A 45,808-nucleotide genomic window follows, 5' to 3' on the forward strand; every position below is an offset into this window, starting at 1 on the left:
TGAAAGTAAGCGCGTCAACATCTAAGTATGACAAAGTTGTAAACTTTTTTGCATTTGCTCAAATAAAAACTCGGTTGATTCTTCAAGATTTGTTACGAAAATACCAACTTCACTTTCTCGATCGGATGTTAGCCATAATCCTTTGAGAACAACTTCCACTAAATCCTCATCGCAACGATATAACTCGACTCTATCTTCTTGTTCGAGGTTAAATGCTTGAGGTATATACTTTCCAGCTAAAAGAAAAGATGCGCTACTTGATTCTAAATATATTGGTGTATCACTTCGCATAGCTAGGGCAACTCTGATATTTACCCATTTCTCTAAAGATTCATCTAAACGCTCTAAGTTAAAATTATTCTCAGTGTAAGTTAGCTTTAACATATCAATTTCTTGAAATCAGCCATAAGTTTATTTCTACTGTTCCGATTTCCTTATTCGCTGAGAACAGCTTATTGCAATTTAATTTCCCCAATCTTATCCTATGCATTGGTCACATCTTTCTTAACAATCTTAAAAAGATTATTCAACAGGGCTCTCAAACCACGAGGGGTGAGAGACACTTTACAAATTTTACTTTATTCTTCTTGCTCAAAACATAGTTTTATTGATAATTAATTACGAAGGAATAAGGGTTGGGAAAAATGTGAGCAAGTACTCTCGCAAATGTTGATAAAGATCTGCCTAATGGATAGCAACCTTATCGACCACTAATTGTTAAATAGGCTATAAAATATGAACCTATGCAATTGGGATAAACCATCGAAATGGAAAAAATCCTCGAACTCTTGCTTGGAAGTAACAATAGCAAGTGTCAGAAGCTTAAAATACAATTGCTCACCTTGTGTTGAGTCAGGAGAGTTTGGGTCTTAGAAAAATTTCACAAAGTACAAATGAACTATTAAACTAGTATACACAAGATGATGACGTTTGAGATGAAATAATATTGTAATGACTTTCGCGCAGCGGTACTAGCAATAATATATATCCTGCATATTTCTTTACTACTAAAAAATTACAGTTTTTTAATTTATAAATGTCTATAGATGTGATAAGGCGAATAGTTATGACAAAAGTCATAAATTTTGTATGACATTTGTCTCTATAAGGAAAACAAAATATAGGCTAAATTACAAATAGTTCGCAAAAAAAAGGTTAATTTTCAGGAACTATCATTAAATATTGCTTACCTTCAGATACATGACATTAGCAAAAGTTATTGTGAATTTGACTAATGCAGGTAGTTCGCTACTTGTGAATAGATTATTCGATTAAATTTGCGAACACAATACTACCCAATAGGGTGAAGTCTCACGCAGTCAATTCATCATAAACTGGATTGCAACTAGTTATTTTTAGCTAGTGAAAATCATATTCGGTAGTTAAATCCACTCCCTGACTCGGCAATGAATACAAAAGACAAATCAGAACTGAAGTTAGCTTACCAAACAACTGCGGAAATAGCCTCTGCTATTGCAATTGTATTGAGTGCAGTCAAAGAACATCAGAGCATGGAAGAATTCATTAACAATTTTTTCATCGATAGCAATAATTGAATTAGGAACTTCTGAAGCTCGCAGTTAACACAACCAAATAATATATATTGCCATTTCATCATTGAGAGACGTAGCGTGCTGCGTCTCTATGTTTTTGTACTGTGTCTCTAAGAGTATTTTTGTGGATGATGAATCTTAGGAATTTACGTGGCGTGCAAATCAGTTCGATTGCATATATTTGAACTTTTGTAGATTACAAGACTACAACCCTGAGGGAAGCTCAAATATATTCTTGTCAAACATTATTTAAGCTTATTTGCAATATAGTTAATGATTATTAAATCAGTTGATTTTTGCTCCAAAATAGTTACAATAGATACAGAAATAAAACGAATGACTTTAATGTAAATTTGGAGACTAATTTTAATTTGGATGAATTGTAAAGATGGAAGTGGGGAATTAACTTGAAATTAAAAAAATGCCCTGTTGATAAAAGCCTTTCTAGGTTTTCATGAATAGGTGAACTAGCAAGACTCAAAGTAGGCAAATATCAAGCGTGTTTTGTCTTCATGAGAAATTGCATTTGCTCTAATAATTACTTGATATCTGATTTTAAGCGTCTGATTGCAGGGTATTAACTTAATTACAAAGTGAGTGCTATAAGGTTTTGCCAAATAACTTCCTATACGTAATTCCAAAAATAAGCTTCTTTTGTATCCAACACAGAAACTGAAGTTAATTTCCAAATAACTTAATTTCTCGGTAGTTTAATTTCCCGCTAGAGTAGTTTCCCAATTAAATCCCGGTTTTAAATTACCATCGGGTATTGAGGAAAATGAAAAATATAGGAGAAAATAACTAGGTCAAAACATAAAAGTTCAAGAAAATCAACTTTATAAGCAAGTATGGGTTTGATATTGAAAAATTCTTTCAAATTTGGCAGTAAGTCAAATAATCACCTATTCTCTTTTTTTCTAGATATTCTTACGCTTAGGCAAAAAATAAAGTAAAAAATCAAAAGTAAAAACTCAGGAGGCTTTATGAAACTTACTTACCGTGGTGTAGCATATGAATACACTCCAATCCCAGTTAAGATGACTCCTGGTGAAGTTGGTGGTAAATATCGGGGTGTACCTTGGAGACATTACCAAGCTGAGTCTATTCCAACAATGCACCAAAACTTTGCTCGATTAAAGTATCGGGGTGTTGCTTACTGTATTGGGGAACCTCAAAATATTCAAGAACGGGAAGATGCTGTAACTTTACAAGAACGTTATGCTGCGAGTGCTCATAAAGTTAATAACGTCTTTAAGTCTAGGGATGAATTAACCAAGACTCATCTATCAAATATCCGCAAAAATTTAGAGCGTCGTTTGCAGCTTGCAAAGCAAAGAGGAGATACAAATTTAATTGATTTATTAGAAGAAGAAGCGAAGCAGATCGCATTTGGTTGATATCCCAAAATTTTGTTATCGAGGTGTAGCATACTACTACCCTGTCAAGTTTTAGTATCAAACTTCAAAATGTTCAACATTATAGATTGATCAGAGAGACGTAGTATGGTGCATCTCTAGAGAGTTTTGGGTATTTGTATACCTCTCTGAATATAGTTCGTAGCTGGAAAAAGCTGGTTTTTGCTGTTCAATAATCTCTCTAACTAAATTTAGATCGATGTGGTGAGATTCGGGAACGCGTAGATTGACAATAAAATTATAGGGACGTCCACCCCCCAATATCGAATCTTCGCCTATATGGGTTGTTCCTAAAACAAAGCCATCATTAAAAATTTCTCGAACTACGATTTGTTCTAAAGGTAAATCTGTGTAATAGTGCAGGTACAAGCGTAGACCGTATTTTGTTCCATGCCAACGGTAAAGAGCGATCGCATTCCTAATCAATCGTCTTTGGGTTTTTAGATCACAGCGACTGTCAATATCCCAAGCAACCGCAACCCATTTTGCAAGAAAAGGAAGCAATGCTGATGGTGCAGTTAAAGGGTCGAGATAAGCCCACATCGTATCTATTGTTTGAACGACAGGGTCAAAAGCTTGTTCAAAAATGCTGAGTAATCGCCCGATAAAATCTACTTCCCGGTAAATAGCGGGTAGAAAATTTGTATAGTAATTCCCGGATCGCTGGGGTTATGATTAGTCCATTCCGGACAGTAGCGAGGAATACGGAGAATACATTCTTCGACTAAGTCTTTAAATGTGCGATCGTCTAGATCGGATTTTGGTAATTTGGGTAAAAATTCAAAGTCCATGCTTTATCGGTTATCAGTTAACAGTTATCAGGAATGAGGAGATGGAATGAATTTATCAACTCATCACTTATTACTCATCACTCATTACTCATTACTTGTTTATCTCTATAGAAAATATATTATTCCCGTGGTGTGAGATAAAAGGGATATACTAAACTGCGAATATCATGACTGTTTTTGGGTTGATAGGTAATTACAATATCTACTTTTCCCCTAATTGGATCTGGATCTGTGCGTACTTCTTTGAGAATTATTCGTGGTTCCCACATCTCTAATGCTTCTTCCACATACAGACGAATCAATAATAAAGTTTGGGTATTGAGGGGTTCAAACACTAATTCAGATAAACGCGAACCAAAATTGGGACGATATACTCGTTCTCCCAAATCTGTCTGGAGAATGACTGCGATCGATTCTTCTATATTTGGTTGGTCAGCACTGAGTTGAATCCCTCCCTGTACATTCATTCGTAATGGGAAACCCAATCCCGTACCGATATAGTCTGGTTCTTGTAGATAATCTATTTCTTGTGACATTACGTTTACGTCCCTGAACTTGAATATCTTGAGCTTGAATATCTTGAAGTTGAATAATTAGTTCATATAACTGATTACTTTCAGCTAGTTAAATTGAGGTGGTAGCTCAAGTGGTGATAGTTCTGGAGGTGCAGGTTTATTTGAGGATTTTGCATTTTTGCGATCGCTACCTGTAGATGTATTCGATGTCCCAGGATTATTAATAGTTGTAGAAGATTTTCTTTGTTTTGGTAGAGTTGATTCGACAGTTTGAATGATTACTGATTGAGTTTTTTCCTCCCCAGCTTTATTGGTGACTTTTAAGGTAATTGTTTCACTGCTTGGTGGTTTACTTAATTTATATTGAGTAATTGAATCTTTATGACCCACTACTCCAGGTGCAGGAAGTATTTCAACTTTGATATCTTCACCGTTTTTTACTTCCCAAGATAAATTAATAGGGAGCATCTACTTTTGGCAGAAACACTCAAATAACAAGTAAGCCATTAAGATAGGCGCAGCGAACAGACAGAATTTGATTAACACTTTCAATATTCCACTGTGCCCCAGAAATTTTAATCCTTGCTCCAATCTGTTTAATAGCAGACTCAACTGCTCCAGAACCGATAGAACAAAGTTTTTCTTCTTGGTAACAGTTATGGTTAACAATTCGAGAGTTATGTTTATCAAGATAAGCAATGAAGTTCTTAACTTGTTTACCTCGGCAATTACTAAATAAAGCCTTCGTTTCCTCAACTTTACCTTGCCACAATAGAGTTTCAGCAGTTTTAAGGCGCTTTAAAGAACCACCAACTTTATAAAGATTTTCCACCAAGTGATACCAATCTAAAATTTCCCAACGTTCAAATTGCTCAGTTCCAAACTCTTTGACTAAATTCCAAACTCCACTCCACTATGACCATCTCCCAAGCAAACAAGTGGGTTCACCAGACGCTGACTGTTGACATAATCAATTAATGATTGATTGTCATCGAAAAATGCACCATAGTAAATTCCTTGCAAACGGATAGCTTTATAGTCTCGCCAGTAACAACCTTGTTTTGGCTTGCCTCGTAGTCGAACTTTACCTCCATCTACACTCACTTCTGAAACGGATTGTTTTGCTTGTGGTAGTTGAAAATCTTGTTCGAGGACTAATTTTTGTTGTGTTGAGTGACTTACCTTTACCCCTGTCAATGCTTCAATTTCTGATTCTGTATTTTGATATGATTCGTTCGCTGATAATCTTAAACAACACTTAGAAAGTAATGGACTCAATCGACTTCTTGGTTTAACACCCAACTTTTGTAACTGTTTAGACTTTAATTTCAGTATCCCGACCAGACTTGTTATTTTCCTGGTTTTACCTATTTTTGTTCCAGTTGTTTGTTCAATAAAAAAAGGGCTATCTCAGGGCTGACATACTCCAATACTTGCCTTCGAACTGTTTTTTCTATTTCTTCAAGATTTGTTAACTGGTTTTTATCAACTTCTTCGTACAACAATCCTGCAAGCTCTTGTAAGCAAGCTTTTATACGTTGTTGTTTCTCTTGGTTCATATAGCGATGCCTTCGGCTATGCCCTTCGGGCTTATCGCACCCCAGCTTAACTTCTTTGTCTCATATTACATCCCTTCTTGCATTTTCCCAGAAATGGTAAATCTTCCAAAAGTGGATGCTCCCGTTTGTGAGAAATGCGGGATACCTGTTTAGGACTACCAAAATTTTAACCAATCTGCTATTTCATTTATCAACCAATAACGTTCTATGGTTGATAAAGGAGTAGTGGTGATTTTTTTATTTTTAATTAATTCAATAGTTACACCCATAGGTGCTGAAGCCAATTTTTTATTCTGTTGGTAAATTTCTTGAATATGTTTATTTTTACCAGTTTTTCGCCAATAACAAAACCCAAATAATTCCCATCTGATTTCAAATTTTTTATTATTGAAACAAATGTTATTTTCTACAAAGCCAGGTAATATCAACCAAGTGATGATTAAAGTACTAATTATAAAAGATACCCAACCCACCAAAACACTTACTACACCACCAGTATTGAGCATTAAAAGTAACCATAGAAATAAAGATAATGTACCTCCTTCAAATACCAATTGAATCGCATTTTTTTTAGTGGGAATATAGATTTCTAATTCATCTAATGATTTGATTATCAACGCTGTAGCATGGGAAACATCAGTGTTTGTATTATTTGTTGCTAGCTCGTTTTTTTCAAGTGTTTTGAGTGCCTCCGCTGCCCTCCCAAAGCGGTAGTCCAAATTAGGTTCAGTCATTTGCTGCAACCACCTGACAAAGCCAGGGTTTAATTTGACAAGATGGGAAAATTGTATCTTCGAATCAAACTGTGGCAAATCTGCTGGTGAAATACCAGTCGCTAAATTTATCAAAGTCGCTCCCAATGCATAGAGATCCGATGCAGCTGTCGCCCGTCCACCAAACTGCTCTAAAGGCGCATATCCATAAGTACCAACGACTGTAAATGTTGCACCTTCTGCTGCAACATGGTATTGAACAGCACCAAAGTCAACTAAGTAAATTTGATTTTTATTTGTTGATTCGTCTAATAATAAATTGCTGGGTTTGATATCACGATGCAAAACAGGTGGGTTGAGTGTATGAAGGTAAATCAGGATTTTTAAAACTGCGATCGCTATTTCCCTGACCTGGGCTTCACTAAAAGTTTTCCCAGAAGCAAGCAATTCCTTAATAGATTTGGCTGGTATGTATTCCTGAACTAAAGCAAAATATATAACATCGCCCTCAAGAACAAAATCATCGTAATATTGAGGAATGCGGGGATGGTCCAATTGTCGCAGTATCTTCGCTTCGCGTTCGAAAAGCGGTATATTATACCACTGTAATTGGTCGTTAGCTGTCAGCAGTTTAACAACAACTTGCTCTTGATTTTTCAAATCCCGTGCTAACCAAGTTTGACGAATCGCACTTTTACCCAGCACTTTTTGAAGTTGATACCGTTCTACTAATATTTCCTGCGCTTGTAACATCGTACTCCGTTTGTTAAGAGGGGTACATTATTAGGAAGATCCAAATAATAAAATCTCCAACCGTTACACCGCTTTGCGGTGCGTGCTGTACGCCACGGTTATTGGCGCGTGCCATACAAAGATATATTAGACCCGTCCATAAATTTATAACCCATACTGTACAAGCATTTCAAAGATTATTCATATGTATTCAATCAACGTAGGAATTGGGGTTTGAGATAGTTGATGATAGTTTAGAGAAAAAAGATAGAATTTTCAAATTTTAAGCATAAATATTATTTTTTATGCTGTAAAAGATTTAAAAGCTATATTTCATGGGCTTTTTAATCTAAAATATGAAATTTTATATTCTATCTTTCCGCAAATTTAATTTTTGGACAGGTCTATTGGGTACAACCTTTGCACACATCCTGCGGATGTTTGCACGCATCCGCAGGATGTTAGCGGTAGCGTGACGTTAGTCATACACGTAGTGCGTCCAAACGCCCTGGCGCGGGCTAAGGACTACTGGCGCTTTCTCCTGCAAGGGGAAAGCACTGGCAGATTTTATTTATTGGAAGTCCCTTACATCATATTATTTTTTATGTCTCTGACGGGAGGAAATTTAATTTGAATCATAATTTGGCAAAAAGGTCGCGATATACTTCATGACCTAATACGGTTGGCGTCAAGAAATTGATAGTCGCCCGACTGGTGGGGCGCTTGCTGATTTGAGCAGGTTTTTCCAAGGGGGAATTAATTTGTTTTTAAACCAATATTTTTCTGAATAAGTATTTATAAGAAGTGATGAATAAAATCCAAATCGCACCAATATGATTGTCCAACAGTTTGGAAAATGACAATGTTTCACGGACTAACCGTCCAGTTCTCTGGCGTAAGTTATTATTAAACCTCTCAATATAATTACTCACGGTTCGCCCATTTAAAATTGAGTTAGAAAAAGCTTTTTGGGCGCGCGTAGCGAACACACCTCCGGTGCTCCTCACGCTAGCTGCCGCGTGTCTTCCAAGCTGTTTGCCGCATCCTGCGGCAAAAAGCGGAAGCTGCGTACTAATGCGGCGTGTGCCGTACGCCACGAAGATGCCCTCCGGGGCTGGAGGGACATGCGCGGAGCGATCGTTGGTTCATCACAGATGCGTCTTTAGCAATACGGTATTAAATAATATATGTGTATATTTAGTTTAACCTGCATGCCGCTAGTTTTAAAAGTTAAGTCTGTGTTTTGTTTTGAGAGTAATTATGACCTATGAGTTTCTATTTTTCGGGAGTTAGAAGAAATGCTACTCAGGGGTAAAAGTTTGCATTAATCAAACAAATGGTTTACGCCAATGTGATGATGATGGATGAATATTTACCAGGAATTATGACAGTAATTGAAGGGGAAGTGGAAGTAAAAGAAGCAATTTCTCTAATTGAAGCTTAAGATTTTTCATAACTTACTACTTGTTTAGTGCAAGACATCACTCTTCATTAAAAGCCGTATACTTACCCCCTAATCCTTCAACAATCGTGCGGGTATTAGTAATTAGCATTTTTTGATAAGTTTCAGCTCCCGAACCTTCTTCACCCAAACCATCTGTATATAGTTTGCGGTCAGATACTGTTACGTTAGCCTCTTTTGCTAATCTCTCAATTAGCCTAGAATTGCTTGCATTTTCAGCAAAAACAGTTGGTACTCCCTTTTTTCTGATTTTTTTAACTAGCTCGCCAATTTTCGCTGCAGTAGGCTGCTCTTCGCTACTCAAACCCTCCAAAGCCCCTTCAAACTTTAAACCGTAAGCATTGACGTAATAACCTAATGCACTGTGGATTGTAACTAATTCCCGTTGGTTCTCTGGAATAGTCGCAACTTGAGACTTAATCCAACTATCTATTTGTTTGAGTTCATTAGTTATTTTTTCAGCATTGCTAGCATATAACTGGATATTTCCTGGAGAGACTTTTCCTAATTTATTTTTAACTACTTCTACCATGCGAATACCATTTTGAGCATCATGCCATACGTGAGGATCTGGAGTTGCTTCTTCTGTGTGTTTTTCTCCTTCATGCTCATGTCCATGGTTATGGTCGCCAGCTTCCCCCATAATAGGTTTACTTACAGCTACCTCATGTACTGCAAATTTTGGTGCTTGATTTTTGCTGGCTTCTAGTAACTTGATAATGCTAGGTTCAAAACCATATCCACCGTACAAAATCAAATCTGCAGTTGCGATCGCTTTACGGTCTTCTGGTTTTGGTTGGTAAACATGGGGATCTTGACCTGCACCTATCAAGCATTTGAGGTCAATTGTTTTGGCTGCGACTTGCTTTGTTAAATCGCACAACACATTTGTAGTTGCGATCGCAAAGGGACGATTTTTGATTGATGAATTGTTATTGGTAGTAACAGCGCTTCCGTCGTTGTTCTCTACATTGGGTTCTGGGATTGTATTGCAGCTAAATAAACTTGTTGTTACGGCTAACAATGTAATTACTTGAAGTTGTAGTTTTTTAAACATTATAGTAACGGTATAATGATTAGGATGATAATTATTATCATAATCGTATAGGAGATATCGTGTTAGAGGTAGAGCATTTAGACGTGAATTACCGAGGTGCTATTGCCCTTGAGAATATATGCTTTCGGGCTTTACCGGGACAAATGATGGGGGTAATTGGACCCAACGGCGCAGGGAAAAGTACCTTAGTAAAAGCAATTTTAGGTTTGATCCCATCCGCGCGCGGACTCGTAACATTTCGTGAGCGTAGTCTAAAGAAACAATTAAATTCAGTTGCTTACATACCACAAAGAACGCAAATTGACTGGGACTACCCAATTACAGTTTGGAATGTAGTGATGATGGCGCGCACCAGACATACGGGATGGTTTCGCAAACCCAGTCGCCAATCAAAAGAAATTGTGAAATCTGCATTGGCACGAGTTGGAATGTTGGATTTTTGCTCCCGTCAAATCGGTGAATTATCCGGGGGACAACAACAGCGAGTATTTCTTGCTCGAGCCTTAGCACAGCAAGCAGACTTATTTTTTTTTGATGAACCCTTTGTTGGTATAGATCGAAAAACAGAAGCAATCATGTTTGATGTTTTTCGTGAACTCAAACAAGATGGCAAAATTTTGATTTTGGTTACCCACGATCTAGGTGCGACCTTAAAAAAATGTGATTCTTTGCTCTTATTGAAGCGACAGATCATTGCTAATGGTTCTTTTAAGGAAGTAATTACAGCAGATAACCTGCAACGTGCTTACGGCGATAATATTTTATTGTTTGAGCGAGAAGAGATGGCATGTTAAATTTATTACTGGAACCTCTGAGTTTTGGGTTTATGCGAGATGCCCTTGCAGTAGCGGTTTTACTGGGAATTCTTTGTTCGGTTGTTGGTTCCTATTTAATCGTGCAACGCCAGGGATTATTGGGAGATGTAATTGCTCATGCGGTCTTACCGGGACTTGCGATCGCTTTATTTTTGGGTATAGATATCTACCTAGGTGCTTTTATCTCCGGGACTTTTAGTACATTTGTAATTGCTTGGATTGAATCCAAATCTCGGGTCAAAGTCGATGCAGCAATGGCGTTAGTATTTTCCGGTTTTTTAGCATTGGGTATCATGCTTATCAGCGTACTCAAAAGCAAAGTTGACTTACATGATTTTTTATTTGGCGATATTTTAGGTGTTACAGCTAGTGATGTTTGGCACACTTTAATAATTACAGTTGTGACCTTATTTTTAGTAAAAATTTGTTATAAAGAATTACTATTTTATACTTTTGATCGATTGGGCGCTCAAGCCAGTGGATTACCAGTAAATTTAATTCATTTTGGTTTAACAGCAGCAGTAACTTTAACTATTATTGCTAGCATGAAAGCAGTGGGAGTAGTTTTAGTGATTTCCTTGCTTATTGGACCAGGGATTACTGCTTATCTATTAGTTAAAGAGTTGCATCATATGATGATTCTAGGTTCGGTAGTAGGTACCATTGGCAGTGTCAGTGGATTGTACATTAGTTACTACCAAAATGTACCATCAGGTGCATCAATTGTACTGGTAATTTGCGGATTGTTTTTATTGGCATTATTATTTAGTCCTTCCCAAGGAATATTGACTCGATCTAGAGGAATCGCCAATCGTTCGGCAAAGGTATTACGACAATTGAAATAAGTGGGTAAGGTAATTACAGTATCAATCGCCAATCCCCAATACGTAAGTTAAGCTGGAGTATTAAACAAAACTTTTTTTACTTCAATTTACTTATAATCATGTACAAGTTAATATCTGTAACTTTAATTGCAACCACTTTATTTGTTGGGATAGTAAAAAACGCCCAGCCAGTTTCTGCTGGTACTTGTGCTTCCAAATGTGGTCCCCGTCCAATTCAATTTACCCCAGGACAAAGAGTTAGATTAGTAGTAGTAAATAAAACTCCCAGGTCAATCCACCTAGAAAAAACCCACGGAAATAAACCAATTTCTTTGCAACCCGGACAGAAATTACAAATAGAACAGGGAGATGGAACCGAACCAAATATCTCCCTAGTATTCTGGGATGAAACGGGATTAGCCTTGAAAGCAAATATAGTCAAACCAAATTTCGCAACACTGCAAGTAGAACTACATCCGGAATGGCGTCACAAAGGTGATAGCGCAGTTTACCTCGATGATGATGGGCAGGTAAAAATATTGTAGTTCTCCTTCTGGACAAGGTTAGGACTCACAAGTGTGGAAGTCTGATAAATGAATAAAGGTACACCGAAGTGTACCTCTACAGATTACCAATTATGATGTGAATATTGATGTGAATATTATTGAGAAATCCCCGATCGCTTCACAAAGTAATTTTTAGACTATTTCTTTTTTAAGACGATCTGCTAATCTAATCGCTAATGCAGCCAAGGTTAAGCTTGGATTCGCAGCAGGAGATGTGGGGAAAACAGATAGATCGCAAGCATACAAGTTTTCATATGCATGGAATTTCAAGTTGGGATCGACCACGCTAGTTGTGGGGTCTTCACCCAAACGTAATGTTCCCACTTCGTGAGAAACACCACCCAAATCAGCTTGCTTAAGGTCTAAAGTTTCGTTTGCTAATGGAATACCACCCAACCAGTTAATGATATTGTTCTTCAGATCGTTGATCTCATTCCATAGCTCTGGTGAGACTTCATTGGGTTCCATCTGAACCACTGGTTTCACTACGGATGCTCCATCCTGAGTGATGTTATTAGTTTCTACTAAAGGTGCATTCAGTAAAAATACAATTTCGCACAGCATGGAATTACCCAGCATTTTCACATGCTCTGCTAGCAAGTCATCATCTACATATCGCCCTTGGTTCAAATCCGAACCTAGTTCCAACACCATGTTGTAGGAATGTTCTTCAGAGCTATCATTAGCATTTTTATGCTGAGAAAGGAGCTTACTGCTATCTAGTGCAGTGTAGTAGGGGGACTCCAAAGGTATAGCAAAGTGTGTAAAGAAAATTGGGTGGTCTGTAATTCCTACACCAATTTTCTCCGATGAATTATCTAATTCGCTAAGTAGAGCTAATTTCGCACTTTCAACTGTTCCTGCGCAAAGAACAACAACTTTTCCTTTATAAGTACGATGCTTATTGGCAATCAAATCATAAGCAGTGACTCCAGAAATTCGACCTTCTGTTTTTTCCAACTTCACAACCGCATGGTTGAGATTCACCGTCAGATTTTGATTTCCTTTGGGGGAATTAGTGAGGCGAGATTCCATCAACAAATCTGCTGTAGAGAACATACCCACGGGTATAGTTCCTAAATTACCGTTGTTATATTGAACCGCAACAGGTGCATCGAAGTGATTATAATCCGGTAAAAAGTTTCGGATCTCGCGTTTTACCAATTGATGATAAGGAGATGGTGGTTGTGGGGATCGGTTCATTAAATCCTCTGCCCGCTGATAGCCACTATCTTCAAGGTACCACTTGATTTCTTGGGGCCATGACTCCATTTCATAATTTTGCATTCTGGGGATCAATCCTCCCCAAAATATGGAACGACCACCTAGGTTAAAGCCTTGGGCTCCGTTGTAATTTGATTCTGGAGCATTGATGTAATTAGGAATTTGAAACTCATCCCATAGACCCCAAACATGCTTATCAAACTGTCCGATTTGATGTTGACGAGGCAAATTAGCAATATGGGTCGGGAAAAGATAACTACCTGCTTCTAACAGCAAAACATCCAAATCTAGGTCTGAAAGTTGATCGGCTAAAATACCTCCTCCCATTCCCGATCCAACTACTATGACGTCGTATAACTTCTCTTCATCTAAATTGGGTTGAAAGAACATCTGTTGGACAGAAGAATTTTCAACGCGCACCTCTTGCATTGGTGGAAATTGAATGGCGGGTGCTGCATGGGAATAAACTTCTCCTTGACCTGGTTGCAAAAACAAGTTATCGCCAAACATCCAGTAGAAGTTCTCTAAAATGAATTTGAAATTAAACCCATGGGCAAAATCTGCATGGGATAATTCAAATTGCCAACCATCATCAATGTATTTGCCTGCAATGTTGTTGTCCCAACCTGTGACATCAGTTCGTAGGGAAATCTTCAAATCGGGACGAAAATCAATTGTATTAAACCGGATCGTAAACATTATATAAGGGCGGTGTAACTTGTTCTGTATTGTCGTTATCCTTCACAACTGTAGTTGTTATCATTTACAACACTTGAAATACAACCGCCTTCAAGACTAATTTAAGTTAAGTTTGCAGAAAATTTAAGAATGACGCTTTTATTAGTCACTTCATTAAGATTTGAAGTTTTTTTTTATCATGAATTTTTGTTATATGAATTTAGTGCTAAAAATCTTTTTAATCTTCTATTGTATCTCATAAATATAGCGGTTTCCACTTGAATAAAATACATTTCGTATTTCCAAACGTAGAGACGCGTTCATCGGAGATGCTTCTCAATTACCCTGCGGGGTGCTGCGCGAACGCGTCTCTACAAAGCGTACTGCACTCAACCGAGAACCGCTATAAATTTACATCTGGTCTTCAGTTAAAATTTCAGTTACATAAGCTGAATTCGTAGTTATTCATAAGCTATGCTTTTGATTGATGGTTAGAGCAGATAAGACTTAGATTGAGTTTTAACGTTGAATTTTTAACATTTGATTGCCGCCTTTTTGAAATTCGTAGCTAACATTTTGTACTTCCACTTGAAAACCTCGCTCAGAAAATTCTTGGATAATTGGATCAATGTACGGGGATCGTTCGCAATCAAGCTTAACTAAAGGAAAAATACGAATTTCTGGAGATATCCTCATCAGTTCATAGATAGATGATATGTGAAACTCAAGGGATAAATGTTCGGAGTAAAGGAAGAGTAAATGAGAACATAAACATAACTCAAAGTGATTGTCAGGAAAGCCTAAAGTTGGTAAAGATAGGGGTAAATAGCGTTGCGCTGAATCATCTGCTTGATAATCCGACAAAAATTTTTCCATTGCAGCAAGACGAGCGTAACCTAGTTCATCTGCATTGCAGAATTTTTCCCACACGTAGCGATCGTGGTTTTGCTTGACTTGAGAAATTATCGGTTCGTAATTTGCTTGAATCCTTTCCTTTATCTGTACCGCAGAAAACTTATAAATTGGATCGATGGAAATCACAGAATGTCCTAATGCTGTCATTTCAAAATTAAAACTGGCTGGACCATCACCACAACCCAAAATTTTTTTGTTCAAGTCCATTTCATTCATATTGAACATTGACTTGTATTCTTCAAGGGATCTTCCCCAGGGGATGACTTCATCAAGTTTCATAACCTTAAAATCTAGAATCTTAAAACTTTAGAATCTTAAAACTTGACATATGTACGGTGAATTATTCATACTAAATTACTCTCCTCAGTAATCTTACGTTAAAAAGCAAACAACTCACCAATAATGGGTTAGTGATGTAGTTGAACTTTGGTAATCCAATGAGAATACTTTGGATCTCGATCCTCCATTACGGCTTTTAGGCGTTCGCGTAACATTTTAGTCATCGGACGTCGATTGGGAAAAGAGTAATTTTCAATACTCAAGATAGAACTAATCTGTGCCGCTGTTCCACAAAGAAAAGCTTCATCAGCAATGAATAACTCTGATTTATCTATTGGTCTTTCTCGGACTGAAATACCTAAATTTGAGGCGATAGTAATGATACTATCTCGGGTTATACCTTCTAGAATATCTTGGTCAAAGCTAGGGGTAATCAACTCACCATTTCTCACCAGAAACAAATTCATCCCTGAAGCCTCACTGACTTTTCCTTGGGAGTTCATCATGATAGCCTCATCAAACCCTGAGTTAACAGCTTCTGTTTTAGCTAGTGCGGAAGCAATATAGGATGCACTTAATTTTCCTCGGAGTGGTTGACTTCTGTCTTCCTGACGACACCAAGAACTAATCCGACAGCGTACTTCAGGTGCAAATAAGTTATCACCCACGGATAAACCATAAATCAGAAAATCTTTCTCTATTTTATGAAGTCGAGGAGCTATTCCCAAACCAGAAGTGTAGATCAGGGGTCGCAAATAAAAAGGACAATTTGGTTGATTAAGATAGACAAACTCGAGCAGAGTGGATTTGATAAAATCTGAGGTGATGGAGTATCCAAGGAATTTAGCGCTGTTACTTAACCTTTGACAGTGAGCATCTAAGCGAAACAATAAAATCTGATTAGAAATACTTGACGAAGGTAAACCTCTTATTCCCCCTAAGACTGCTGTACCGTAATGTAGAGCGTGAGTTGCGATAGAGATTTGAGCTTGTTCGAAAGGCAAAAAGCTCCCTTGCAAATAAGCTTGTGAGAGAAAAGAGGGAGTAGATTTTTCTCCAGCTTGAGCTGTTTGCTCTGTTGCAGTAGTATTCATTTTTTTATTGTTCAATTTTTAATTTTCAATATTTTTGTTTAATTCGATCTGCTTGCAAATAGTTCACCATGAACATTAAAATAACACCACTGATTAGTGGTGTCAATAAATGTCAGATCCGCAAAAGCTCGAAAATCTTACCAGTATAGGACTAACTCGGTATGAAGCTGCAGTATATTTGAGTCTACTAGAAAGACAGGATTTTACCCCATCTCAGGTAGCAAGTCACGCCCAAGTACCTCGACAACGAATTTACGATGTGTTAGCATCCCTGTGCGATCGCGGTTTATGTATAGAGCGTCGTTCGGGTAGACAGCGATTCTTTCAGGCTGTAGATCCCAGTAATGCTTTACCAAATCTAGTACAAGAAAAACAACGTCAGTACGAAGCGGAAATAGCGCGTCAAAACCAACAGACTAAAGAACTTGTGACTGCTTTAGCACCACTATATTTAGCTGGACATAAGACCCAAGATCCTTTAGCTTATATTGAAGTACTCTCAGAGCCTAATCAAATTGTTGAACGGGGAAGTAATTTAGCCCAATCGGCTGAAGAAAGTATTATTGTATTCTTTACTTACCCTTCATTACTGGACTATGAAGAAGGATTAAAGTTAGTAAAAAATCCCCTTGAACGCGGAATTACTTACCGCAGTATCTATGAATATAGTATTTGGGAAGATCCAAGTAGTCGTGATTTTATTCGTCAATGTCAGGAATGGGGACAGGAAGTTCATTTCGTTCCAGAGGTTCCTTTCAAAATGCAACTTTTTGACGAGAGGACGATACTTCTATCATTGCAAGATCCTTTAGTCAGTACTCCCAGTTTTACTGCTCTGAGTATTAATCATCCAGGTTTAGTGAAGATGTTACAGATTTCTTTTGAAACACTTTGGGGACAGGGGACAGTGGATCCACAGAGAGTAGATCCGCATCAGTTAATTTAATGTTTTGGGAATTGGTAATGGAAAGAGATATCTGAATCAGAATAAATGCTGAGGTGCTTGATAAAGTTACGATTTTATGATTTTAGGTATCAAACTGTACCTACATAAATTTATTCATACTTTTGTTCAGCAATCCTCCAAATATTTACAGGCTATAGGTAAGACAATGGATTTTAATCGTCTAGATTATATCAAAAATGTCAGTGCAGACCATGGTTGGGCATATTCTGACTGTCCGATCGCACTTTGGGCTTACTTTCAACTGAATTTTAAACGAGGTGAAGATAAAGATAAAAAAAGTATAGACGATCATGCTTTGCACCTACCAAAAGGATCTTTGATTATTCTTTCTCAAAGACTACCTGAAAGTGAGCGGTACTTGACTCATGTTGTTGAACTGGTTAATGAGGGGAATGAAGATAAAGAGCAATGGACTCCAGGAATGTGGGGTGTTTTTAGATGGGTCAAAGTTCATTGGATTGCGAACTTCCAAAAACCCAGTAGTATCCCTCGTGATGAGGACGAGATGAAAGTCAACTGGGGTTGGTACGACACTAAAGCCAAACGCTTAGATAGTCCAAATTTGATGTCTGAGTGGGAAAATATAGAAAAATTGAGATTGCACTTGAAAAAAGTATTCAGCCAACATCGTAGTTCGTAGTCATGACTTTGTTGTCTGTAGTGTTAATAGCCCTCTGTAAAATATGAATGATACTACGTTACAAAAAATACACTTTGATCGCCTCAGAGCAAAATACAAAATAATTAGTAGTAGAAATTTTGCATCTGATAGTTTTCTCTATTTAATATTACGAAAAGCTGATTTAGGTATGGAGGTAACAGATGTAGAGCTTCAATGGTTAGCAGATAATCATTTTTTTGATTGTATTGAGTTAATTTCTTTACAGCAATATCAAGCAAAAGAAGAGAAAAGACTAGAAACTGAGTTAATGCAACTGCGAGCTAAATATCTCATTCCAGATAATATAGAGCTTCCGATTGCTAGTTCCATTGATTCAGTGCTTTGGAAATTAGACAATAAACATAAAATTACAAATTTAGATATTAAACTGCTGAATACTCATAATCTTGTAGAAACAATTGCTCTAATCAAAGACATTGAAAATTTTTCAAAGCTAAAAAATAGGTTCAAAGTTACTCAGGAGTCAAATATTTTTCCTGAAGAACCTCTTTATATCATTCTGAAGAAGCTTTCTGTAAAAGAAGAACTATCTGACTCTGAAGCTGAATGGCTTTTAAATTCAGGGTTACAAGAAGCATTAAAAACTTATCAGCAGCAGAAAAATATAAGAAAAGCTGAACTTGAATTCTTAGAATTAAAATCTAAATATCAGGTTGATTATTATAAAGAAACTGTTATTTCTAGCAAACTTTATTCCATATTAAAAAAACTGGACTCTGGAGATACTTTAGACCATAAGGATGCGCAATGGTTAAAAAAGAAAAAACTAAACTCTCTAATTAAACTAGATGAAGAGCAAAGAATAAGCAGATTATTTATCAAACTAAAAGAAACTTATCACGCTACTCAAAATACTGATACAAAAGCTTGCGACCGGCTATTTAAAGTGCTGATAAGAATGGCTTATTGTGACACAGGTGTTTCAAAATTACTGAGAATAATTCAAACACTCCCCGAACATTTCAAATCTGAACTACATGAAAAAGATATTAATTGGTTAGCAGAACAAGGACTTTGTGAAACTGCGGAAATTGCTCGTAAAATTCATTTTCAATCTCTAAAAAGTAAATATCGGATTATAGGTCATAATTTGCCATTAGACCCATTCTACCTAATTATGCTCAAACTTGAACGTGAAGAGAGATTAGATCCAAAACAGGTAGTTCAATTAATTGAAGAAGACAGTCTGTCCAAAGGTGGAAAATAGCGATCGCCTACCACAGATTAGAAGCAATATTTTACGAACAAGAGTATCAACGAACTGGGAACAGATGGAATTTACCCAGTGCAAGCAGTTATTGGCGTAAAGCTCATGAACCAGAAAAAGCCTTAAAAGTTACAGGAAATGTAAATTGGAATAAGGTAAGAGAAGCTGATCTTAAATCTGCTTTGTTGGTAACAAGAGGTGCTGCTTTTCGCGATTTAGCGCAATTGGAAGAAGCAGAAAGTTGCGCTATGCAAGCAATGGAATCCCAACCTGATAACCACCAGCCTTACACTTTAATGGGAGCAATTTGTTATGACCAAGGTAGAATACTGAAGGCGATAAATGGTTTGATATGGCTGCAGAGCGGGGTGCTAACGATACAGACGATGAAATTGAAAGAATTGTCAGAATGACAAAAGATAAAAATAAACGCACAGCAGTTATAGAATATCTTCTAAACAAAGATCCAAAGCGCTATAAATGGGCAAAGTCCTATCTAAATTAGATGAAAACGAAAGCTTTACGTGGGTGAGTTTCGATATAAAGCTTTCACAAATTTCATCTCTCCTTCCATTTCACCATCTTTAATAACACCTACCGGTTTCCATCCGAGGTGAAGATAAAAACCATAAGCTCTTAAATTTGGGTCGTTTCCTGTTAACAACCAAATTTCGTCAATATCTTGGGAAAATAACCACTCTTCAGCTTTTTGCAACACAGCTTTACCTGCTCCACGACCTTCAAAAGAGGGAAGGACAAACAACCCAAGAATTGTTTTCTCTGTTGCATTCGCAATCGAAAAACCAATTGGCTTATCATCAATATCTGCGACCCATGCACAACAATCAGTTTGCAACATTTGAGTAACTGTTTCTGGAGTAATACCCAATTCAGCAATTTCCTCCCGAGACTGATGATTTTCAGTCACGCTAGTTCTAATTTCAAACATGGTTTCAACATCTTCTATTTGGGCTTTTCGAATATTCATTTATTTAGATTTTTGATTTATTTATATTTCTGTATTACATCTCGGCTTCATGTAATATAATGTATTACCATTGAAATATGCAAGCTTTAGGTTCAAAAAATAGCTCCAGAAGAAGTCAATAAAATAGATCGAGGTTTTATTCGCATTGATTATGAGAATCTGAGGAATTAACAAAATAAATGCAAATCTCAATTACTCCTATGATTTTTCTGAATCCATAGAAAGCAAAATACCTTGAACTTGCGCTGCAATTTCATTCATTCTCATCTCATTGACTCGTTCTTCTTCAGAAGCACCAAGATACTTGAAGATTTTAGTACTTCTGTAATCTTCTGGTTGATTTACCATGCGAGGAACAATATGGAAATGAACGTGGGGATGTTCTGGTGATTCGGCGAATTGCATGACGTAAGTTTTTACACAGCCAGTTACTTGTTTCAAAGCAATGGAAACACGACGAACAGCTACACCCAACTCAATAGATTCATTTTCAGTCAGTTCATCAATTGCTTCTATATGTCTGCGAGCAACTAAAACCAGCCACCCAGGTAAAGTGCTATTAAAACTATGAACCACATCCCAATTTCGATAACGATAAATGTTATCCCATAGTGGAGCTTTACCTTGATCGCGTAAACTGATAAGTTCACAAGTTTTACATTTATTCATATTTTTATTTGTTCAAAAATATAATTCTTCTTCTATTACTTTGATATCTTCAATCGGCATTTTAGCAAAATTTTCAATCAATATACCTATGGGATTAAGGTTTTACCTTACGCTTTACTCTGACTCTATAAAAGTATTGATAGCTATACTATGTAAATAAGTGCAGACTAATTTCAGTTTTACAGTTTTAATATACTTCTCACAATAATAGAAAAAACGTTAGACTTATTATATGACTGGTAATTATAGGAATATATTCGATCGCAGTAATATATACTTGCTTGGATTTTAGGGGGTATAGTGGAAAAAATTATAAATAGAATATACTTAGTAAAATTGAAGTAATAAAATTTAAGGTACTTGCTTGAAGGTATCTACCAGTAATATATTAATTATTTTTGTTGTTTGAGTTGTTGTGTCAGCAAGATATCGAACTTATATCAGTGATTTATGAAGATAATTTTAATCTTCAACTCTACAAGAGTTATTACTAATAATAAATCAAAGTTTTGATTTTTTTACAGAATCGTATCAATGATGTTAGCTTAGCTCGGCGTTAATCATTGAATTACTACATTTTTGCAAGTCTCTTATTTTGAGTTAGAAGATGAAGTGCTCTGTAAGATGGACAATTTAGATTAACATCAAATTTAATTGATGAACTTATATCTTATACTCCCGTATTTGACCGATTTTAGTGTGGGTAATGTACCCATTCACTATCTCTTTGCAACTAGTAGCAATTATGAAAATTGGCAAGAAAGTAAACATAATTTTAATCTTAGTTTTCGTATCCGGTATTTTAATTAGTGGCTTTGCACTATCACAAGTATTAGAACAAAAAGCAAAAAATGAGATTAGTAGCAATGCACGGGATATCATGCATATGGTTAACTCAATTCGGAAATATACAAACACTCAGGTAGAACCTATTTTGGAGCCGAAATTTGATACAAAAGAAGTTTTTATACCCCAAGCAATACCAAGTTATTCCGTCAGGGAAGTATTTGAAATTTTTCGTTCCGACAAAAAATACAGTAATTTTCTTTACAAGGATGCTACATTAAATCCCGTAAATCTAAGAGATAAAGCTGATGTATTTGAAGCAAAAATTGTAAATAACTTTAAAAACAGTTCGAATTTAAAATCGATAAATGGTTTTCGCAATATATATGGAGAAAATCTATTTTATATTGCCCGTCCTTTTAAGATAGAAGATGAGTCATGTTTGCGCTGTCATAGTACTCCAGAAAAAGCTCCTAGAAGTCAAATTTTGACTTATGGGAGGAAAAATGGTTTTGGTTGGAAGCTAAACGAAATTGTCGCGACTCAAATCATTTATGTTCCTGCACAAGAAATTTTTAATAATGTCGGTCGTTCCTTTTATCTAGTTATTGGAGTTCTATCTAGCGTTTTTGCTTTCATTGCTATAGCTATGAATATTTTTCTGAAAAAAATCATCTTACGACGAATCAAAAATATAGCTAAGGTTGCAGAGAAAGTAAGTATCGGCGACATAGAAGCAAAGTTTGATAAGCAGGATAAAGATGAAATTGGAGCATTAGCTGAATCTTTTAACAGAATGAGATATAGTTTAGAAATAGCAGTAAATATGTTAAATAAAAAAATACGACAATAAAAAATAAATATAGAAAGTTAAAAATCATAAATAGTGATAATATTTGTTTCCAAAATTATTTTTAACTTTTAAAATAATTTGATTTTTTCTAACATTTTAATTTTAAACTCTACAGCTTGCATTGGATCGGGAATTAATTCTGCAACTTTGTTAACTAATTCCAGTGCAGAAATATTTTGATTTTCTGTCAGTATATTTTTAATTATAAAATTGGCAAAAGGACCAATTAAATAAGCTAGTTCGCGCGTACATTCGTGGATAAATTTAGTATTTATTCCCCCAAAATTATGATTTGTGTTTTGAGGCTGATAGTTAGATTTGTGTGATGTTGAATTTCTTGATGTTGAAGTCCTCGATATAGGATTTGTCGGACTTAAATGAGGTGAAAATAGATTTGGCTGGTTTGCACTTCCTGAAGTTGGATTTTGTGAATCTATATTATTTGAATCTATATTACTTGAATCTACATTATTTGAATTCAGACTTTGTGAATTCGCATGTTTTAAGATCGCTATTGCTTGCTTTGTGAATTTATTCCTATGTTCGGGTAATGTAAATGAAGCCAAAATCCCGACAAATTCTTTAAAATTTCTAGATTGTGGTAATACATTTTCTAGGATCGTTACTGCAACAGGTCCAACAAATTGCTTCAGTAGATTTTCTATTTGGGTATAGTATTTACCATTTAGGGCAAACGAGCGAGTAGGATTGGTAAGAGATTTTTCAAACTCGGGAAGTGATGCTTCGGTTTTGGGTGCGATTTGTGATTTACCGCAAGTATCATTGGATAAGTGGGCTTGAACCCCATAATTCTTAACATTATTTTGCTGTATAGGCGTACCACTATATATAGTTGTTGGGGGTTCGGTATTAGTTGGATAACTATGTGAATTTGAATAGGAGCTTAAATATTTTGATCGTTGGGCGTTAGACTGTTGTGATTTTTGAAAAACGGTCGAGATGTTACCCGGTAAAATATCAATCACTCCTCGAGTACCTGATAACCAGGTATAAACATTAATACCAATTGTTTGAAAAGCACCTTGCAACTGAGTAATCCACTCAGCAACCGATAAACCCGTAACAGAGTCGGATTTCGCAAGAGTGTCTAGAATAATCTGACAAAATAATTCTGGTCTTTCTATTGGAGAAGCTGCTGCTATTAAGCATTGTGTTTGCTCGGAGTTAACTTGTAAATCTTCAACCCAGTTTTCTAAGCTATTAGCTCCAGGACAATCCAAGATAATTATTTGTTTGCACATTCCTGAATGACGCAACTGTTGTCTTAACCAAGAACGACTCAATCTGGCTCCAGAATTTAAAACTAACCAAGCTTCTCCTTCTTCTATTTCCTCAATTTTCCCGCGTAAATATAGCAGCTTAGTTGGAGTATTTTCAATTATGTTATGCCCAGATACACCATATCCAGAATTAATATACCCAGAATTAATTTGTGCTTGCACTCCGCCCTTTTGTCGGACAAATTTTTGAATACTGGCTCGTAAGTTTGAAGAACTTTTACGTTCGAGATAATGTTCCACCTCAAATCCACCAGAATTACCTAGAATACGAACAAGATTAGTGGTAGCTTTTGTATCTCTCAGTCCATCAACAATAAAAGCTTGTCGTTGTTTTGAAGATTGAACTCGAGATTGAACGGAATGAGACTTGAAACCCAGAACTAATTCTCCGACTCCTTCCACAATGCGTTTTGGAGTTTGTAGTGGATATTCTGGATAAAGTTCGCTATCCCCACGACGTAGTTTATGTTGATTAATTAGGCGTAACTGTTGATTTAACTTGTTGATATATTGCAACGTATGACGATAAACGTACTTATACAAGCCATCTGCTTCAATAATACCTTGGTAATCTGCAGCTCCACCCAACAATCCTTGCATTAAATAATAAGTAAAAACTCCATGCCCTAACTCAGGAAATTCCCAGGATTGCTGTCCGCGATCGCAAGACAATAAAGCACAAAATCCTTTGCTCTTAGCAGCGCGTTGTCGTAGTAACTCCATAAACTTTGGTGTGGAGTTAATTAAAGCTTCTGACGCACCTGCATCCCTAGATTGACCTCTGTTTCCCCCAAGTAACATCATATTACCGCTGTGACAGGTATCCAAACACAAAAGTTGCTGATGGGCTGAGCTATTTCCAAGTACTTGCAATAATTCTTGCATCACTAAACCAGTATTTAGCAAGTCACTTTTACGAGTGTCAGCCATACACAGTACTGGTTGCTGAGTATCTTCATCTAACATTCCATGTCCGGAAAAATACAACATTACTGAGTCATGGGATTGTGCTTGAGTGACTATTTTTCCTAAACTATTACGAACTTGATTTAAGGTAGGATGTTGTTCTGTAAAGTCGTTATGAACGATAACTTCCTTGTTGGGAAAATTATGAATTGCTTGGGTCATAGCATCTCCCAAACCTTTACAGTCCAAAGCAGGATAACGTAAAGAAGGTAAACTTTCATCCTGGTACTGGTTAACCCCTACCAATAAAATCCACAGTTTAGCTTCTCCTGTTCTTAATGTATATGTGGAGTGACTAGCACCAATACCTATAGGAGACATAGCAATTTCCTTAATCTTAATAGCTTTAGCTTTGAAAAGAAAAAATAGGGATAATCATCGAGCTTTGACCACAAATAATATTGTTGAGACCTATCTCAATAACTAACTAATTAAAAGATAATCGAGAAGAAATCGGGAAGAAAAATTAATCTCAAATAACGATTAATGTTTTTATAAACATATATTAGAAAATTGAAAATCAAAAGAATGCACTTTATATACACTTCTAAATAGTCGAAGCCTAGATTCTCCAAGGCTTGACACCAATAGTTTTTATAAAAAAAGATACATCAACATTATACTAGTAACTCTTATTACAACCAACGAGAAACTGTAAATCCGAACCATTACTTGGTAATATTAGATTCACTATCTATATGGTGTTTTCTAAGTAAACTCAAAACTACTACATATCATTATAAAAACTTTACCTTGTAATAAACTGGTAAATATAAAAATAAACATTCAAAATAAAAATTCGAAATAAAAATTCCCTCATTACGTACTCTGCTTTATTAGTTGTGTAGATAAATCTATGCCGTACCTATGCAAATAATGAGGAATCAATGATGCAAGCACGCAAAACCATTATCAGTTTATTTACAACCTTTTTGCAGTTTGATAGTGATAAAGCAATTGGTTGGGTAACTGATGGGAGGTTAAAGCGAAATATAGTAAATTCCCAAGTATATTCATCAGAAATCGAAAATTCAGAAAATTTTTGGGTAACTTATTGGTATAAGCAATGGCAAGAAAATTCAAAAAGTCTAGCAAAAGAACACTTATTAGCCTATCTGCAAGAAACGTGTTATTGGGTTGCAAGTAAAACTGTTAAAAATATTTATTCTCCACAATATACGGTATCTGACTGCTTTCAAATGACGATCGCTCGTACCGATAAAGTCTTAAAGGGATTTAAGCCTGAAATGGGTTTCAGTCTAAAAAATTATGGGAGTGCGATTTTTAGTAGCGAACTCAAAGAATTATTGCGTCAAGAGCAGGAAATTGATATCTGTACTAATTGGCGATTGTTACGAAAATTGACTCAAAAGCGGTTGACAGAATCCTTAGAAAATATTGGAATGAATTCAAAAATTATAGAGCGTTACGTCTTAGCTTGGAAATGTTACCAAATGCTCTATACTCCTACACAACGTACTGGAATCCGCAAACTGCAAAAACCAAGCCCACAAACCTGGGAAGCAATAGCTGAACTTTATAATAATCAACGCTTGAAGCAATTACCTTCAAGCACACCAGAATGCAGTGCTGAAATTATTGAAAAGTGGATGATAGCTAGCGCAAAAGCTGTGCGTGCTTATTTTTATCCAAGTCATACTTCATTGAATGTACCCTATGGAAATGGTGAAGTTTCCAGGGAACTAATTGATGATTTACCGGGAGATGAGGAAAAATCACCAATATCCCAAATTATTATTCAAGAGGAGAAGCTCGCCAGACAAGTTCAGCAAAATAGAATTAGAGATGTTTTGCTTGCAGCAGTGGAAGACCTTGATGAAGAATCAAGACAAATTATCCAGTTATATTATGGTGCCGAACTTAGCCAGCAGCAAATTGCCAAAAACCTGGAAATGAAGCAATATAGTATTTCCCGTCGTATTAGTAAAGCAAGGGAAGTTTTACTTTACAAGCTTGCTGCTTATTGCAAAGAGTCGCTGCATATCTCTTTAAATCCACCGGTACTTGATTATATAAGTACCCTTATGAAGGAATGGTTAAAACTAAAATTTAACCCTCCGACCTCTGAAATGGAGAATTAGCCCATGATTGTCACACCAATGACGGAATTAAACCATTTGTGGTTAGAAATACCCCAAACCGAACAACAACAAGCTTGGGAAGAAAGTCAATCTTTTTCTACAGCAAGCAATTGTTGGAATGCTTATTTGAATCGCTTAAGTGTTAATGCTTTCCTTACCTGGTTGCGGGAATACGCACCTGATGCAAGTATTTTTCCTAATTCTGCTGCATTACCAAGTTTTTGGGAAGTTATTAATGGTACCGCAATTAAATTTCAGGGAATGCGTTTAGTATTGATCCCTAGTGATGCGAGCGACTTAAGTGAATTACGCGTTCCCCAAGAATGGGTAGATATTCCCGGTTGGGTGGCTGATTATTATATTGCAGTACAAGTTAATCCAGAAGAAGAGTGGGTAAGGTTTTGGGGCTACACTACTCATGCACAATTAAAAAAACAAGCTCACCAAGATGTGAGCGATCGCAGTTATTGTTTAAATAGAGAAAACTTAATTGCAGACCTGAGTGTTTTATGGGTAGCACATCAACTTTGTCCTGAAGAAGTTACCCGTGCTGAAGTTAACCCTCTACCCGAATTAGGATCTAAGCAAATAAAAAATCTACTAGTGCGTTTAGGAAATTCAGAATTACTTTTCCCCCGTTTAGAAGTGCCATTTGTAACTTGGGGCGCATTGTTAGAACATGGAGGTTGGAGACAACGTTTATACGAACTTCGTCAAGGGATCAGAAAACAGTGGTCAGTTCCCCAGTGGATGCAGTTAGGTGTATCAAATATAGCTACATCCGCAGGGTGGAGGAGTATACAGATAAGACCTGCTTACCTTGGATCTCGGAGTGCTCAAACAGCATCAGGGCTAGAAATGATAGTAAGGGAATTAATAATTGATAACCAAACATATCAACTACGGATAAAACCCAAAGATAAAATTGAAGATAGGATATGGCGTTTTGAATTGCGAAACACCAATCCCAACGCAATGATTCCGAGTGGATTTAAATTAAAACTATTTACCGAAGACTTACAACCATTTCCTGGGAACCAAGCAAAAGCAAAAACTCATGTGGAGCGACTTTACATAGATGTTGCTCTCTCTGAACCAGAAGAAGGATTGGTTTGGGAAGTAGAACCACTACCAGAAAATTTTGAAAGGGAAATTTTGATGTTTTAAAATTTTGATGTTTTAAATAAATAATTTTGAATAAATCAAATGATATGCTGTTGAATTTTGCGATCGCTAAGCTCTAGTTATGCCCACAACTAAGCCCATAATAAGTTAAGACCATTCTACATCTATCTAATTACACCTATCTAATTACATCTATCTAAATGTCGGGAACAATCATAAATGAGAAGATAATCTTTCCCTTTAGATGTTAGACAATTTAATATTACTTACTTAAGATTCATCAAAAGTCATAAATTAAAGACAGATTTTCTTCATAGTGCAATGAAGATTGTTGCGCGCACAAGTTTTTCTACCAAATTTTATCAACTCTTTACGCTTTTAGTTATCCCTTGATTAGGGTTATCATGTACTAATTAAGTATAACTGGAAATCTTATTACCCATTTCATCCGTTTGCGTGTTGTGTTGTTGAAACCCTAAAGCTAATAAAAATAACTAATCTGCAAATAATTACCTATAAATCAAAACTGAATAAATTACCATGCTTACAGAAATTTATCCCGGAACCCTGGTCGATGACCGCTATCTCATTCAAAAATTTCTGGGACAGGGAGGTTTCGGTAGAACTTATTTAGCATCAGATACTAGACGTTTTGACGAACCCTGCGTTCTCAAAGAATTTATCTCTACAAATTCCAACCCAGAAATCCTTCGCAGATGCCAAAATTTTTTTCAAAGAGAAGCAAGAGTATTATACCAAATTGAACACCCACAAATCCCAAAATTTAAAGCCTGTTTTACTGAAAAAGAACGTTTATTTATTGTTCAAGAATTTATTGACGGCAAAACTTTTTCTAAAATTTTAAGCGAACGCTTGGCAAGAAAAAAACAGTTATTTAGCGAGCCTGAAGTTCGTAGTTTGCTATTAGAATTATTACCAGTTATAGATTATATTCACGGACAGCATATTATCCATCGTGATATATCACTTGATAATATCATGTTTAGTAAGCAAAAAAACAAACCTGTTTTGATTGATTTTGGAGTAGTTAAAGAAAAATTTACTCAGTTTTTTGCTGTTGAATCTAGTCAGCAACAAATGTGTGGTTCAGTTGTAGGAAAAATTGGTTATTCTCCACCAGAACAATTACGTATGGGCTATTACTACCCCTGCAGTGACCTCTACGCGCTGGGTGTTTGTGCTATTGTTTTATTAACAGGTCAAGCGCCATTTATGCTCATAGATGCTTCCTTAGAATGGAGTTGGGAATCATATGTTAGGCTCAGCGATGATTTGAGTCAAATTTTAAGGAAAATGCTTGCAGAAAAACCAACTCAACGCTATCAATCAGCGAAAGAAATATTATTAGAACTACAGCATTACAATACTGGCATAAATATTTTACCTACTACAGTACAAACTAATAATTTAGAATTCAATCGCCAATCTCATGTAGTATCGGAAGAATATTTAGAAAAAAATATTAGTTCGCCAGAAAATCCACAAGAAATTAGAACAGAAAATCAATTAAATTCTCAATTAGAAATTAAAGAAACCATAGCTGACAGTCAAATTTTTATTAATTATTGTCAACAAGAACTGACTTCTTTTGTTGGTCCATTCGCTAAAGTTTTAATGCAACGTATTTTAGAAAGTAATCCTGCAATTGCACCAGAAAAACTGATAGAAATACTTACTAAAGCAATTTCTCAGCCAGAAAAAGCAAAAGTATTGAGAAATCGGCTACAAAACTATTTACACCATTATTCAGATCCTTCTCAATTAGAGGATGATAACAATGATAATGATAAATTTTTGAATCCAACAACTAATTTTAGTCCGAAATTCATCGAGAACTGTCGAAGAGAGCTTACAACTTTTGTCGGTCCATTTGCTAGTATTATTATTGACGATACATTAAATAATAACCCCGACCTAACACCAGAAGAATTGGTCGAAAATCTAATATCACAAATACCTGATTCAGAGAGAGCAGAAAATTTCAAGCGCCGGATTAGAACGTTTTATTAGTTTTGATAGTCGCTTTTAATCCTTTTGCAACCAAAAATTTAACTTACTGCTGATGAAAACCCATAAAATCATAACAATGTTTGCTTTATATTTGCTGCTCTTTTGCGCTAACCTGTGGGTGTTTGGAATCATCTGTTGGATTTAGTAGCTGAAATGCTCACTCTATCTAGCTTTGAGCAATTTTTACCATGATTGAGGTTGGCGCAATCTTTGAAAACTTATCTATGTAAGGGGTTGAGCGATTTTATCGAGTTGTACTCTTGACATTCCTGTGGCTGAAACAGTATTTTGGATGAGTTTGGCGCAAGCGTACCTTGAAAAGTAAATATGGTAAGGTTGAAACTCACTAAAATCCCTATTAGGGATTGAAACCCCAATATTCCTTGACTAAAAGGTGGTAGTTTATTGTTAATACTTACCAAATAATAATTACTAAATATTAAAATTAATCCTTACCTCTATTGGTATTAAAACGGTATTTTTCTAAAGCTCTAATAGCCATTACTAAACTTATCTTCATCCTGGTAAAAGCTTCTACTAGATTACCTATTTCATCTTTATTAATTTTACCACCGAATTTTTTGTCAAATTCAGCTTCCATATTACCAGTACTAACAGCTTCAGCAACATTAACAACATGCTTTATTGGTCGAACAACATATCGTTTTACCCAATAATTAGTCATGCAAATAGCAAAGGCGAAAATTACAGTTACAATACTCATAACAATGGCAAACGATGTATTTGCTTTTTGCAAAACTTCACTAGTTGGAATAGAAAGAATTTGAGTACCTAATGGTTTATTTAATTGCCAGCCAAATCCATTTTTATCGCCATACATTTCAATCATGGCTTTGGGTGCAACATCTGGCGTACTATGACATTCCAAACAACTAGATTCAGTGATTGCTAAGGGGCGAGCTATGTAAAAATATTTCTCATTACCAAAATTTCTAAACCCTGATATCTCAGCATTTAAATCGGCAGTTTTACGAAATTTTTCAATAATTTTAGTTTCAAACTCATCAGCTTTATCTTTTAGATTAGTCGGATTTAGCATCGCTTCTTTATACAGAAAATCCTTATATTCATCTTGACGTAATTTTTCAAAGACTTTCCGAGATGCATAAGAAGGAACTATCTGAGGTAAAAATTCCTCTTTTTCTAACCTTTCTTGTAGTTCAGGTGTTGTTTCAACACTCGTGTAAGAGCGAACAGAATTTAAAGTATTAAAAAGTAATTTAGTATTAGAAGTAATTTCTTCTTGAGCCTTGTAATTGAGGATTTTAGTGAAAGCTATACCACTAAATATGATTCCTCCTAAAAATATAACTATGAGTAAAATAGTTAATTTTCTAGCTAAACTTAAACTTCGAAATATTTTCTCAATTTTTCTAAACATTTTACTTATTTGCAATTCGTAATAAATAATTGGTAATATCTTTACACGTTATGAGCAATTTGATTAATTCTTAACTTCTTGAATTTTTACTTCTTGATATTCAAATTATTGAATTCAAGTTTACAAGTTTATGAACTTCAGATTTATTAAGCTCAGACTCTTGAAATACTTTGGGGTTTAGAATTCACTAAAAAGCTAAATAATATCAAGGAAAATATAATCATTGCACTACCAATATAACAAACTCCTTGTATTCCCGAAACTCCAAATATTATCCCAGCTAAAATCGGACCTGTAGCCCTTCCAATCGATTGAAATGTAACATTAAGTGACATAAAACCAGCCCTATATTCTTTTGGAGCTAACTTAGCTAAAGATGCTTGAAGTGATGGGAAAGCAAGTGCTTCAACTATCCCAATTAAAATACAAGGAATCACTAGCATTTTGATTGAGGTAACTGTAGGAATGATGCACAAAGCTACAGAAAAAATTACCAAGGAGATTTGGATTAATCTAGTTTCAGAAACTCTACGAACAAATAATCCCAGAAAGAAAGCAAAAACTGTCAGAGATATGGAATTAGTAGTAAATATTATTCCAATTTCTATACTTGAAGCACCTAATATATCTCCAGCCATTATTGGAGTAAAAGTGTAAAATGCTCCAAATTCAATCATGAATAGCGCAATAATTACTAAAAATAGTCCCAAAACTTGACGATTTTTAATACTCTTACCGATATTGATGATATACCTTTTGAGTTCAAATTCCTGATCGCTATTTTGCTTTTTTGGTAATTTAAGTGCTAGCAACACCAATAGTGCAACGGGAACTGCTAATAATGATAGTCCAAAAGTGTATCGCCAATTAACTGCAGCTAACGCACCTCCTAAAAAAGGATAGAATGTAGAACCGACACCAATTGCAGTAGCATTGACAGCCATAGCTGCAGTTAGTTTTTTCCCGGTATATAAACCACCTATAATTGAGAGAACTAGAGACTCCAAGCTTGCAGCACCAAGACCCTGTAAAATTCGACATTCTATAAGACTACGAAAGTTTGGTGCAAAAGCACATAAAACGCCTCCAAGGGCAAATACTAGTAATGAAGGAATTAGAATTCGTTTAAAACCAAAACGATCTGCCAAAATTCCAAAAATTGGAGTTCCAAGTGCTACTGGGATTAAAAAAGCTGCCATTATTAACCCCATGCGATCTCGCGACACGTTGAATGCTTCAGCAATACTCGGTAGCATTGGACTAACACTAAACAAAGGTAAAATCGCTATCATGGTGATACTGACAACAATAAAAATATTTTTATCTTGGTAGATATTACCTTTTGCTTTAGAATGAAAATGTGTTGATGATGTACTCATTATTTTTGTTTAGTAAATATTAATTTTATGTGACTCAAATTTATAAAAATTATATGGTCTAAAACTCTAAAACTGAAATTTAATGCCACAATTTATATCGATTAATATTGGATTAGATAGCTAATTTTTTGTAGGGGACAGATAAACTAATTTATGCATTTTTTTACATAGTACAAAAACCATAATATCTATCATTTTTATAGAAAAATAGCATCATAGATTGATTACATAATTAACTCAGTAAATAAAGTTTGACATTGCATACCACAATGAAAAATATTCTCTGTGCTATTGTTTCACGAAGAGTTAGATAGGATAAAGTTAAACTTAAATTTAATTATTAGTAAATAAATAAAAAACTATAATTTATTATTTTTAGGATATTTGGAAGACAAAAGATACTATATCCCTTTTCCCAAAACCAATACGAACCTGTGGAGCTATCTTGTACCAAATTCCAGGAAGCATTGGATATTTATTAATATAAGTACCGTTAGCACTACCCATATCTTGAATAAAGTAGTTTTTCCCATCAAAATGAATTTGGGCATGTTTGCGTGAAACAAATTCAGCATGGGGAAATTCAGATAAATTGATATCTGGAACTTCACTTTTACTTAACTTACCAATTGTTATGATTGGGAAATTTTCTGGTAATTCAATTATCTTATTAGTCTCTAGGTGAAATAGTTGTGGAACTGGTGTTTGTAAAACTGTCGGAGATGCAAAAGATGGAGGATTTACAAGTTGCTCTGTAACTTCAACACCAACTTCTCGTTTTGATATTGAAGTACCTTGACTAACTGGAGTCAATAAAATGCTAAATACTAGGAAGGAAATGATTGCAAAAGTAGCAGCACTAAAAAAAACTCCATGTATTCCCCATAGACCAAGAGCAAAACTTCCCAGCATAGGACCTAATGCTTGTCCCATAGATTGAATGCTGGCGTTAACAGCCATAAATCCACCTCGGGAATCTTGTCGGGAAAGTCCTGTTAACAGCGCCAGACTTGATGGTAATGCAAAAGCTAAGGATATACCAAACAGAACATTGGGAATTAAAAGCAGCCACAAGCTAGGAAGTAATGGAGTAATAAATAATGCTAAAGCACTAATAAGAAAAGAAATTTTAATTAAATTAATTTCTGAAGTTAATTGCGATAATTTTCCCAACTGCGAAGCAGTCAAAGCTAAAACAAATGAAGATGTGCAAAGAATAATACCATTAGTAAACTCAGAGGAACCAAAAGAATTTCCCGCTAAAGTAGGAATAAAAGTAATAATGGCTCCAAATTGAATCATAAATGTAGAACCAATTGCAAACAAAAGTCCGATAACAGAACGATTATTAACGCTTTTCCAAGTATTTTTTAAATAGGATCTGAGGTTTTGTTTGGGAATGTCACTTGGTCTTTTAGGTAATTTCAGAACCATAAGCACCAACATGACAAGAGGAAAAGCAAAAACTGCAAGTAAAAATGGATATCGCCAATCTATTTCTCCCAAAGCTCCACCGATTAAAGGATAAATAGCTGAAGAAATACCAATTACGCTAGCGTTGATTGCCATTACTGTAGCAATAGCTCTGCCAGTATATATATTCCCAATCATGGTGAGCGCTAAAGAGTCCAGGGGTGCAGCACCTAAACCTTGTAAAAATCTCCACCCTAAAAGTGTATTGAAATTTGAGGAAAAAGAGGCACAACCTCCAGCAATTGCAAACAGTATCAGTGAAGGTACCAAAACCTTTTTAATACCAATACGATCGGCTAATATTCCTAATATAGGGGTTGCAATTCCAACTGGAATCATAAAAACTGTCATTACCAACGCAGCACTTGAAAGATTGAATTCTTCGGCTAAAGCTGGTTGTATAGGTGCAATCGTTAATCCACCCATAATTGCTGTCAAAGTCACGCCAACAATTATGTAAAGATTCTTATCTTTGGCGATATTCTGTGATTTGTTATGCTGTGATTGTATAGATAAGTTATTCATGCATTTCAAATATTATCAATAGGGATGACTTGGATGTACTCATATATCAATAGAAGTAATTCTATGGAATTTATGCAGTTCAAAAGTCAATGACCTATAGCTAAAAGCCCCTGAGCTTCCAGATAAGCCCACAAGTTGACAGACTGTGACGGCTTTAAAACTGTGTTTGGGGAAAGAGCAAAAGTTTTACTAGAGAATCGTAGCTAGAAAATCATAGCTAGTTCCTTGCTCCAATACAAACACAGGATTTTGAAATTAAGTTTTAGGGTTGTTTCTGATTTTTTGTGAAAAACTCCAATGTAACCAATTGTTTTGACTTGGAGTATGAGAAACTTCAAATTTTGTTTTGATTTGATGGGAAAGAGCAGCTAGAGCAATAGCAAAAATAAAACACAGTATTGCTATCCGACTATCTAATGCTTCTACAGTTACTGCATCAACCAAAATAGCGATCGCCAGCACCAGACAGATCTGTTGAAAGCATTTTATTTTTTGATAAGTGCTCTTACAGGAGCTACACATCAGTGTATGTCTTGATAATCTATCTAAATAATTAACTTTTAGGTCAGACTTACTTATATCTGCACTACTGCTTTGCGTATTGGTATTCTGAGAAACTAAAGCATTTCCGTCAGGGGGGAAAGATAAACCAACTTTATCAAGCCACTTACGATACTCCAGGATAAAAAGATCGGCTGTCTTCAAAGGTAAATAGTGTTTTCTCCAGTTTTCTTTTAGCAGTTTCATTTGTGTCTGCTGTCCTATGATGACTTGCAAATCTTCTTCAAATATTTTGTTTTGAAACATATGATCTAACCAACGAGGTTTTAGCTTCATTGATAAATTCATGAAGTTTCTATAATTCCGGATCAAAATTCGGCATCTATCCTGACTTAAAGGCATAGAATAACAAACTACTCCCCAAGTCCAATCTTTTTCTGAATTGACATTACAACTGTAAGTAATAAAGTTAGGAGCAATAAAGCTCATATCTAACCAAGGAGCATCAGGTTGGCGCGTATAACGGAACCTACCGCGAAATCCCTCAATTGAGGTTTCAGTAACTTCCATTTCCAAGGCTTGAACATTTTTGTCATTACCTAAAGTTCCATTATGGATAGAATCAATATGACCGAAGTCTACAATGTTTTCTACAAAATAACATTGGTTATAAGAAGCATCAGCCATGTACTCTACTGTCACACAATTAGGTTTGTCTAAATCGGGGACGGTAGGTATAGAATTTCGATCTGCTAGTGTTGGTTTACCAGGCCACATCCAAATGACACCTTGGGATTCCACAACAGGAAAAGATTTCACGCAAGCATTACCAGGAATCTTAGCATTTCCTGGTAACTGAGGAATATTTAGACATTGACCATCTGTACCAAACTGCCAACGATGATAGGAACACTCTATTTTACCGTCAACTATTCGTCCATCTGACAATTTTGCAGCACGGTGGGAGCAACGATCTAATAAACATGCAAGCTCGCCATCTTGAGTTTTAAATAAGACAAAAGGTTCGTTATGCAAGGAAAAGCTATGGGTCGTGTTAACGGATAAATCTCGCACGAAGCAAACAGGATACCAACATTCTTGCCAGTTAAAATTTGGTTTAGAACCCATGGTTGCAGAATGCTTGACTGATTTTATAGTCTCGTTATTTACCGTATTATTTATATTATTGTTAAAATACATGAATTAATGTTCCTTATTTTTTCTTTGCACCAATTTAAAGAGAGAATATTCCAAGGGAATGTATGAGTACTTAGAAGAGTTTCCAGAGCTTAGGTGTTTGGAAATATGAATTAGGTGATTTTTGGATAAATTCTTTCTTCTGCTAAGTCAAATTCAGAAAATCAACTGAATACTATTGAATAGAGCCTAAAATGCTACTAAATCAAAATAGGATTGAGCTTTATTGCTATAGTTAGAACTTTTCTCATCTTCACATTGTTTATTTCATAGTGTTGAAATTCTACAATTATTCCATATCTCAATAATTGATACTAAGTAGGATCGGATTCTTGATTTTACGTGTGACCAATGAATACATAGGGATGACTATCTTGAGGTTATACAGTCGAGAGAGTATTTTATTTCAATAAATTCCTAATCTTAATAAATTGTAACTTTGAATGTCGTAAAATAGACTTTGGGAGTTTGACTATAAATTTATCTCAATAAAAATTGATTCCAAGAAAATAGGGAACAGAAACCAAAAATGCCCTAATTCAAAGACTTATAGCTGAATTATGTGCAATACCTACAGTATGCTTACGCTAGGTCGCGCATGTGCTAACGCCTTGCTACTGCTAACACTGCACTAACAGGAGAGACCGCGTCAGAGCCATTATGTTAAAAGCTGCAATTATTAAATCTTAATTATCTCAGTCATCAATTGTGGCAATACAGCCAATTTCTACCCTTGCACCTAGAGCTAAACCACTCGTACCAAAAGCGCTGCGTGCTGGCAAACGTTTCTTTGAAAAATAGGTGACATAAACTTGATTCATTGCACTCCATTCTTTGATATCAGCAAGCATTACCGTACATTTAACTACTCGATCTAGAGAAGATTCATTTCTCTGGAGAATACGGCTGATATTTTCCATTACTTGCTTAGTTTCTGCTTTGATACCCCCACTGACAAGCTTTTTTTTTCCAGGTATATTACCAATAGCGCCAGAAAGGTAAAGTATATTTCCAACACGCACAGCTTCTGAAAAAGGTAGATTCAGAGATGTTGTTTCATCTGAAGTTAGGTATTCAACGGAATTTGCGGAGCTTAAGTTTTCTTGTTTTGCTATGGTTGTAGAGGTTAAAGCAACACTCAACAATATTATGGCAACAAGTGGAGATATAAATCTCATGATATTTTCCTCAAAATAATTTGAAAATAGCTGATGAAAAATTAGATTATTTGTAAATACATTCTTCAAAATACTTTGTTCGACTTTATACCTTTAAAGGTAACGCTATTTAATTATAGATAGAAATAAAAATAAAATTAAGACTCAATTATATATACAAAATAAGTCCGATTAAACAAAATATTCTGCTATTAGCACCCAATTAAGCATCTGAATTTTACGGAATGGCGCTATTGACCCTTGAAGTTCTCATAAGTTGATGAAAAACATCCAAAACACCTTTTACCTTCAGGGTTATTAGGTGTGCTTCTCTACTGTAAAGGTTGATATTATGGCCCGCTTATCAAGCCCTATAGAAAAGATTCAAAATCATTATAAAATAGTAGTTGTTGGATCTGGATATGGTGGTGGAATTACCGCATCGCGTCTCGCTCGAGCCGGACAACAGGTTTGTATTTTAGAACGGGGTAAAGAAATTCAAGCAGGTGAATTCCCGAATAATACCAGAACAGCATTTAAAGAAATGCAGATAGACCTAGAAGGACAACATATTGGTTCATCTACTGGTTTATATGATTTTCGCATTAATGAAGATATTAATGTGTTCGTTGGTTGTGGCTTGGGTGGAACCTCTTTAATTAATGCTAATGTTTCCTTACGTCCTGAAGACCGGGTGTTTAAAGATAAATGCTTTCCCCAAGAATTTCGTAATGACGTTAGTAGCTTACTTGCAGAGGGTTATAATCGAGCAGAGGAAATGCTTAAACCCACCCCCTACCCAGGAAATTATCCACCCTTAAAAAAATTAGAAGCTTTAAAAAAATCAGCAGAGTACTTAAATCAACCGTTTGAACGATCACCAATTAATGTCAATTTTGAAGAAGGAATAAACCACGTAGGTGTGGAGCAAAAAGCTTGTAACCTCTGTGGAGATTGTGTATCTGGTTGCAACCATAAAGCCAAAAATACTGTTGCAATGAACTATTTACCAGATGCTAAAAATCATGGAGCTGAAATCTATACCCAAGTATCTGTACGTTGGATTCAAAAGCAAGATAGTCTTTGGTTGATTCATTATCAATTGCTGGAAAATGGAAGAGAGAAATTTGATGCTCCGACAATGTTTATTAGTGCAGATATTGTCATTTTAGCCGCTGGTACTTTGGGCTCGACGGAAATTTTACTCCGTTCTGCATCCCGTGGTTTAACCCTATCTAAGAAGTTAGGTCATGGTTTTAGCGGTAACGGTGATGTACTAGCATTTGGTTACAATAATGAAGAAGAAATTAACGGTGTAGGTTTCGGTTATTTTCCACCACAGGAAATGGAAGCTGTTGGTCCTTGTATCACCGGTATTATTGATATGCGATCGCAGCCCCGTCTAGATAATAGTATAATTATTCAAGAAGGTTCGATCCCTGGCGCGCTTTCGGGTTTTATACCAAAAATGTTTGCTGCTGTTGCTCCAATATTGACTAAAGATATAGATAATAGTCTTGTAGAATCTCTCAAAGAAAAAGGACGAGAGTTAAGTTGCTTTGTTAAAGGAGCATATACAGGCGCTCTCAAAAATACTCAGACTTTTTTAGTGATGAGTCACGATGAAGCAAATGGTCAGATATTCTTGTCAGAAGATAAAGTACGAATCAGGTGGAAAGGGATCGGTCAAAAAACCCACTTTGAACGCGTTGACGACTATATTAGACAAGCTACCTGTGCTTTGGGTGGAACTAAAATTCATAACCCGATTTGGAGTAACTTGTTCCAAAAAGACTTGATTACAGTTCATCCCTTAGGTGGATGTCCAATGGGAGAGGATGCTAGTTGTGGAGTTGTTAATCATAAAGGACAAGTATTTTCGCAGACCCAAGGTAAAGAAGTTTATGAAGGATTATATGTCTGCGATGGCTCAGTGATTCCCCGCTCTTTAGGCGTGAATCCCTTACTTACAATCTCTGCGATCGCTGAACGTTGTGCAGCTTTAATCGTCCAAGACTACGGCTGGAATATTAACTACAACTTACCTTCCAAAATATTTAAGAGTGAAAGCAAAAATCAGAATCAGATCGCAGATTCGCTACAGCGTCCTGGAATTAAATTTACCGAAACCATGCGCGGTTATTTTTCTACTCAAGAGAAAGAAGACTACAAAGTTGCAGCAGCAAAAGGTAAAGAAAATAATTCATCTCTGGAATTTACCCTGACGATTAGCTCCTCCGACTTAGAGCAAATGCTTAATCGGGAGAATCATTCAGCCAAAGTCGTAGGTACTTTAATTGCTCCTGCTTTGGAAGCTAAACCACTCACAGTTAGAGATGGGGATTTTCGCTTGTTTGTAGTCAATCCCAATGATTCGGTAAAAACGAAGCGAATGGAATATTTTCTCAAAGTGATCGCGGAAAGTGGCAAAATCTATAATTCAGAGGGTTACAAAATAATACACGATGACGGAGGTTTTGACCTTTGGTCTGATACAACTACTTTATATATCAGTATCTACGAATGCGACACCTTTAAGCGTTCATTGGTGGGTAAAGGGGTTTTGAATATTTATCCCCAGGACTTCCTTCGTCAGATATCTACATTGCGAATTACTAACGCCAAAAATATCAAACAATACTTACAAATTACAACTAGTTTTGGAAGATTTTTTGCTGGAGAACTATTCGATATTTACGGTAAGATTTTTACTAAACCAACAGTCTTTAATCCTGATGCACCACCTCGTCAAAAACGTAAGCTAAGAGTTGATACACCCCAAATCCATTACTTTGAAGCTCGTGATGGCGTACAATTGAGACTAACCCACTATCATGGTGGAAATAAAGGTCCAGTAATGCTGGTGCATGGTTTTGGAGTATCAAGTTCGATTTTCTCTATCGATACCATTGGAACTAACTTAGTAGAATATTTATTTGACCATGGATATGATATTTGGTTGTTAGATTATCGAGTCAGTATTGAATTACCCATATCTAGCACTCAGTCAAATGGTGATGATGTTGCTCTCAATGATTTTCCTGCTGCTGTTGACAAAATTCGCAGTCTTACTGGGGCAAAAAATATTCAAGTAGTCGCCCACTGCTTCGGGGCTACAACCTTTTTTATGTCAATGTTAGCAGGACTTGAAGGGGTAGGTTCGGCGGTTATTTCTCAAGTTGCAACTCACATGCGATCGCCAATGATAATAAAGATAAATTCCTATTTGCGATTACCTTCATTACTGAAGAAATTGGGTTTTAAATCCCTTACCGCCTATTCAGATAGCGACGCTAACTACGTCAATCGAATTATTGATACAGTCTTAAAATTATATCCCGTCAAAGCAGGAAAAGCAGATACTAATCCTGTCAGTCATCGCATTTCTTTCCTCTACGGACAGCTTTATAACCTGGAGCAACTAAATGATGTAACATATAAAAACTTGCATGAACTATTTGGAATCGCCAATATCAGTACTTTTGAGCATCTCGCTCTATTGGTTCGTAAATGTCACTTAGTCAGCGCTGACAGTTCAGAAATTTATGCAGGAAAACTAGAAAAGCTAGCAATCCCGATGACCTTTATTCATGGAGAAGAAAATAATTGTTGGTTACCTGAAAGTACCGAGTATACTTACAAACTATTATCTGACGTTAATGGGAAGCAATTATATAAGCGTTACGTAATTCCCAGCTATGGTCACATTGATTGTATTTTTGGTAAAAATGCTGTTAATGATGTCTATCCATTGATTTTGCAGCAATTAGAAGAAACACTTTAAGTTTTGAGGTTTGTAGTTGGGCTTTAGTCCTATTCAATAGACGATAACGGTAAGGAGTATCAGTTAACGAAAAAGCTTATATCAATTTCAAAAAACTGCTACATATTGAATCCGTTCCCTATTTCCCTACATAAAGAAATCGTAGCAATTTTAAAAGAAATTGGTATTACGAATTAGTCGTCTACCAATCTATCATGAAAACTAATAGAGCCACAGCAGATAAAAGCAAAGCAGAAATCTTAGCTTTGTCGGAAGACATGACGCCAATTGATGGATATGTGGATTTAAAAATTCCCATTGATGTTCTTTGGGAAACTTTTAACCATCCAAATACCTGGAATGTTTGGAATAAGTGTTTTTTTTGGGCTTTCAACAGTGAACTAAAACTAGGAAAACAACTGATTTGGGTCTTTGAACCAATACGCTGGTGGTTTTTATACAAAATGCCTGCGATCGCAACTATTGTCGAACTTGAACCACAGCATAAAGTCACTTGGGAAGTAACAATCCTCCCTGGTTTTTATGCTCGTCATACCTACTATATGAAAGACTTGGGTAATGGTTACACTCGCTTTGGTTCTTGGGAAAAAGCAATGGGCTGGAATTTTCGACTCCTCAAGGGATTTTGGCTGGCTCACTTTACTTTTGTTAAAAATTTTTCTTTAAAAGGAGCAAAGCATCTCGAAAAAGTTTATTCTCAGCATGAGTCTTTGGATCGCGAATACTTGCAATCAAATAAATGGCAATCAAAAAAGAACTGGAAGTTTTTTCTATCTTTAATTTTACTTCTAATTGTTTTAGGTAGTGGAAGTTTTGCAACCTGGTTTTACTTATCTTACGTACAACAACAAACGGTGGAAATGGCTCCCGGAGTCTACGCAGTTTTAGGTGGTGGGGGTAACTCTTTGGTAGTGGAAGATGGTAAAGAAATACTTGTACTCGATCCCAAATTTCCCCCAGGAGCCCAAAGCTTGCGTCGTTGGATTTCTCAAAATTTACCGGATCGCAATGTTACTAAAATCGTTAACACTCACTATCATTACGACCATACCCAAGGTAATATTCTCTATCCATCAGCCCAAATATTTGCCCATCGTCAAGTTCCTCCACTAATGATGCTTCGGGATGGAAACTGGTGGAAACATCATCAAGAATATATTCCCCAAACCGATAATCTAGTTAATAAAACCGATACATTAAAGCTCCAAAATCAAGAAATTATTTTGACATATCCAGGTATCGCTCATACCCACGGCGACCTTTGGGCTTACTTACCAAAAGAAAATATAATTGCTACAGGTGACCTTTTATTTCATACCTATTATCCATTTTTTGATTTGGGTGAAGGTGGAGTTGCAATTCCCCAAACCATAACAGCTATCCGTGAAATAGCTCAAAAATATCCCGACGCCAAATTTATCCCGGGTCATGGTTCCATCGCTACGGCTACAGACTTACAACAATATGCAGATTATTTAGAATATCTATATCAAAGTGTTGGCAATGCTTATAAACAAGGATTGAGTATTGAACAAGCGATCAACACCATAGACTTATCCCAATGGCATCGAAAAATATTACCGTCATTCCATAACAATAGATTGACCTGGGCGACAGCAAAAAGCAACATCCGTTGGGTATATCAGATAGTTGAGCAAGAGCTTGACACAGATTAACTTAATCTATATGAGATCCCCCCTAACTCTCCTTGAAAAGGGGGGAAATAGTCAGAGTTCCCCAATTTAGCGACGGATTTAAGGGGATCTTAAAATCACATTATATTGCAAATAAGTAGTTTGAAAACACACGTTAGGCGCGCAACAATAATATTGTTTTAAGTCAAAACTTAATCGCGTCGTAACGCACCATTGAGATTATTTTGAAAGCGATTGACGAATAAAACAAAAATGAAAATAGGTATATTGGGTGCAACTGGTGCGATCGGTCATCATACCGCTAATGCTGTTTTAGAAAATGGTCACGAACTAGTAGTAATTCACCGAGCATCTTCTAATTTGGAATCAATTAAAGACCTTTCTTTTAATTCCAGAATCTTTAGCTCCAGAATCGGCGATCTAAACGATAGAGCATCTCTGCTCCAAGCATTAAAAGACTTAGATGCAGTAGTTAACTGTGCAGCTTACTATCCAACAAAACCGCGTTCTTTGCAAGCAGAAGTTAAAACCGCGGTTTCACAAATGGAAAATTTCTACCAAGCTTGTTCCCAAGCAGATATACAAAAAATTGTTTACTTAGGAGCTGCGATCGCATTACCAAAACATCCCCAAAATTTACCTGCTACGGAAGAATTAGAGTATGTTCGTACACCACAAAATAAAAATCCCTACCTGCAAGTCAAGTGGGAAATGGATCGTTTAGCAAAACAAAAAGCTAAAAATGGCTTACCAGTAGTTATTGCTATTCCTTCCATGTGCTTTGGCGAATTTGATTATGCTCCATCCACAGGTAGATTAATTGTGGAAATCGCTAACGGTACGATTCCTGGTTATATCAGGGGCGATCGCAACGTTATCTATACAGGAGATGCAGGTAAAGGACTTATGCTCGCTTGCGAAGGAGGTAAACCAGGAGAAAGATATTTGTTTACTGGTACCAATATTTCAATGGATGAATTGGTCAAACGAATAGCAGAACTTGCTGGGGTTTCCCCACCTAAAATCCCCATTCCTTTACCAATAGCTAAAACGATATCTAAATTTCAAGAAACTAAATATCAACTTTTTGGTGGAAAATTACCCAAAATCAGTTCATCTGCGATCGCAGTCATGGCATCTGGTCAATTTTTAGATGGTTCTAAAGCACAAAAAGAATTGGGTTTTCAATCAAAAGTAGATTTAAATGAGGCTATTACTCGTGCAATAAATTGGTTTCGCATAAGAAAATATATCAATTAGTTACCAATTACCAATTACCCATTACCCATTACGCCTTACCATAAACCGGAATTACTGCACCACTTGTATCTTTAGCAATTTCTGAACCCAAAAAACAAATAACTTCAGCTAAAGATTCTGGTTTTACCCACTTATCTGCATTTTCTGTACCCATTGCTTGTCGGTTGCTGGGGGTATCAATAATGCTGGGTAAAACCACATTCGCAGTAATGTTCTTATCTTTTGTTTCATCTGCGATCGCTCTGGTAAAAGCTACAACTCCGGCTTTAGCTGCACAATAAGCTGCTAGTTGCCCTGTTGGCTCTACAGCACCTCTAGAACCAATAGTAATGATCCGTCCATAGTCATTTTCCAGCATTCTTCTCAAACTGTGCTTACAAACCAGGAAAGTAGTATTTAAGTTTAAATCAAAATCTTTTTTCCAACAGTCAAATTCATATTCATTGACCTTACCCATTGAGAAACCTCCAACTAAATGGATCAGTACATCCACTCGTTCCATGCTATTGACTAAATTTTCTACCGATTTTTCTTGGGTTAGATCGGTTTCAATGAACTTAATTCGAGCAAAGTCTGCAGGTGGAATTAAACTTTTGAGATTTTCGACTTCTTTTGCGCTGCGGTAGGGTATGGTGACTTCTGCACCTTTGGAAAGAACTACCGGTGTAACGCCGCGACCAAGTCCACCAGTTCCACCAGTTAGTAAAACTTGTTTACCTTTCATAATTTTTTTCTGTGATAGATTTCTTAATTAAGATATCCCAACAAAAGCAAATATAATTAGTGTTTCTTAGAAAATACTTGGAAGCTTCCAAAAATACTCAGAGTTTTTCTTCAAATCTTATGGTAATGAAAAGTAAAAAAAAATTTATGTTCGCATATGTGAAGAATTTTAAATTGGGTTTTTGATATTTTTATGTTAAAAATAAAGTCTTCCAAACAACCTTTGAATCCAGGAGAAATTAAACCATAAATAGAAATAACCTTTTATATCCATAAGAATAATTTTGCCTACTAAAATCTGTACCGTGACTTAAGATTTAAACATAAATAGATATTTAAACTTTAAATTTAGAGATTAAGTTCAAAAAAGTTAATAATGATGTTTTAACTTAACGATAGTGGAACGATATTAACATCTCTCGGTCACAAAGGACTATGAATCAAGAAAAAATACCACTATCAGGAATTTGGGATAGTAATGAATTGTGGTGGCTGCGAGGATTCAAGTTACCTACTTTATCTTGGTCAAAACCGATAGTTAAATACATGGGTTTACCAACAGTTCTTGTGGATAATCTACAAGTATGGAAATCTATTTATCCCAGCATTGAATTTGAATATCACAGACGATCTAAAATTAAACAACCAGAGCTTGAAATATTTGAAGAAATCAATCAACCTCTACCTTGGCAAAGAGTAGTTAAGTCGGCGTTACAAGAATTAGCAGTTCTTCTGGGGCATAATGTTGCTGTTGAGTTAGAACATTGGGTGATCAGGCATTTTTTATACAAGGAAATTCATTGGTCGATGAATGCTTGGTCCTATGTTTTAGATCGAGCTTGTCAAAACTTTGATTATGATGAAAAACGAGTGGCTCCACCGG

The 45,808-nt window shown here is 36.0% G+C and carries 36 protein-coding genes and 2 pseudogenes; 17 read left to right on the forward strand and 21 right to left on the reverse strand.

All coding sequences use genetic code 11. From position 1 onward, the window contains the following. Positions 1-21: 21 nt before the first annotated feature. Positions 22-384: an alr0857 family protein gene (locus QNJ50_RS08735; RefSeq protein WP_300634183.1), complete on the reverse strand. Its 363-nt coding sequence runs from the start codon at positions 382-384 to the stop codon at positions 22-24. Positions 385-1,406: 1,022 nt separating this feature from the next. Here QNJ50_RS08735 and QNJ50_RS08740 point away from each other — a divergent pair. After that, complete coding sequence (locus tag QNJ50_RS08740; RefSeq protein WP_300634185.1) at positions 1,407-1,556, forward strand: hypothetical protein; 150 nt, start codon at positions 1,407-1,409, stop codon at positions 1,554-1,556. 980 nt (positions 1,557-2,536) lie between these two features. After that, positions 2,537-2,950, forward strand: a complete 414-nt coding sequence (locus QNJ50_RS08745) for a DUF4278 domain-containing protein (protein WP_300634188.1) — start codon at positions 2,537-2,539, stop codon at positions 2,948-2,950. Positions 2,951-3,040: 90 nt separating this feature from the next. On the opposite strand, the gene QNJ50_RS08750 is transcribed toward QNJ50_RS08745, so the two are convergent. The 8 genes and pseudogenes from QNJ50_RS08750 to QNJ50_RS08785 form a co-directional block, all read right to left on the reverse strand. Further along, positions 3,041-3,595, reverse strand: a complete 555-nt coding sequence (locus QNJ50_RS08750; RefSeq protein WP_366914239.1) for a phage tail protein — start codon at positions 3,593-3,595, stop codon at positions 3,041-3,043. Next, positions 3,580-3,759, reverse strand: coding sequence for a hypothetical protein (locus QNJ50_RS08755; RefSeq protein WP_300634282.1), 180 nt, complete (start codon positions 3,757-3,759; stop codon positions 3,580-3,582). Before QNJ50_RS08755 ends, QNJ50_RS08750 begins: the two co-directional genes overlap by 16 nt. A 119-nt stretch (positions 3,760-3,878) precedes the next feature. Continuing rightward, positions 3,879-4,295, reverse strand: a complete 417-nt coding sequence (locus QNJ50_RS08760; RefSeq protein WP_300634191.1) for a GPW/gp25 family protein — start codon at positions 4,293-4,295, stop codon at positions 3,879-3,881. 84 nt (positions 4,296-4,379) lie between these two features. Then, the gene (locus QNJ50_RS08765) at positions 4,380-4,742 is read right to left on the reverse strand and encodes a hypothetical protein (RefSeq protein WP_300634193.1); all 363 of its coding nucleotides are present in this window, start codon (positions 4,740-4,742) and stop codon (positions 4,380-4,382) included. 19 nt (positions 4,743-4,761) lie between these two features. Beyond that, positions 4,762-5,833 (reverse strand): annotated as a pseudogene (locus QNJ50_RS08770) (ISKra4 family transposase). Positions 5,834-5,988: 155 nt separating this feature from the next. Then, on the reverse strand, positions 5,989-7,299 hold the full coding sequence (locus tag QNJ50_RS08775; protein ID WP_300634196.1) for a serine/threonine-protein kinase: 1,311 nt from the start codon (positions 7,297-7,299) through the stop codon (positions 5,989-5,991). Positions 7,300-8,073: 774 nt separating this feature from the next. Further along, a pseudogene (locus QNJ50_RS08780) lies at positions 8,074-8,210 on the reverse strand (IS1 family transposase); the annotation flags it as partial. A 549-nt stretch (positions 8,211-8,759) separates the two neighbouring features. Beyond that, positions 8,760-9,797, reverse strand: coding sequence for a zinc ABC transporter substrate-binding protein (locus QNJ50_RS08785; RefSeq protein ID WP_300634198.1), 1,038 nt, complete (start codon positions 9,795-9,797; stop codon positions 8,760-8,762). A gap of 59 nt (positions 9,798-9,856) precedes the next feature. On the opposite strand from QNJ50_RS08785, the gene QNJ50_RS08790 reads away from it, so the two are divergent. From QNJ50_RS08790 to QNJ50_RS08800, 3 genes are all read left to right on the forward strand, one after another. Next, positions 9,857-10,591, forward strand: coding sequence for a metal ABC transporter ATP-binding protein (locus tag QNJ50_RS08790; protein ID WP_300634200.1), 735 nt, complete (start codon positions 9,857-9,859; stop codon positions 10,589-10,591). Next, positions 10,585-11,457, forward strand: a complete 873-nt coding sequence (locus tag QNJ50_RS08795) for a metal ABC transporter permease (RefSeq protein WP_300634203.1) — start codon at positions 10,585-10,587, stop codon at positions 11,455-11,457. Before QNJ50_RS08790 ends, QNJ50_RS08795 begins: the two co-directional genes overlap by 7 nt. Positions 11,458-11,555: 98 nt before the next feature. Further along, entirely contained in the window at positions 11,556-11,981 is a 426-nt protein-coding gene (locus QNJ50_RS08800) for a hypothetical protein (protein WP_300634206.1), read from the forward strand. A gap of 153 nt (positions 11,982-12,134) precedes the next feature. On the opposite strand, the gene QNJ50_RS08805 is transcribed toward QNJ50_RS08800, so the two are convergent. From QNJ50_RS08805 to QNJ50_RS08815, 3 genes are all read right to left on the reverse strand, one after another. Next, the gene (locus tag QNJ50_RS08805; protein WP_300634209.1) at positions 12,135-13,925 is read right to left on the reverse strand and encodes a GMC oxidoreductase; all 1,791 of its coding nucleotides are present in this window, start codon (positions 13,923-13,925) and stop codon (positions 12,135-12,137) included. A gap of 498 nt (positions 13,926-14,423) precedes the next feature. Beyond that, a complete protein-coding gene (locus QNJ50_RS08810; RefSeq protein WP_300634211.1) occupies positions 14,424-15,098 on the reverse strand; it encodes an SAM-dependent methyltransferase in 675 nt (224 codons plus the stop codon). 128 nt (positions 15,099-15,226) lie between these two features. After that, positions 15,227-16,192: a branched-chain amino acid transaminase gene (locus QNJ50_RS08815; protein ID WP_300634214.1), complete on the reverse strand. Its 966-nt coding sequence runs from the start codon at positions 16,190-16,192 to the stop codon at positions 15,227-15,229. Between the two features lie 109 nt (positions 16,193-16,301). On the opposite strand from QNJ50_RS08815, the gene QNJ50_RS08820 reads away from it, so the two are divergent. The 4 genes from QNJ50_RS08820 (at position 16,302) to QNJ50_RS08835 (ending at position 19,553) form a co-directional block, all read left to right on the forward strand. Beyond that, positions 16,302-17,138 (forward strand): helix-turn-helix domain-containing protein, encoded by an 837-nt coding sequence (locus tag QNJ50_RS08820; protein WP_300634216.1) that lies wholly within the window; start codon positions 16,302-16,304, stop codon positions 17,136-17,138. Positions 17,139-17,214: 76 nt separating this feature from the next. Then, a complete protein-coding gene (locus QNJ50_RS08825) occupies positions 17,215-17,799 on the forward strand; it encodes a hypothetical protein (protein WP_300634219.1) in 585 nt (194 codons plus the stop codon). A 43-nt stretch (positions 17,800-17,842) separates the two neighbouring features. Continuing rightward, entirely contained in the window at positions 17,843-19,048 is a 1,206-nt protein-coding gene (locus tag QNJ50_RS08830; protein ID WP_300634221.1) for a hypothetical protein, read from the forward strand. A gap of 352 nt (positions 19,049-19,400) precedes the next feature. Beyond that, complete coding sequence (locus QNJ50_RS08835) at positions 19,401-19,553, forward strand: hypothetical protein (protein ID WP_300634224.1); 153 nt, start codon at positions 19,401-19,403, stop codon at positions 19,551-19,553. A 15-nt stretch (positions 19,554-19,568) separates the two neighbouring features. Here QNJ50_RS08835 and QNJ50_RS08840 read toward each other — a convergent pair whose 3' ends face one another. After that, complete coding sequence (locus QNJ50_RS08840; RefSeq protein WP_300634227.1) at positions 19,569-20,036, reverse strand: GNAT family N-acetyltransferase; 468 nt, start codon at positions 20,034-20,036, stop codon at positions 19,569-19,571. A 198-nt stretch (positions 20,037-20,234) separates the two neighbouring features. After that, positions 20,235-20,705: an HIT family protein gene (locus tag QNJ50_RS08845; protein ID WP_300634230.1), complete on the reverse strand. Its 471-nt coding sequence runs from the start codon at positions 20,703-20,705 to the stop codon at positions 20,235-20,237. Between the two features lie 745 nt (positions 20,706-21,450). On the opposite strand from QNJ50_RS08845, the gene QNJ50_RS08850 reads away from it, so the two are divergent. Then, positions 21,451-22,344: a DUF3365 domain-containing protein gene (locus QNJ50_RS08850; protein WP_300634234.1), complete on the forward strand. Its 894-nt coding sequence runs from the start codon at positions 21,451-21,453 to the stop codon at positions 22,342-22,344. 68 nt (positions 22,345-22,412) lie between these two features. Here QNJ50_RS08850 and QNJ50_RS08855 read toward each other — a convergent pair whose 3' ends face one another. Continuing rightward, positions 22,413-24,932, reverse strand: a complete 2,520-nt coding sequence (locus tag QNJ50_RS08855) for a caspase family protein (protein ID WP_300634237.1) — start codon at positions 24,930-24,932, stop codon at positions 22,413-22,415. Positions 24,933-25,498: 566 nt separating this feature from the next. Between QNJ50_RS08855 and QNJ50_RS08860 the strand changes: the two genes are divergently transcribed. The 3 genes from QNJ50_RS08860 to QNJ50_RS08870 all read left to right on the forward strand — a co-directional run bounded on the left by QNJ50_RS08860 (position 25,499) and on the right by QNJ50_RS08870 (position 29,869). Beyond that, positions 25,499-26,713 carry a sigma-70 family RNA polymerase sigma factor gene (locus tag QNJ50_RS08860; RefSeq protein WP_366914237.1) on the forward strand — a complete coding sequence of 405 codons (1,215 nt, stop codon included), beginning with the start codon at positions 25,499-25,501 and terminating at the stop codon, positions 26,711-26,713. 3 nt (positions 26,714-26,716) lie between these two features. Continuing rightward, a complete protein-coding gene (locus QNJ50_RS08865; RefSeq protein ID WP_300634239.1) occupies positions 26,717-27,880 on the forward strand; it encodes a DUF1822 family protein in 1,164 nt (387 codons plus the stop codon). A 498-nt stretch (positions 27,881-28,378) separates the two neighbouring features. After that, on the forward strand, positions 28,379-29,869 hold the full coding sequence (locus QNJ50_RS08870; RefSeq protein ID WP_300634242.1) for a serine/threonine-protein kinase: 1,491 nt from the start codon (positions 28,379-28,381) through the stop codon (positions 29,867-29,869). A gap of 445 nt (positions 29,870-30,314) precedes the next feature. Here the strand turns inward: QNJ50_RS08870 and QNJ50_RS08875 are convergent, their stop codons facing one another. The 5 genes from QNJ50_RS08875 to QNJ50_RS08895 form a co-directional block, all read right to left on the reverse strand. Then, complete coding sequence (locus QNJ50_RS08875) at positions 30,315-31,271, reverse strand: DUF3365 domain-containing protein (RefSeq protein ID WP_300634245.1); 957 nt, start codon at positions 31,269-31,271, stop codon at positions 30,315-30,317. A gap of 152 nt (positions 31,272-31,423) precedes the next feature. After that, on the reverse strand, positions 31,424-32,650 hold the full coding sequence (locus tag QNJ50_RS08880; RefSeq protein WP_300634248.1) for an MFS transporter: 1,227 nt from the start codon (positions 32,648-32,650) through the stop codon (positions 31,424-31,426). Positions 32,651-33,025: 375 nt separating this feature from the next. Further along, on the reverse strand, positions 33,026-34,648 hold the full coding sequence (locus QNJ50_RS08885) for an MFS transporter (protein WP_300634251.1): 1,623 nt from the start codon (positions 34,646-34,648) through the stop codon (positions 33,026-33,028). A gap of 255 nt (positions 34,649-34,903) precedes the next feature. Continuing rightward, positions 34,904-36,349, reverse strand: coding sequence for a Rieske 2Fe-2S domain-containing protein (locus QNJ50_RS08890; RefSeq protein WP_300634254.1), 1,446 nt, complete (start codon positions 36,347-36,349; stop codon positions 34,904-34,906). Positions 36,350-37,041: 692 nt separating this feature from the next. Continuing rightward, positions 37,042-37,524: a RidA family protein gene (locus QNJ50_RS08895; protein ID WP_300634257.1), complete on the reverse strand. Its 483-nt coding sequence runs from the start codon at positions 37,522-37,524 to the stop codon at positions 37,042-37,044. Between the two features lie 331 nt (positions 37,525-37,855). On the opposite strand from QNJ50_RS08895, the gene QNJ50_RS08900 reads away from it, so the two are divergent. The 3 genes from QNJ50_RS08900 (at position 37,856) to QNJ50_RS08910 (ending at position 44,202) form a co-directional block, all read left to right on the forward strand. Then, the gene (locus tag QNJ50_RS08900) at positions 37,856-41,287 is read left to right on the forward strand and encodes an alpha/beta fold hydrolase (protein WP_300634260.1); all 3,432 of its coding nucleotides are present in this window, start codon (positions 37,856-37,858) and stop codon (positions 41,285-41,287) included. 194 nt (positions 41,288-41,481) lie between these two features. Beyond that, positions 41,482-42,963: an MBL fold metallo-hydrolase gene (locus QNJ50_RS08905; RefSeq protein WP_300634264.1), complete on the forward strand. Its 1,482-nt coding sequence runs from the start codon at positions 41,482-41,484 to the stop codon at positions 42,961-42,963. A gap of 231 nt (positions 42,964-43,194) precedes the next feature. Next, positions 43,195-44,202 carry an NAD-dependent epimerase/dehydratase family protein gene (locus QNJ50_RS08910; protein WP_300634267.1) on the forward strand — a complete coding sequence of 336 codons (1,008 nt, stop codon included), beginning with the start codon at positions 43,195-43,197 and terminating at the stop codon, positions 44,200-44,202. A gap of 28 nt (positions 44,203-44,230) precedes the next feature. On the opposite strand, the gene fabG is transcribed toward QNJ50_RS08910, so the two are convergent. Beyond that, complete coding sequence (gene fabG / locus QNJ50_RS08915; RefSeq protein WP_300634271.1) at positions 44,231-44,926, reverse strand: 3-oxoacyl-ACP reductase FabG; 696 nt, start codon at positions 44,924-44,926, stop codon at positions 44,231-44,233. A gap of 434 nt (positions 44,927-45,360) precedes the next feature. Between fabG and QNJ50_RS08920 the strand changes: the two genes are divergently transcribed. Beyond that, positions 45,361-45,808 (forward strand): hypothetical protein (locus QNJ50_RS08920; protein ID WP_300634274.1); only part of this gene is annotated, 448 nt, incomplete at its 3' end.

The organism is Mastigocoleus sp. MO_188.B34, from assembly GCF_030065675.1.
GTDB lineage: Bacteria > Cyanobacteriota > Cyanobacteriia > Cyanobacteriales > Nostocaceae > Mastigocoleus.

What these genes read in the sequence shown, in the direction of transcription:
- QNJ50_RS08875 (WP_300634245.1), bottom strand. Translation starts at nt 31,271, where the DNA reads ATGTTTAGAAAAATTGAGAAAATATTTCGAAGTTTAAGTTTAGCTAGA.
- QNJ50_RS08760 (WP_300634191.1), bottom strand. Translation starts at nt 4,295, where the DNA reads ATGTCACAAGAAATAGATTATCTACAAGAACCAGACTATATCGGTACG.
- QNJ50_RS08885 (WP_300634251.1), bottom strand. Translation starts at nt 34,648, where the DNA reads ATGAATAACTTATCTATACAATCACAGCATAACAAATCACAGAATATC.
- QNJ50_RS08835 (WP_300634224.1), top strand. Translation starts at nt 19,401, where the DNA reads ATGGCTGCAGAGCGGGGTGCTAACGATACAGACGATGAAATTGAAAGA.
- QNJ50_RS08850 (WP_300634234.1), top strand. Translation starts at nt 21,451, where the DNA reads ATGAAAATTGGCAAGAAAGTAAACATAATTTTAATCTTAGTTTTCGTA.
- QNJ50_RS08795 (WP_300634203.1), top strand. Translation starts at nt 10,585, where the DNA reads ATGTTAAATTTATTACTGGAACCTCTGAGTTTTGGGTTTATGCGAGAT.
- QNJ50_RS08775 (WP_300634196.1), bottom strand. Translation starts at nt 7,299, where the DNA reads ATGTTACAAGCGCAGGAAATATTAGTAGAACGGTATCAACTTCAAAAA.
- QNJ50_RS08765 (WP_300634193.1), bottom strand. Translation starts at nt 4,742, where the DNA reads ATGCTCCCTATTAATTTATCTTGGGAAGTAAAAAACGGTGAAGATATC.
- QNJ50_RS08825 (WP_300634219.1), top strand. Translation starts at nt 17,215, where the DNA reads ATGATTTTAGGTATCAAACTGTACCTACATAAATTTATTCATACTTTT.
- QNJ50_RS08740 (WP_300634185.1), top strand. Translation starts at nt 1,407, where the DNA reads ATGAATACAAAAGACAAATCAGAACTGAAGTTAGCTTACCAAACAACT.
- QNJ50_RS08830 (WP_300634221.1), top strand. Translation starts at nt 17,843, where the DNA reads ATGAATGATACTACGTTACAAAAAATACACTTTGATCGCCTCAGAGCA.
- QNJ50_RS08905 (WP_300634264.1), top strand. Translation starts at nt 41,482, where the DNA reads ATGAAAACTAATAGAGCCACAGCAGATAAAAGCAAAGCAGAAATCTTA.
- QNJ50_RS08865 (WP_300634239.1), top strand. Translation starts at nt 26,717, where the DNA reads ATGATTGTCACACCAATGACGGAATTAAACCATTTGTGGTTAGAAATA.
- QNJ50_RS08870 (WP_300634242.1), top strand. Translation starts at nt 28,379, where the DNA reads ATGCTTACAGAAATTTATCCCGGAACCCTGGTCGATGACCGCTATCTC.
- QNJ50_RS08860 (WP_366914237.1), top strand. Translation starts at nt 25,499, where the DNA reads ATGATGCAAGCACGCAAAACCATTATCAGTTTATTTACAACCTTTTTG.
- QNJ50_RS08855 (WP_300634237.1), bottom strand. Translation starts at nt 24,932, where the DNA reads ATGTCTCCTATAGGTATTGGTGCTAGTCACTCCACATATACATTAAGA.
- QNJ50_RS08880 (WP_300634248.1), bottom strand. Translation starts at nt 32,650, where the DNA reads ATGAGTACATCATCAACACATTTTCATTCTAAAGCAAAAGGTAATATC.
- QNJ50_RS08805 (WP_300634209.1), bottom strand. Translation starts at nt 13,925, where the DNA reads ATGTTTACGATCCGGTTTAATACAATTGATTTTCGTCCCGATTTGAAG.
- QNJ50_RS08810 (WP_300634211.1), bottom strand. Translation starts at nt 15,098, where the DNA reads ATGAAACTTGATGAAGTCATCCCCTGGGGAAGATCCCTTGAAGAATAC.
- QNJ50_RS08815 (WP_300634214.1), bottom strand. Translation starts at nt 16,192, where the DNA reads ATGAATACTACTGCAACAGAGCAAACAGCTCAAGCTGGAGAAAAATCT.
- QNJ50_RS08890 (WP_300634254.1), bottom strand. Translation starts at nt 36,349, where the DNA reads ATGTATTTTAACAATAATATAAATAATACGGTAAATAACGAGACTATA.
- QNJ50_RS08910 (WP_300634267.1), top strand. Translation starts at nt 43,195, where the DNA reads ATGAAAATAGGTATATTGGGTGCAACTGGTGCGATCGGTCATCATACC.
- QNJ50_RS08755 (WP_300634282.1), bottom strand. Translation starts at nt 3,759, where the DNA reads ATGGACTTTGAATTTTTACCCAAATTACCAAAATCCGATCTAGACGAT.
- QNJ50_RS08800 (WP_300634206.1), top strand. Translation starts at nt 11,556, where the DNA reads ATGTACAAGTTAATATCTGTAACTTTAATTGCAACCACTTTATTTGTT.
- QNJ50_RS08785 (WP_300634198.1), bottom strand. Translation starts at nt 9,797, where the DNA reads ATGTTTAAAAAACTACAACTTCAAGTAATTACATTGTTAGCCGTAACA.
- QNJ50_RS08820 (WP_300634216.1), top strand. Translation starts at nt 16,302, where the DNA reads ATGTCAGATCCGCAAAAGCTCGAAAATCTTACCAGTATAGGACTAACT.
- fabG (WP_300634271.1), bottom strand. Translation starts at nt 44,926, where the DNA reads ATGAAAGGTAAACAAGTTTTACTAACTGGTGGAACTGGTGGACTTGGT.
- QNJ50_RS08735 (WP_300634183.1), bottom strand. Translation starts at nt 384, where the DNA reads ATGTTAAAGCTAACTTACACTGAGAATAATTTTAACTTAGAGCGTTTA.
- QNJ50_RS08895 (WP_300634257.1), bottom strand. Translation starts at nt 37,524, where the DNA reads ATGAGATTTATATCTCCACTTGTTGCCATAATATTGTTGAGTGTTGCT.
- QNJ50_RS08845 (WP_300634230.1), bottom strand. Translation starts at nt 20,705, where the DNA reads ATGAATAAATGTAAAACTTGTGAACTTATCAGTTTACGCGATCAAGGT.
- QNJ50_RS08840 (WP_300634227.1), bottom strand. Translation starts at nt 20,036, where the DNA reads ATGAATATTCGAAAAGCCCAAATAGAAGATGTTGAAACCATGTTTGAA.
- QNJ50_RS08900 (WP_300634260.1), top strand. Translation starts at nt 37,856, where the DNA reads ATGGCCCGCTTATCAAGCCCTATAGAAAAGATTCAAAATCATTATAAA.
- QNJ50_RS08745 (WP_300634188.1), top strand. Translation starts at nt 2,537, where the DNA reads ATGAAACTTACTTACCGTGGTGTAGCATATGAATACACTCCAATCCCA.